Annotated in this window: 44 protein-coding genes, 1 tRNA gene and 1 rRNA gene; 17 read left to right on the top strand and 29 right to left on the bottom strand. The window is 73.1% G+C overall.

All coding sequences use genetic code 11. The features are described from left to right. Positions 1–13 precede the first annotated feature (13 nt). Entirely contained in the window at positions 14–1,531 is a 1,518-nt protein-coding gene (gene miaB / locus NLX94_RS29360) for a tRNA (N6-isopentenyl adenosine(37)-C2)-methylthiotransferase MiaB (RefSeq protein WP_308402573.1), read from the bottom strand. Between the two features lie 120 nt (positions 1,532–1,651). Here miaB and NLX94_RS29355 point away from each other — a divergent pair, with 120 nt between their 5' ends. Beyond that, positions 1,652–2,647, top strand: coding sequence for a TAXI family TRAP transporter solute-binding subunit (locus NLX94_RS29355; protein ID WP_254386133.1), 996 nt, complete (start codon positions 1,652–1,654; stop codon positions 2,645–2,647). Between the two features lie 30 nt (positions 2,648–2,677). Here the strand turns inward: NLX94_RS29355 and NLX94_RS29350 are convergent, their stop codons facing one another. From NLX94_RS29350 to NLX94_RS29330, 5 genes are all read right to left on the bottom strand, one after another. Further along, on the bottom strand, positions 2,678–3,595 hold the full coding sequence (locus tag NLX94_RS29350) for an ROK family protein (RefSeq protein WP_254386251.1): 918 nt from the start codon (positions 3,593–3,595) through the stop codon (positions 2,678–2,680). 159 nt (positions 3,596–3,754) lie between these two features. After that, on the bottom strand, positions 3,755–4,792 hold the full coding sequence (locus NLX94_RS29345; RefSeq protein WP_254386132.1) for a LacI family DNA-binding transcriptional regulator: 1,038 nt from the start codon (positions 4,790–4,792) through the stop codon (positions 3,755–3,757). A gap of 8 nt (positions 4,793–4,800) precedes the next feature. Beyond that, complete coding sequence (locus NLX94_RS29340; protein ID WP_254386131.1) at positions 4,801–9,111, bottom strand: NEW3 domain-containing protein; 4,311 nt, start codon at positions 9,109–9,111, stop codon at positions 4,801–4,803. A 114-nt stretch (positions 9,112–9,225) separates the two neighbouring features. Continuing rightward, positions 9,226–10,665 carry a HAMP domain-containing sensor histidine kinase gene (locus NLX94_RS29335; RefSeq protein ID WP_254386130.1) on the bottom strand — a complete coding sequence of 480 codons (1,440 nt, stop codon included), beginning with the start codon at positions 10,663–10,665 and terminating at the stop codon, positions 9,226–9,228. A gap of 12 nt (positions 10,666–10,677) precedes the next feature. After that, the gene (locus NLX94_RS29330) at positions 10,678–11,439 is read right to left on the bottom strand and encodes a response regulator transcription factor (protein ID WP_254386129.1); all 762 of its coding nucleotides are present in this window, start codon (positions 11,437–11,439) and stop codon (positions 10,678–10,680) included. A gap of 284 nt (positions 11,440–11,723) precedes the next feature. Between NLX94_RS29330 and NLX94_RS29325 the strand changes: the two genes are divergently transcribed. The 8 genes from NLX94_RS29325 (at position 11,724) to NLX94_RS29295 (ending at position 18,101) form a co-directional block, all read left to right on the top strand. Then, positions 11,724–12,509, top strand: coding sequence for an amino acid ABC transporter ATP-binding protein (locus NLX94_RS29325; RefSeq protein ID WP_254386128.1), 786 nt, complete (start codon positions 11,724–11,726; stop codon positions 12,507–12,509). A gap of 106 nt (positions 12,510–12,615) precedes the next feature. After that, the gene (locus NLX94_RS29320) at positions 12,616–13,470 is read left to right on the top strand and encodes a glutamate ABC transporter substrate-binding protein (protein ID WP_254386127.1); all 855 of its coding nucleotides are present in this window, start codon (positions 12,616–12,618) and stop codon (positions 13,468–13,470) included. Between the two features lie 116 nt (positions 13,471–13,586). Then, complete coding sequence (locus NLX94_RS29315; RefSeq protein ID WP_254386126.1) at positions 13,587–14,261, top strand: amino acid ABC transporter permease; 675 nt, start codon at positions 13,587–13,589, stop codon at positions 14,259–14,261. Further along, positions 14,258–15,145, top strand: a complete 888-nt coding sequence (locus NLX94_RS29310) for an amino acid ABC transporter permease (RefSeq protein ID WP_254386125.1) — start codon at positions 14,258–14,260, stop codon at positions 15,143–15,145. Before NLX94_RS29315 ends, NLX94_RS29310 begins: the two co-directional genes overlap by 4 nt. A gap of 212 nt (positions 15,146–15,357) precedes the next feature. Then, a complete protein-coding gene (locus NLX94_RS29305; RefSeq protein ID WP_254386124.1) occupies positions 15,358–16,986 on the top strand; it encodes an FAD-dependent monooxygenase in 1,629 nt (542 codons plus the stop codon). Between the two features lie 32 nt (positions 16,987–17,018). Next, a complete protein-coding gene (locus NLX94_RS39650; RefSeq protein WP_311318651.1) occupies positions 17,019–17,105 on the top strand; it encodes a putative leader peptide in 87 nt (28 codons plus the stop codon). Positions 17,106–17,181: 76 nt separating this feature from the next. Beyond that, positions 17,182–17,727, top strand: coding sequence for a cysteine dioxygenase (locus tag NLX94_RS29300; protein WP_254386123.1), 546 nt, complete (start codon positions 17,182–17,184; stop codon positions 17,725–17,727). Continuing rightward, complete coding sequence (locus NLX94_RS29295) at positions 17,718–18,101, top strand: rhodanese-like domain-containing protein (protein WP_254386250.1); 384 nt, start codon at positions 17,718–17,720, stop codon at positions 18,099–18,101. The genes NLX94_RS29300 and NLX94_RS29295 overlap by 10 nt, the downstream gene beginning before the upstream one ends. Positions 18,102–18,139: 38 nt before the next feature. On the opposite strand, the gene NLX94_RS29290 is transcribed toward NLX94_RS29295, so the two are convergent. From NLX94_RS29290 to NLX94_RS29265, 6 genes are all read right to left on the bottom strand, one after another. Continuing rightward, complete coding sequence (locus NLX94_RS29290; protein ID WP_254386122.1) at positions 18,140–19,162, bottom strand: hypothetical protein; 1,023 nt, start codon at positions 19,160–19,162, stop codon at positions 18,140–18,142. 104 nt (positions 19,163–19,266) lie between these two features. Then, positions 19,267–21,822, bottom strand: a complete 2,556-nt coding sequence (locus tag NLX94_RS29285) for an FtsX-like permease family protein (protein WP_254386121.1) — start codon at positions 21,820–21,822, stop codon at positions 19,267–19,269. A 118-nt stretch (positions 21,823–21,940) separates the two neighbouring features. Beyond that, positions 21,941–22,627 (bottom strand): recombination regulator RecX, encoded by a 687-nt coding sequence (gene recX, locus NLX94_RS29280; RefSeq protein WP_254386120.1) that lies wholly within the window; start codon positions 22,625–22,627, stop codon positions 21,941–21,943. A gap of 3 nt (positions 22,628–22,630) precedes the next feature. Continuing rightward, the gene (gene recA / locus NLX94_RS29275; protein ID WP_254386119.1) at positions 22,631–23,746 is read right to left on the bottom strand and encodes a recombinase RecA; all 1,116 of its coding nucleotides are present in this window, start codon (positions 23,744–23,746) and stop codon (positions 22,631–22,633) included. 189 nt (positions 23,747–23,935) lie between these two features. Then, positions 23,936–24,379 (bottom strand): hypothetical protein, encoded by a 444-nt coding sequence (locus tag NLX94_RS29270; protein ID WP_254386118.1) that lies wholly within the window; start codon positions 24,377–24,379, stop codon positions 23,936–23,938. A 97-nt stretch (positions 24,380–24,476) separates the two neighbouring features. After that, positions 24,477–25,223 (bottom strand): sulfite exporter TauE/SafE family protein, encoded by a 747-nt coding sequence (locus NLX94_RS29265; protein ID WP_254386117.1) that lies wholly within the window; start codon positions 25,221–25,223, stop codon positions 24,477–24,479. Between the two features lie 133 nt (positions 25,224–25,356). On the opposite strand from NLX94_RS29265, the gene NLX94_RS29260 reads away from it, so the two are divergent. Together NLX94_RS29260 and NLX94_RS29255 are read left to right on the top strand one after the other, a co-directional pair. Further along, the gene (locus NLX94_RS29260; RefSeq protein WP_254386116.1) at positions 25,357–25,929 is read left to right on the top strand and encodes a 2'-5' RNA ligase family protein; all 573 of its coding nucleotides are present in this window, start codon (positions 25,357–25,359) and stop codon (positions 25,927–25,929) included. Between the two features lie 47 nt (positions 25,930–25,976). Next, a complete protein-coding gene (locus NLX94_RS29255; RefSeq protein WP_254386115.1) occupies positions 25,977–26,735 on the top strand; it encodes a Clp protease N-terminal domain-containing protein in 759 nt (252 codons plus the stop codon). On the opposite strand, the gene NLX94_RS29250 is transcribed toward NLX94_RS29255, so the two are convergent. Then, positions 26,689–27,852: an AI-2E family transporter gene (locus NLX94_RS29250; protein WP_254386114.1), complete on the bottom strand. Its 1,164-nt coding sequence runs from the start codon at positions 27,850–27,852 to the stop codon at positions 26,689–26,691. The genes NLX94_RS29255 and NLX94_RS29250 overlap by 47 nt on opposite strands. A gap of 588 nt (positions 27,853–28,440) precedes the next feature. Further along, on the bottom strand, positions 28,441–28,635 hold the full coding sequence (locus NLX94_RS29245) for a DUF3046 domain-containing protein (RefSeq protein WP_254386113.1): 195 nt from the start codon (positions 28,633–28,635) through the stop codon (positions 28,441–28,443). 81 nt (positions 28,636–28,716) lie between these two features. Here NLX94_RS29245 and NLX94_RS29240 point away from each other — a divergent pair, with 81 nt between their 5' ends. Further along, positions 28,717–29,736, top strand: a complete 1,020-nt coding sequence (locus NLX94_RS29240; RefSeq protein WP_254386112.1) for a hypothetical protein — start codon at positions 28,717–28,719, stop codon at positions 29,734–29,736. On the opposite strand, the gene NLX94_RS29235 is transcribed toward NLX94_RS29240, so the two are convergent. Continuing rightward, positions 29,705–30,013 (bottom strand): AzlD domain-containing protein, encoded by a 309-nt coding sequence (locus tag NLX94_RS29235; RefSeq protein ID WP_254386111.1) that lies wholly within the window; start codon positions 30,011–30,013, stop codon positions 29,705–29,707. The genes NLX94_RS29240 and NLX94_RS29235 overlap by 32 nt on opposite strands. Beyond that, positions 30,010–30,729, bottom strand: coding sequence for an AzlC family ABC transporter permease (locus NLX94_RS29230; protein WP_254386110.1), 720 nt, complete (start codon positions 30,727–30,729; stop codon positions 30,010–30,012). Before NLX94_RS29230 ends, NLX94_RS29235 begins: the two co-directional genes overlap by 4 nt. Positions 30,730–30,926: 197 nt before the next feature. On the opposite strand from NLX94_RS29230, the gene NLX94_RS29225 reads away from it, so the two are divergent. Next, positions 30,927–31,388 carry a DUF4037 domain-containing protein gene (locus tag NLX94_RS29225; RefSeq protein ID WP_254386109.1) on the top strand — a complete coding sequence of 154 codons (462 nt, stop codon included), beginning with the start codon at positions 30,927–30,929 and terminating at the stop codon, positions 31,386–31,388. Here the strand turns inward: NLX94_RS29225 and NLX94_RS29220 are convergent. Beyond that, positions 31,370–32,311, bottom strand: coding sequence for an AraC family transcriptional regulator (locus NLX94_RS29220; protein WP_254386108.1), 942 nt, complete (start codon positions 32,309–32,311; stop codon positions 31,370–31,372). The two genes, NLX94_RS29225 and NLX94_RS29220, sit on opposite strands and share 19 nt — an antisense overlap. A 94-nt stretch (positions 32,312–32,405) precedes the next feature. Between NLX94_RS29220 and NLX94_RS29215 the strand changes: the two genes are divergently transcribed. From NLX94_RS29215 to NLX94_RS29200, 3 genes are all read left to right on the top strand, one after another. Then, positions 32,406–37,010 (top strand): ATP-dependent helicase, encoded by a 4,605-nt coding sequence (locus NLX94_RS29215; RefSeq protein ID WP_254386107.1) that lies wholly within the window; start codon positions 32,406–32,408, stop codon positions 37,008–37,010. A 444-nt stretch (positions 37,011–37,454) separates the two neighbouring features. Continuing rightward, positions 37,455–38,324, top strand: a complete 870-nt coding sequence (locus NLX94_RS29205) for an Fpg/Nei family DNA glycosylase (protein ID WP_254386106.1) — start codon at positions 37,455–37,457, stop codon at positions 38,322–38,324. A gap of 36 nt (positions 38,325–38,360) precedes the next feature. After that, entirely contained in the window at positions 38,361–39,164 is an 804-nt protein-coding gene (locus tag NLX94_RS29200) for an SDR family NAD(P)-dependent oxidoreductase (protein WP_254386105.1), read from the top strand. Between the two features lie 540 nt (positions 39,165–39,704). On the opposite strand, the gene NLX94_RS29190 is transcribed toward NLX94_RS29200, so the two are convergent. The 8 genes from NLX94_RS29190 to NLX94_RS29155 form a co-directional block, all read right to left on the bottom strand. After that, a complete protein-coding gene (locus tag NLX94_RS29190; protein WP_007266936.1) occupies positions 39,705–40,085 on the bottom strand; it encodes a helix-turn-helix domain-containing protein in 381 nt (126 codons plus the stop codon). 109 nt (positions 40,086–40,194) lie between these two features. Next, the gene (locus tag NLX94_RS29185) at positions 40,195–40,749 is read right to left on the bottom strand and encodes a CinA family protein (protein ID WP_254386249.1); all 555 of its coding nucleotides are present in this window, start codon (positions 40,747–40,749) and stop codon (positions 40,195–40,197) included. 74 nt (positions 40,750–40,823) lie between these two features. Beyond that, positions 40,824–41,480 carry a CDP-diacylglycerol--glycerol-3-phosphate 3-phosphatidyltransferase gene (gene pgsA / locus NLX94_RS29180; protein ID WP_254386103.1) on the bottom strand — a complete coding sequence of 219 codons (657 nt, stop codon included), beginning with the start codon at positions 41,478–41,480 and terminating at the stop codon, positions 40,824–40,826. Continuing rightward, positions 41,477–42,970 (bottom strand): 30S ribosomal protein S12 methylthiotransferase RimO, encoded by a 1,494-nt coding sequence (gene rimO, locus NLX94_RS29175; RefSeq protein WP_254386102.1) that lies wholly within the window; start codon positions 42,968–42,970, stop codon positions 41,477–41,479. The genes pgsA and rimO overlap by 4 nt, the downstream gene beginning before the upstream one ends. 127 nt (positions 42,971–43,097) lie before the next feature. Then, complete coding sequence (locus NLX94_RS29170) at positions 43,098–43,994, bottom strand: helix-turn-helix domain-containing protein (RefSeq protein ID WP_254386101.1); 897 nt, start codon at positions 43,992–43,994, stop codon at positions 43,098–43,100. A gap of 204 nt (positions 43,995–44,198) precedes the next feature. Next, complete coding sequence (locus NLX94_RS29165) at positions 44,199–46,988, bottom strand: DNA translocase FtsK (RefSeq protein ID WP_254386100.1); 2,790 nt, start codon at positions 46,986–46,988, stop codon at positions 44,199–44,201. A 192-nt stretch (positions 46,989–47,180) separates the two neighbouring features. Further along, positions 47,181–47,867 (bottom strand): two-component system response regulator, encoded by a 687-nt coding sequence (locus NLX94_RS29160; RefSeq protein ID WP_254386099.1) that lies wholly within the window; start codon positions 47,865–47,867, stop codon positions 47,181–47,183. 229 nt (positions 47,868–48,096) lie between these two features. Next, complete coding sequence (locus NLX94_RS29155) at positions 48,097–53,607, bottom strand: HAMP domain-containing protein (RefSeq protein ID WP_254386098.1); 5,511 nt, start codon at positions 53,605–53,607, stop codon at positions 48,097–48,099. 287 nt (positions 53,608–53,894) lie between these two features. On the opposite strand from NLX94_RS29155, the gene NLX94_RS29150 reads away from it, so the two are divergent. Then, positions 53,895–56,411: a SpoIIE family protein phosphatase gene (locus NLX94_RS29150; protein WP_254386097.1), complete on the top strand. Its 2,517-nt coding sequence runs from the start codon at positions 53,895–53,897 to the stop codon at positions 56,409–56,411. Positions 56,412–56,433: 22 nt separating this feature from the next. Here NLX94_RS29150 and NLX94_RS29145 read toward each other — a convergent pair whose 3' ends face one another. From NLX94_RS29145 to rrf, 4 genes are all read right to left on the bottom strand, one after another. Continuing rightward, on the bottom strand, positions 56,434–56,640 hold the full coding sequence (locus tag NLX94_RS29145) for a hypothetical protein (RefSeq protein ID WP_254386096.1): 207 nt from the start codon (positions 56,638–56,640) through the stop codon (positions 56,434–56,436). A gap of 137 nt (positions 56,641–56,777) precedes the next feature. After that, positions 56,778–57,416, bottom strand: a complete 639-nt coding sequence (locus tag NLX94_RS29140) for a hypothetical protein (protein WP_254386095.1) — start codon at positions 57,414–57,416, stop codon at positions 56,778–56,780. 99 nt (positions 57,417–57,515) lie between these two features. Further along, positions 57,516–57,591: transfer RNA gene (locus NLX94_RS29135), tRNA-Thr, on the bottom strand. 5 nt (positions 57,592–57,596) lie between these two features. Continuing rightward, positions 57,597–57,671 (bottom strand): 5S ribosomal RNA (gene rrf, locus NLX94_RS29130); the annotation flags it as partial.

The raw sequence follows: 57,671 nt of genomic DNA, 5'->3' as shown, positions 1-57,671 counted from the left end.
TGCTCGGTCCGCGTCAGGAGGAGGCGGGCGCCGCGCAGCCGGACGTCGTCACCGGGAGGGGCGCCGGGACGCCCAGGGTCGGGATGCCGAGGAGGACGCCCTTCGGCTGGGCCGGAGCCGCGTTGCGCTTCTCCCAGGCGTCGCCCGCGCGGGTGCGGCGTACCGCCCCCGTCGGGCCCTCCGCGAGGAGGTGGTGCGGAGCCGCGTAGGTGATCTCCACGGTCACGACGTCACCGGGGCGGACGTCCTCGTCGGGCTTCGTGAAGTGCACCAGGCGGTTGTCGGGGGCCCGCCCGGACAGCCGGTGGGTGGCGCCGTCCTTGCGGCCCTCGCCCTCGGCGACCATGACCTCCAGGGTGCGACCGACCTGCTTCTTGTTCTCGTCCCAGGAGATCTCCTCCTGGAGGGCGACCAGGCGCATGTACCGCTCCTGGACGACCTCCTTGGGGATCTGTCCCTCCATGTCGGCGGCCGGGGTCCCGGGGCGCTTGGAGTACTGGAAGGTGAAGGCGTTCGCGAAGCGGGCCTCGCGGACCGCATGCATGGTCTGCTGGAAGTCCTCCTCCGTCTCACCGGGGAAGCCCACGATGATGTCGGTGGAGATCGCGGCGTGCGGGATGGCGGCGCGGACCTTCTCGATGATGCCGAGGAAGCGCTCCTGGCGGTACGAGCGGCGCATGGCCTTCAGGATCGCGTCCGATCCGGACTGCATCGGCATGTGCAGCTGCGGCATGACGTTGGGGGTCTCGGCCATCGCAGCGATCACGTCGTCGGTGAAGTCGCGCGGGTGCGGGGAGGTGAAGCGGACCCGCTCCAGGCCCTCGATGGCGCCGCAGGCGCGCAGCAGCTTGGAGAAGGCCTCGCGGTCGCCCAGGTCGGAGCCGTAGGCGTTGACGTTCTGGCCGAGCAGGGTGATCTCGGAGACGCCCTCGGCGACGAGCGCCTCGATCTCGGCGAGGATGTCGCCGGGGCGGCGGTCCTCCTCCTTGCCGCGCAGCGCCGGGACGATGCAGAAGGTGCAGGTGTTGTTGCAGCCGACGGAGATCGAGACCCAGGCGGCGTACGCGGACTCGCGCCGGGTCGGGAGCGTGGAGGGGAAGGCCTCCAGCGATTCGGCGATCTCGATCTGCGCCTCTTCCTGGATGCGCGCGCGCTCCAGCAGGACGGGCAGCTTGCCGATGTTGTGCGTGCCGAAGACCACGTCGACCCAGGGGGCGCGGTCCACGATCGTGTCGCGGTCCTTCTGCGCGAGGCAGCCGCCGACGGCGATCTGCATGCCGGGGCGCTTGGTCTTCATCGGCGCGAGCCGGCCGAGGTTGCCGTACAGCTTGTTGTCGGCGTTCTCGCGCACGGCGCAGGTGTTGAACACGACGACGTCGGCGTCGCCGTCGGAGCCCTGGGGCGCGCGGACGTACCCGGCGTCCTCCAGCAGGCCGGACAGCCGCTCGGAGTCGTGCACGTTCATCTGACAGCCGTACGTCCGGACCTCGTACGTTTTCACAACAGTCGCCTCGCCGCTCTCGGTACTCACTCAGCAAGGGTAAGGGGCGGGCGTGGCGTCCGGGGCCGGGCCGGGCAGGCGGACCGAACGGGCGGGCGAGCGAGCAGGCGGGCCGTGACAGGACGGCGGGTCGGTGGCAGGATCGCGGCCATGCCTCTCGTACCGCCCCGGATCAGCAGGCGCCGTGCCCTGCGGGCCCTGGTGGCCGTACTGGCGGTGCTCTGCGCCCTCGTCTGGTGGCTGCGGCCCTTCGGCCGGCCGGAGGTCACGGGCGGGATCACCCTCAGCACCGGCGTCCAGTCCGGGGTCTACCACCTCTACGGCCAGCTGCTGGAGAAGGCGCTCGCCGAGGACGTGCCCGGGGTGCGGGTCCGCCTGCAGACCAGCGAGGGCTCGCAGCAGAACCTGCAGCGGGTGGCCGCGGGCGAGGCCGACTTCACGGTGGCGACGGCCGACGCGGTGGCCAAGTACCAGGTCGACCGGAAGCCCGGAGCGGACCGGCTGCGCGGGCTGGCCCGCCTCTACGACGACTACGTCCAGCTCGTGGTGCCCGCCGGATCCCCCGTCCAGTCCGCCCGGGACCTGCGGGGCAAGAGGATCGCCGTCGGCCAGGAGGGCTCGGGGGTGCGGCTGATCTCCGAGCGGATGCTGACGGCCGCGGGGCTGGACCCGGTGCGCGACGTCACCCCGGTGGCCATCGGCATCGACACGGTGCCGGCGGAGCTGGAGGCCGGCCGGATCGACGCCTTCTTCTGGTCGGGCGGGCTGCCCACCAACGCCGTGGAGAAACTCTCGGAGCGGTTCGAGATCCGGCTCGTGCAGCTCGGCGACCTGGTGGAGGCGCTCCAGGCCAGCGGCAGCCCCGCGCGGTACTACCGGGCGGCGGTGATGCCCCAGGACGCCTACGACCGCGCCCGCAACACCTCGGCGGTGTCCACCGTCGCGGTGCCGAACCTGCTGGTGACCCGGGAGGACACGGGCACCGAGCTGACGGAGCAGTTCACGCGCACGGTGATCGACAGCCGGGACAAGATCGGGAGCAAGGTGCACGCGGCCCAGCTCGTGGACCTGCGGACGGCCATCTACACGGATCCCCTGCAGCTGCACGAGGGCGCGGCCCGCTACTACCGCTCGGTCAAGCCGTAGGGCGTACCTGCCTGCCCCGGCCGGCCGCCGTCACGACGGCAGCAGCATCGTCGCCGCAGCGGCGGCCCCGATCAGGCCCGCGTGGGTGCCCAGCGTCGCCGGGACGACCTGGAGGTCCTTGACGAAGGACAGGGTCGCGTACGAGGCCAGGTGCTCCCGGACCGGCCCGAAGAGGATGTCCCCACTGGCGGCGACGCCTCCCCCGATGACGGCGATGTCGGTCTCGACGAGGGTGGCGGTCGCCGCGATAGCGGCGGCCAGCGCCCGGCCCGCTCGGTCGAAGGCGGCCAGGGCAACGGGATCGCCCGCGGCAGCAGCGGCGGCCACCCCGGCCGCGGTGGCGTCCCCGGCCGGGACCCATCCCCGGGCCAGGGCCCAGGCCGCGATGGCGGTGCCGGAGGCGAGGGACTCCACGCAGCCGCGGCCTCCGCACGCGCAGGGCTCGCCGTCGAAGGCGACGCTCATGTGGCCGATGTGACCGGCGTTCCCGGTGGGGCCCGGGTGCAGCTGGTTGTTCAGGACGAGTCCGCCGCCGACCCCGGTGGAGACCACCATGCACAGGGCGTTGGCGTGCCCGCGGGCGGCGCCCAGCCAGTGCTCGGCGGCCGTCATCGCCACCCCGTCGCCGGCCAGCACCGTCGGGATCCGCAGCCCGTGCCGGGCGAGCTCGGCCTCCACCCGGGCCTGGACGGGGAAGCCCCGCCAGGCGCCGATGTTGACCGGGCTGACGGTGCCGAGCGCGGAGTCCACCGGGCCCGCGCTGCCGATCCCGCACCGGACGGCCGAGGCCCACAGCGGGGAGCGCGCGAGTTCCGCGACCACCTCCGCGACGGCGGCGAACACGGTGTCCCCGTCGGCGCCGCGCGGGGTGGGCCGGCGCGTGGTGGCCGTCATGGCGCCGTCGCGGTCCACCAGGGCTCCGGCGATCTTCGTACCGCCGATGTCGATCGCGACCGTCGGCCCGGAGTCGGCCGGCGCACCGGCGCGGGGGGCGGGGAATGCGGAGGTGGGGGTGGGCACAGGGGTCACGGTGGCGCTCCAGGAAGGGGTCGGTTTCAGTATGCGGCCGACGGCGGGGCCGTCCTCATGCGCCGGGCGGCGCGGCCGTCATGCACCCGGCGGCGGCGCCGTGCTCTCGCGGGGCTCCAGCCTGGGCAGCTCGCTCTCCCGGGACCTCGGCGGCCCGCCCGCGAGGACGGCGAGGAGCTCCTCGGCGGCGAGCCGGCCGAAGCCCGCGGTGTCGCGGACCAGGGCGGTGAGCCGGGGGCGGGTGACCCGGCAGAGCGCGGAGTCGTCCCAGGCCACGACGGAGAGCCCGCCCGGGACCGGGATGCCCAGCTCGGAGGCGACGGCCACGCCGGCCACCGCCATGACGTCGTTGTCGTAGACGATCGCGGTCGGCGGCCGCGGCTCGGCGAGGATCCGCCGGGTGGCCTGCGCCCCCTCGGCGTCGGAGTAGTCGGTGGTGACCGAGCGCACCTCCCCCGGTCCCAGGCCCAGCCGCCCGGCCTCGGCGCGCAGCGAGGCGATCCGGCGCTCGGTGTGGGCGAGTCCGGGCAGTCCCGCGACGTGCGCGATCCGGCGGTGGCCGAGCCCGTACAGGTGGTCGAGCACCTGCGCCATGGCTCCGGCGTCGTCGGCCCGGACGGCGGACAGGACCGCGGGGCCGGATTCCGGCCCCGCCTCCCCCACCGTGACGGCCGGCAGGCCGAGCTGGTCGAGCAGGGCGGGGCGCGGGTCGTCGGTCCTCGGGTCCACGACGACGACCCCGTCCACGCGCCGCTCGGCCCACCAGCGGCGGTAGACGGCGCATTCGGCGTCGAGGTCCTCGACCACCTGGAAGAGCAGGGCGATCCGGCCGGCGGCCAGGACCTCCTGGATGCCGGAGACCAGCTGGAGGAAGAAGGACTCGACCTCGAGGGTGTGCGCGGGCCGGGCGAGGACCAGGCCGACGGCGCCGGACTGCTCCCCGGAGAGGGCGCGGGCGGCGCTGTTGGGCTGCCAGCCGAGCTCCTCGGCGACCCGCCGGATGCGGGCGCGGGTGTCCTGGGAGACCCCGGGCCGGTTGTTGAGCGCGAAGGAGACGGCGCTCTCCGACACCCCGGCCTGGCGGGCGATGTCCTTGATGGTGGGTCTGCGGGCCATGGCCTGTCTCATCCCTCGCTGACGTGGACGGCAATGGCCGGACCGTACGCGATCCTGCCCTCGCAGACCGCCTTGACCACGATCCAGTACTCCCCGGCGGGGGTGGTGAGCGGCGGTCGCACCTCGAACACGGCCTGCGTCTCTCCGTCCGCCGGGACCTCCACGGGCCGCACGGCGGGGGCCGTCATGTCCCAGGTGCCGAACGGGGAGACGGCGTACGCCTGCCCCGTCAGGGCGGTGCGGATGCCGGTGGAGCCGATCCGGGCCCGTACGGCGGCCCGCCCGCCGGGGGCGACGGTCACGACGGGCTCCGGCGCGGCCACCCACAGCCCGGCGGGCACCCCGGCCGGGCCGCCGGGGACGGTGACGGTGAGGACGTCCTCGAAGGTGCCCGCGGGGGTGGTGGCGAGGATCCGGACCAGGTGCTCGCCGGGCCGCGCCCCGGCGGCGGGTTCCACGGTGAGCGGGCGGGAGACGTGGCCGCCGGCCGGGAGTTCGGTCCGCCACCCGGTCCAGGAGGTGGTCCAGCCCTCCGGGGCCCGGACCTCCAGACCGACCGGGCCGCCGTCCGCCTGCCCGTGGGCGGCGAGGGTGACCGTGGCCCCGGAGGGGATTCCGTCGCAGGTCACCGTGTACGGGGCGGCGCCGAGCGGGGCCGTCCCGGTGTTGTGCAGCCAGTACCGGCTGAACACCGGCTGGTGCGGCTCCCGTTCGCCCTCCCGCAGCGGCATGCCGGACTCCGTGAGCATCAGGAGCGTGGTGGTCGCGGCGCCCTGGACCTGCCCCTCGAAGAACCCGGTGGGGCGGTCCAGCAGGTCTGCCCCGGCCGCCGGATCGGTGGGCCACAGGGTCTGCGCCATCGCCGGGCGGCCGTGCGTCTCGCGCAGCCGGACGGCGAGGTCGCCCCGGCCCCGGTCGCCGGAGCCGCCGGCCCGCTTCACCGTCTCGATCAGCACCCGGTCGGCCGGCTCCACGCCGAGCAGCGAGCGCGCGGACGGTCGGGGTCCCGTACCGGGGGCGGCCGTGACGGCGGTGAGCGGCTTGTTGAACTCCCGTCCGCGGCGCGCCAGATCGACCGCCCGCCAGTCCCCGGCGCCCGCGACCAGCGCGTGCTCGAAGACGTGGGTCCAGTGCTGGAGCTGGAAGGAGCTGCCGTCGGGGGCGGTGCGCCGCGGAGGGTCCATCCACTCACCGCTCGGGCGGCCGGTGCAGGACCGCATCAGGGTGCTGTGCAGCCGCCCGGCGGTGTCGACGGCGAAGCTGGGCGTGCCGCGCACCAGGACCCCGACCGTGCGGCCGGCGTACGGCTCCTCGTGCGGGTACGCCGCCCCGTGCGCGCCCGCTGCGTCCGCCTCCGGGGCCGGGGCCGGGGCCGGGGCGTCGATGCGGCCCGACGCGGCGACCGCCCGGGCGAGCTGCTCCGGGGGCCCGGCGTGGACCAGGACCGGCAGGTCCCGGAGCCCGGTCAGGTCGCAGCCGGGGCTCCAGAGCGAGCGGAGCCCCGCGCGGGCCGCAATCCAGACCTGCCCGTGTTCCCGTAGGGCTTCGCGCAGTGCCTTCTCGTGGGCGGGACCGGCCGATTCCAGCAGGGCCGCCGTGAAGGGGTTCTCCCCGGGGCCGCCGAGTGCGATGCGGAAGTCGGGCAGGCTGCTGTCCACCGCCAGGTCTCCCCAGCGCGGCCCGGCCGCCCGGGTCGGGGTCGCGGTGACCCCGTGCCGGCCGAGGGCGGTGACCAGCTCGCGCAGGCCTTCCGGAGCCCCGGCGTCCGGGAGGACGATCTCCGCCGCGCCCAGGGCACGGCCGCCCGGTCCGGTCATCGGCGCCGAGAGCGCGAACCAGTTCAGGCAGGGGCTGTCCAGGGTCCACGGGGCCCTGGTGCGGTCGGCCCCGGTGTCCGCCTCGGGGAAGGCGAACCCGCGCCCCACCGCCGACGCCGCGGTCTCGGCGACGGGCAGGGCCCCGGGCACGTCCGCCGGGATCCGCAGCCGCAGCAGCTGGTCGGAGCCCTCGAACGCGTGCACCGTCGTGGTGAGTTCCGCCCGGTCCAGGCCGTCCCACAGGGTGGTGGTCCGGGTCCAGCGCACGGGCCCGGTCCGCCCGGTGGCCACGAGGCGCGCACCGAGCGGCCCGCGCTCCGCACGGCAGGACTCGGCGGGCCCGGCGCCGGAACCGGTGCCCGGGCCCTTGGGCAGCAGGTGCCAGGGGCCCTCCTCGAAGTAGGGGTGCTTGTCGTACTCCTCCTGCACGACGAGCTCGTCCACCTCGCCGCGGGTGAGGAGCTCCTGTCCGGTGCGCCGGTCCAGCAGCCGGGCGAGGCCCCCGCCGCGCGCGGGATCGGCCTCGGCGCGCAGGAACTCGTTCTCCGCGGTGTGGCCGGGCGCCGGCTCCCAGCCGCCGGAGACCGGCAGTTCCGAGGCGGCGAGCCACCAGGTGCGGTGGCCGAGCGAGGGCACGTCCTCGGCGAGGAAGGCCAGTTCGGCGGTGCCGCCGGCCACGGCCTCGACGTGGACGGGCGCCGCGCGGCCCGCCTCGTCCAGGACGGTGATGCGGGCGGCGTCGCGGTCCTCGGCGAGGCCGAGCGCCGGCAGTTCGACGCGGGTGCGGACCAGGTCGGTACGGGTCCACGAGACCGGGTTGTGCACGGTGACGGCGAGCGGTCCGGGGCCCCGGGTGTCGGCCTCGGAGGTGAGCGCGGCGAGCGCCTCCTCCCGTACTCCGGCGGCCAGTTCCCGGGCTTCGCGCCAGGTGGGGAGCAGGTCGAGGTACACCTGGTCGGAGAAGGTCCCGGTGACGGCGTCGTGGTGGGCGGCGTGCAGCAGGTGGCGCCAGGCCTTGTCCAGGGTCTGCGCGGGGTAGTCGGTGAGCCCTTCGGCGCAGGCGAGCGCGGCGAAGGTCTCGGCCTGTTCGAGGAGGTTCTCGGCGGCCCGGTGCGCCTGCTTCACATCGGCGTAGGTGACGTCCTTGCCGGTGTAGACGGGGCCCATCTCCCGGGTGACCGGGAGCGGTTGCTCCCCGCGCGCCGCGAGTTCGGCGCGGACGGCGTCGAAGTGGGCGCGCGGGCCGCTGTGTTCCATGCGGGGCCAGCAGTAGCGGCGGTTCCAGGCGTGCTGCACGTCCAGACCCCAGCGGTGCGGCCAGGAGAAGTCGGTGCCCATCGGGATCAGGACGTTCTTCGTGGCGGCGGCGGTCCGCAGCAGTTCGTAGAGCTCCAGCAGCTGTTCGGCGGCGGCCCCGGCGTCCGGGGCCTGGTGGGAGAACCAGCCGGCGGAGTAGTGCGCGGGCAGGTAGTGCAGGAGCAGGCCCTCCCCGCTCGGGGCGATCCACTCGTACTCGGCGGGCAGCTGCATGGCGGCGGGGGCGCGCAGCGGGTCGCCCCAGGTGTCCATCATCGGGCCCCACTGGTGGTGGGGGCCGCGGGCGAGGACGGCGGAGTCGAGTCCGGCGCCGGCCATCAGGGCGGGGAAGGAGGGGTCGTGGCCGAAGACGTCGAGCTGCCAGGCGGTGCGCGGATCGGCGCCGAGGGTGCCGCGGTGCAGGTCGAGGCCGTGCACGGCGGAGCGGATGGTGGTCTCGGCGGAGGTGAGGTTGGTGGAGGGCTCGTTGTAGGTGCCGCCGACGATCTCCACGCGGCCCTCGGCGATCAGCGCGCGCAGCTCGGCGCGTTCGGCGGGGTGGGTGTCCCAGTAGGGCTTGAGGTAGTCGACCTCGGAGAGCACGAAGCGGTACGCCGGGTCCTCGCGCGCCTGCTGGAGGTGGAGGGGGATCAGCGTGAAGGCCGGGACGCCGGTGTACTCCCAGCCGCGCTCGCCCTCGCCGGGCTTCAGGGGTGCGTCCCAGAGGGCGGTGTAGGCGGCCTGGGTGTTCCACCACATGGGGTCGTAGTGGAAATGCGGGACGAGCCGGACGGTCCAGCCGGGCTCGGCGACGACCAGGCCGAAGGGCAGCTCGGCGAGCGGCCGCCCGTCGGGGGTGGTGACGCGGACGACGGCGGGGAGGACCGTGCCGGGGGCGGCGTCCGGGGTGCGGACGGCGACCTCGACGGTGGACTCGGGGACGGGACGGGAGCCGGAGCCGGGACCGGGACCCCCGTCGCTGGCCAGATCGGCGCGGGCGTCGGTGCCCGCGTAGGCCTCGGCGGTGTCGGCGCGCACGATGCGGGGGTGCGGGGTGGTGATGCCGTCGCCCTGCACGGCCACGTGCAGCGGGCCGGCCGGGCGCGTCCTGCGGATGCGCACGCGGACGATCTGCGCGGGGTCGTCGGGCGGTCCGCCGAAGAGGGCCGGGGTGGTGACCGACGTGACGGTGATTCCGCTGTCCATTTCCGCGCACTTCCTTGCATGAAGGAACTAAACCGCATTAGCTGTCTCAGCTTCGAGCGGCTCGATCTCTTCCGTCAACTGCACAGGAGCGCATGAGTACCTGTGTCCCCGGATTCAGGACTTCCAGCCCGCCGGGACGGGACTTTCGGAGCGCGGGTCGGTGCGCGGCACGGCCACCGTCACGCGCAGCCCGTGCGGCGGGTTCTTCCCGTAGGAGAGGGAGCCGCCGCCCGCGCCGAGCAGGATGCTGGCGATGGAGAGGCCGAGCCCGGAGCCCTTGACGTTCTGGTGCCGTCCGCTGCGCCAGAACCGGTCGCCGATCCGGAGCAGCTCCTCCTCGGTGAGCCCGGGGCCGCGGTCGGCGACCACGATCAGCACCCGGTCGCCCTCCACGGAGAGCGACACCTCGACGGCCTCACCCTGCGGAGTGAACTTGAGGGCGTTGTCGATGACGGCGTCGAGCGCGCTGGACAGCGCGATCGGGTCCGCCCAGCCGGTGGCGGCGCTGCGCCCCGTCCCGGTGAGCCGGACGCCCTTCTCCTCGGCGAACGGGCGCCAGGCGGTCACCCGCTCGGCGGCCAGACCCGCGATGTCCGTCAGGCTGATCTCCGCGGTGGCGTGCTCGGCCAGCGCCAGGTCGAGCAGGTCGTCCAGGACCTGGGTCAGGCGCTTCCCCTCGGTCCGTACGGAGGCGATCTCCTCGTTTCCCTCGGGCAGTTCGAGGGCGAGCAGCTCGATCCGCAGGAGCAGCGCGGCGAGGGGGTTGCGCAGCTGGTGGGAGGCGTCGGCGACGAAGGCCCGCTGCTGTTCCAGCACCTCTTCGACGTTGTCGGCCATCTCGTTGAACGAGCGGGCCAGCCGCCTGAGTTCCGGGGGCCCGCCGCCCGCCGCGACCCGGGAGTTCATCCGCCCGGTGGCGATGCCGTGCGCGGCGGCGTCCAGGGTCTGCACGGGCTTGAGCACCCAGCTGGTCAGCCGCAGGGCGGCGCCGAAGGCCACGAGCATGGCCGCGCCGAGCCCGGCGGCGATGAGCAGCCAGCCCCGCAGGATCCGGGCGCGCATCTGGTCGGTGGGCGACTCGGTGGCGACCACGGCGACCACGTCCCCGTCGAGGACGACCGGGGAGGCGACGATGAGCCTGCCGTGGCTCTGCCAGGGCCACACCTGGCCGGGGTCGTGGCTGCGCCGTCCCGCGAGCGCCTGCTTGAAGGCCTCGCGCCCCTCCCCCTTCTGCGGCAGCTCCCACCAACTGGGGGACCGGGCGATGGCGTTGTCGTCCCGGCGGAAGATGCCGACGCGGATCCCGTACAGCTCCTGGTAGCGGGCCAGTTCGTGCTGGAGGGTCTCGCGGCGCTCGTCGGCTCCGCTGGACATCGAGCTCTCGGCGTCGATGACGAACTGGGCGAGCGCCGCGAAGCGGGCCCCGTCGTCGATCCTGTCGACGACCACCCGCTGCTGCTGCCCCGCGGCCAGGGCCACCGCGAGCGGGAAGCCGAGGGCGAGCAGGACGCCCGCCATCAGGACGACGAGCAGCGGGAGCAGACGGGCGCGCACGACGGGTGGCCGCTAGACGGCGGGCGGGGCGGAGGCGGCGGGCGGGCCGGGGGCCGCCGCCGCGGGCGGTACGACGAGCCGGTACCCCACGCCGCGGACGGTCTCGATGAGCGCCGGCATGCGCAGCTTGGACCGCAGCGAGGCCACGTGCACCTCCAGGGTCCGGCCGGTCCCTTCCCAACTGGTGCGCCAGACCTCGCTGATGATCTGCTCGCGACGGAAGACCACGCCGGGCCGCTGCGCGAGCAGGGCCAGCAGGTCGAACTCCTTGCGGGTGAGCGCCACGTCGACACCGTCCACGCTGACCCGGCGGGTGGACAGCTCGATGCCGACGGCCCCGAGGCTGACCACGCCGGGCGTGCCCGCGGGTCCGGCGGCGGCGCTCTCCTCGGAGACGCCGGTGCGCCGGGCCACGGCGTGGATGCGGGCGAGGAGTTCGCCGGTGTCGTAGGGCTTGGTGACGTAGTCGTCGGCGCCCATGTTGAGCCCGTGGATGCGGGAGCGCACGTCGGCCCGCGCGGTGACCATGATGACGGGCGTGCTGGTGCGCTTGCGGATCTTGCCGCACACCTCGTACCCGTCCTGGTCGGGCAGGCCGAGGTCGAGCAGGATCACCCCGTACGGAGAGGCCACGGGCGGGGAGCCCGCCGACAGCAGGGCCTGCAGGGCCTCCTCGCCGCTGCGGGCATGGGTGACCTTGAAGCCGTGCCGGGCGAGGATCGCGGACAGGGCGGCGGCGACGTGGTCGTCGTCCTCGACGAGCAGCAGTCTCATGTCGTCCCCCTCTCCATCTCTTGATCTCTCGGCGTTCGCCCGGTGGTCATCATGGGCCACCAAGCATCCACGCCGATCCGGAGTCCCACGTCAAGACGGTTCCGGTCCGTCGCCGGTTCCGTTATGCACCCGGTACGGCCACTGCGGGTGCCGGGCACCCGCGGGTACGGAGCGTATCGGTGCGAGGCCGGATCGTTATGCTCAATTCTCCCTCAGATGTACTGACGCTGTGCGCGCCACGTCACTACTGTCCTCCCAACCGAGGAGGACGGAGCCACAAGCCGATGAGCGGAGTATCAGTGACCAAGGACGTGCGGGACGCGGCCGGTGCCGCGGACGACCTGGTCGTGCTGAGCAACGTCAACAAGCACTTCGGCGCGCTGCACGTGCTTCAGGACATCGATCTGAGCATTGCCCGCGGTGAGGTCGTCGTGGTGATCGGCCCTTCGGGGTCGGGCAAGTCCACGCTGTGCCGGACCATCAACCGCCTGGAGACGATCGATTCGGGCAGCATCACGGTCGACGGCAAGCAACTGCCGTCGGAGGGCGCGGCGCTGGCGAGGCTGCGTGCCGATGTGGGCATGGTCTTCCAGTCGTTCAACCTCTTCGCCCACAAGACGGTGCTGCAGAACGTGATGCTGGGCCAGCTGAAGGTCCGCAGGACGGACCAGGCGGCGGCCCTGGAGAAGGCGAAGTCCCTCCTCGACCGGGTGGGCGTCGGCTCGCAGGCCGACAAGTACCCGGCGCAGCTCTCGGGCGGCCAGCAGCAGCGCGTGGCGATCGCCCGCGCCCTGGCGATGGACCCGAAGGTGATGCTCTTCGACGAGCCCACCTCGGCCCTCGACCCGGAGATGATCAACGAGGTGCTGGAGGTCATGCAGCAGCTCGCCCGGGAGGGGATGACCATGGTCGTCGTCACGCACGAGATGGGCTTCGCCCGCTCCGCCGCCAACCGGGTCGTCTTCATGGCCGACGGAAAGATCGTCGAAGAGGCCACGCCCGAGCAGTTCTTCAGCAACCCGCGGAGCGACCGCGCCAAGGACTTCCTCTCGAAGATCCTGCACCACTGAGCTTCGCATCTGGTAGTGATCCGGTGACGGATCGTCGTCCAGCACGTCGCACGTCCCGCTTCACGCCTGTCTCACGTATCACGTCTCACTTCGAGGGAAGTTCACCATGAAGCTCTCCAAGGTCGGCGCGGCCGCCGCCGTCGCCGTTGCTCTCGCCCTGACCGCGACCGCCTGTGGCGGCGACAGCACCAAGCCCGGCGGCAGCGCCGGCGCATCGGGCGGGGCCAAGGACGACAAGATCGTCATCGGCATCAAGTTCGACCAGCCCGGTGTGGGCCTCAAGACCCCCGAGGGCAAGTTCACGGGCTTCGACGTGGACGTGGCCACGTACGTGGCCAAGGAGCTCGGCTACGCGCCGGACAAGATCGAGTTCAAGCAGGCCGTCAGCGCCGAGCGCGAGAACCTCATCTCCAACGGTGACGTGAAGCTGGTCGTCGCGAGCTACACGATCAACGACAAGCGCAAGGAGCGGGTCGACTTCGCGGGCCCGTACTTCCTCGCGCACCAGGACCTGCTGGTCCGCGCCGACGACACCTCGATCACCAAGGCCGAGGACCTCAACAAGAAGAAGCTCTGCTCGGTCACCGGCTCCACGTCGGCGCAGAACGTCAAGACCAAGCTGGCCCCCGAGGCCGACCTGCAGCAGGTCGGCGGCTACTCCGAGTGCCTGACCGGCCTGGAGAGCAAGGCCCTCGACGCCCTGACCACGGACAACGTGATCCTGGCCGGCTACGCCGCGCAGGACAAGAACAAGGGCAAGTTCAAGCTGGTCGGGCTGAGCCTGAGCAACGAGAACTACGGCATCGGTCTGAAGAAGGGCGACAAGGAGCTCCAGACCAAGGTCAACGCCGCCATCAAGAAGATGCAGGCGGACGGCGCCTGGGCCGCGGCCGTCGAGAAGAACTTCGGTTCGGCCGGCTACAAGGCGGAGCCGGCCCCCGCGGTCACCGAAGGCAGCTGACCCGGCGGCCGGTCCGCCGGCCGATCCATCGGTGAGGAACGGCGCCGCCCGCCTGTTGCGGGCGGCGCCGTGTCCCACCGGCCAACCTGGCCATCCTGGGGAGAGCGCAGGCCATCGTGTTCGATTTTCTTGATTCCGGGCATTACGACGTGCTCGGAGCCTTCTGGGTGACGGTTCAGCTCACCCTCTACTCGGCCGTCGGGTCCCTGATCTGGGGCACCGTACTGGCCGGGATGCGGGTCAGCCCGGTCCCGCTGATGCGGGGCTTCGCCACCGCGTACGTCAACCTCGTGCGCAACACCCCGCTGACCGTGCTGATCATCGGCTGTTCGCAGGGCCTCGCCCTGACCCTCGGCGTCACCCTGGGCGGCGGCACGTTCAAGGAGATCGGTTTCCGTCTCGCGGTCCTCGGGTTCATCGCCTACACCGGCACCTTCGTCTGCGAGGCCATCCGCTCGGGCATCAACACGGTCCCGGTCGGCCAGGCCGAGGCCTCCCGCGCCCTGGGCATGAGCTTCCTCCAGACGCTCACCCTGATCGTGCTCCCGCAGGCCTTCCGCGCGGTCGTCGCACCGCTCGCCAACGTGCTGATCGCCCTCACCAAGAACACCACGGTGGCCGCGGCGATCGGCGTGGCCGAAGCCGCGCTGCTGATGAAGGAGATGGTCGAGAACGAGCCGCAGGACCTGTTCGCCGTCTTCGGCGTCTTCGCCCTCGGATTCGTCCTCCTGACCCTGCCCACCGGCCTGCTCCTGGGCTGGGTTGCCAAGCGAGTGGCGGTGAAGCGATGACCTCGGTGCTGTACGACGCCCCGGGCCCCAAGGCCAAGGTGCGCAACTGGATCTACAGCGGCATCTTCCTCGTGGTGGCCGCCGCCGTCACGTGGTGGGTGCTGTCCTCCCTGGCGGACAAGGGCCAGCTCGACGCCGACAAGTGGAAGCCCTTCACCGAGGGCCAGGTGTGGACGACGTTCCTGCTCCCGGGACTCGGCGAGACCCTGCGGGCCGGCGCCATCGCCATGGTGATCGCGCTGCCGCTCGGCGCCCTGCTCGGCATCGGCCGCCTCTCCGACCACTCGTGGGTACGCAGCACCGTCGGGGCCTGGGTCGAGTTCTTCCGGGCCATCCCGGTGCTGATGCTGATGCTCTTCGGCTCCGCCTTCTACGTGCAGTACACCGGCGTGGACTCCGCGGTGCGACCGCTGTACGCGGTGATCACCGGGCTGGTCCTCTACAACTCCGCGGTCATCGCCGAGATCGTCCGGGCCGGCGTCGAGTCGCTCCCGAGGGGCCAGACCGACGCCGCGAAGGCGATCGGCATGCGCAAGGGCCAGGTCATGACCTACGTCCTGATCCCGCAGGCGGTGACCGCGATGCTGCCCGCGCTGGTCAGCCAGCTCGTGGTGATCCTCAAGGACACCGCGATCGGCGGCGCCGTGCTGGGCTACGCCGAACTGCTCTCCACGTACCGGCAGATCTCGGCGAACTACAGCAACATCATCCCGACCCTGATCGTGATCGCGGTGATCTTCATCGCGGTGAACTTCGCCCTCACCTCCTTCGCCTCCTGGCTGGAGGGCCGGCTGCGCAAGTCGAAGCGGAGCACCGGCGCGATGGTCCCCGCCGGCCAGTTCGACGCGGGCGACAACGCGGGCGGCGGCGCCGGCGCCATCTGACCGGACCCCCGGCACGGCATCGGACATCTGCCCGAACCCGCGTCCGGCACCCGGCCTGACAGCCGGTCAGTACACTGGCGGGACACGTGTGGTGCGGCGGAACTCATCCGCCGCACCACACAGCCTTGTCCGGCCCGGCGTCACTTGACGCAGGCACCTCCAGTGGGTTGCATACGTTCTGTGATCACATACCGGACACCGGGAGCCACATCATGGACCCGGTGATCGTCGTCGGCGCGGGGCCCGTCGGGCTGTCCCTGTCCCTCGCCCTGGCCGGCCAGGGCGTGCCCTGCGTCGTGCTCGACGAGGGATCCGGCAAGGACGAGACCCGCCCCGCCCGCACCGTCGCCCTGCACGCGGACACCGCCGCCATGGTGCACCGGCTGGGCTGTACGACCCTGCGCGACGAGGGCGCCTACTTCACCGCCTGGCGGACCATGCGGCGCGGCCGCGAGTCCCAGCGGATCACCTTCGAGGACGGCCCGGCCCCGATCCACCTGCCCCAGCACGCCCTGACCCGCGGCCTGCGCGACGCCGCCGCGGCGCACCCGCTGGTCCAGCTGGTCACCGAGAGCAAACTGGACGCCCTGGAGCAGGACGGCCGCGGGGTCACCGCCCACACCCGGGGCGCCGAGACCACGTGGTGGCGCGGGAGCCACCTGGTCGGCTGCGACGGGGCCCGCTCCACCGTGCGCAAGCTGCTGGGCATCCGCTTCCCCGGCCGGACCGCCGTCGAACGGCACGCGGTGGCCGCGCTGCGCACCGAACTGCCCTGGCCGGGCGAAGCGTTGCTGCACCGCGGTCAGGTGAAGGGGGTCGACGAGGTCACCGCCCGGCCGCTGGCCGACGGGGCGTACCGGCTCGACTGGCTGCTCCCGGCGCGCGGGGACCTCGTCACCCCCGATGCGCTGGTGACCCTCATCCGCGACACCCTCGCCCTGTGGTGCGGCGGCACGACGCCCCCGTACGAGCTCCTCGACACCGGGGTCCACACCCTGCACCACCGGCTCGCCCGGCGCTGGCGCGACGGCCGGTGCTTCCTCGCCGGGGACGCGGCGCACCTGCTCGGCGCGCTCGGCACCCAGGGGGTCGAGGAGGGGCTCCGGGACGCCGAGAACCTCGCCTGGAAGCTCTCCCTCGACTGGCACCAGGGGGCTTCCGAAGCCCTCCTCGACAGTTACGAGGCCGAGCGCCGTCGGGCGGTGGCCGCCCGGCTGCGCGCCGCCGACCAGGCCATGCCCGCGCTGCGCGCCGGGGGCGGACTGCGCACCTACCTCCCGGGGGCCTCGCGCGCCGCCGAACTGCTCCTGACCGACGGCCACTTGGGGCGCGGGCCGCTGGGCGCGGCGCCCGTGTACGCCCCGCCCGTCGCGGTCCACGACGTGCCCACCGCCACCGAGCCGGGCGGGCCCGTCGAGAACGTCCCGGTGACCGCGCCCGACGGCTCCACGGTGCCGCTGCGCGACCAGCTGGGGCGGGGCCGGCTGCTCGTGGTCCTCGTCGCCCCGGGCACCGGGGTCTGGGACCGGCGGCACTGGCTGGGCGCCGGCCTGATGCCCCGCCTCGCGGCGGCGGTCTCCGCGCTGCCGGTGCGGGCTGAGCTCCTCGTGGCGGACGGCTACCCGGGGGCGGCGGCGCACACCGTGCTCCTCGTACGACCGGACGGCCATCTCGCGGCCACCTTCGCCGGGGTCCACCCGGCCGAGCTGTACGAGGCCGCGGACGCGGTCCGGCACGGGTCGCCGACCCCGGCGCCGGCCTCCTCATCGGCCTCCGCGCCGCCCCCCTCGCCGGCGGCCACCGGCCTGCCCGCCGTGTCCACCGCACCCGTGATCGATTGACCCTCCGGCCGAGTCGTGCTTCACTCGCGGACATGACCGGCAACGACGTACGCCTGTGGCGGAGGGTCCATATGGACCTGCTCCGCTACGCGGGCTGCGTGTGTCGCCCTTCCTGCTGATTCGCCCTTCCCTCTTGCGCGCCCCCCATGCGGGTGTGCCGCGCGCTCTCGCGAACCCTCAGGACGGTCATCCCCCATGTCTGCACTCACGCACGCCCCTGCCCCGGCGACGGCTCCGGCTGTCACCCGGGCCGTCTCGGAGGCGGATCTCCTCGCCTTCACCCTGCGCATCGCCTCCGACCCCGAGCTGATCGCCTCCCTCCCCCTCGACCCCGAGGGCCGGACGTGGATCCGGCTCGACGGCCCGGGCGGCAGCGAGGCCTGGCTGATCGGCTGGCCGCCCGGCACCGGCACCGGCTGGCACGACCACGCCGAGTCCCGGGGCGCCTTCACCACCGCGCGCGGCCGCCTCACGGAGAACTCCCTGGCGGTCCGCCTCCCTTCGGAGGGCTGGCAGTCCCTCTCCCTGGCCCCCGACGTGGACCGCACGCGCGCACTGGGCGCGGGCACCGGGCGGGCCTTCGGCGAGCACCACGTGCACGAGGTGCTCAACGAGTCGGAGACCGAGCACGCGATCTCCGTCCACGCGTACTACCCGCCGCTGCCCCTGATCCGCCGCTACAGCCGCACCGGCCCGGTGCTCACGCTGGAGCACGTCGAGCGTCCGGCGGACTGGCAGTGAGCGGCATCGACGCCCTGGTCGACCGGCTGCGGACCACGTACACCCGCGTGGACCCGGCCCAGGCGCACGCGGAGTCCCTGACCGGGGCCCTGCTGGTCGACATCCGCTACCAGGCCCTGCGCGAGCGGGACGGGCTGATCCCGGGCGCGCTGGTGGTCGAGCGCAACGAACTGGAATGGCGCCTCGACCCCGAGGGCTCCCACCGCCTCCCGGAGGCGGTGGACCACGACATCCGCGTGATCGTGATCTGCAACGAGGGCTACGCCTCCACCCTCGCCGCGGCCTCCCTCCACGCCCTGTCCCTCCCCCGCGCGACGGACCTCGCGGGCGGCTTCCAGGCCTGGAAGGCCGCGGGGCTGCCCACGACTCCCTGACGCGGCCCCCGGAGCGGTGCGTACGTGCGTGCCTGCGGCTACTTCCCGGCCCAGGACGCCGTGCGCACCGCTCCCTCCGCGAAGTCCCGGCGGGGCAGACGCAGGCCCAGGGACTCCTCCAGGGCGTGGAAGTACAGCTCGTAGGTGCTGGTCAGTTCGGGGTGGTCCAACTCGGCGCGGCGCAGGGCCCGGTTGAGGAAGTCCAGCTCGCCACCCCTCGTGTAGGGAATGCGACCGCGCTCGTACGCGAGCAGCTCCAGCACGTCCCGGCCGTCGTCGACGCGGTGGCCGTCGCGCAGGTAGTCGAAGGTGTAGATGGACTGCACGGAGTTGGCGGACAGCGACACGCTCTCCTTGATCCCGAGCGCCGCGTACGCCTCCTGGTCGGCGAAGGACCCCGGCAGGGTGTCGTGGTACAGCAGGAACGTCCACTCGCCCGTCCGCCCGAAGCAGCAGGTCTCCCCGCCGCGGTCCCAGAGGGTCCGGCCGCTGTCCACGGCCCACAGGTCCTTCAGCCTCGTACCGGCCGCGACCTGCGCCGGATCGGCCCCGTACAGGAGGGCCAGCCGCTCGGGGTCCACGGTCCGTCCCGGCTCCGCGCGGTAGAAGGCGAGCGTCGTGTACGGGACCTGCTTCGTCCAGGGCACGGCCAGCCAGCCGAGCCCCTCCAGCGGGTCGCGCCCGCACGCCGCAACCGTCCCTGTGACGTCCAGGCCGCCGCCGCGGAACCGCCTGCCCCACGCCGGATCGATCCCGTCCAGCGCGTCGGCCGCCTCCTGCGGGCTGCCGCCGGGCCCGTAGATCGCGGCCTCGGCGATCAGGTACAGCACCTGGTCGAGGTCGCCGGTGGCGAAGGCCTCCCAGTAGGGGTCGTGATGGCCGCGCACCGTGCCGTCCTCGTCCAGCAGCAGGTGCAAGGCGTCGCCCTCCGTCCACGCGGGCGAGTCCTCCAGCTCGTCGGCCGAGTGCGCCACGGGCGGGAGCCCGACCGTCTGGAGCCGGGCGTGCCCTGCCGCCTTCTGCCACCATGCCTCCGCGAGGATCCGCTCGGTGATCTTCATGGCGCCAATGTAGAAGGGGCCACTGACAGCACCCCGGCCCGGCCGGCGGATACCCGCCGACCGGGCCGAAGCCTGGGCTGTTCAGCCCTTCGCCTAGCCCTCGCCTAGGCCTTGGCCGCCGCGAGGTCCACCGGGCGGGGCCGCATCGCGACCCGGCCGGCGAAGCCCGTGGCGCACAGCGCCACCAGCCCGGCCCCTCCCACGACCATCCCGTACACCAGCGGGAGCACCACCGCGGCCGCCGAGCCCGTCATGCCCACGCTGAACGCGGTGAGGACCGCCAGCGAGATCCCCGACCCCAGCACCACCCCCATCAGGAGCACCGCCAGCGCCTCCGCGCGCAGCATCCCCCGCACCTGCCTGCGCGTCGCCCCCGCGAGCCTCAGCATCGCGAACTCCCGCAGCCGCTCCCCCGTGGACATCGCCAGGGTGTTGGCCACCGCGATCGCGGTGAAGGCCAGCACGAGCCCCATCGCCAGCAGGTTGATCTCCGCCCCGGCCGCCTGCCGGTCCGCCCGCGCACCGTCCGCCTCGGCCGCCGACAGCACGGCCACGCCCGGGTACTCCCGTACCGCCGAGGCGAGTGCCTCCCGGGCCGCGGGCCCCGCCACCAGCACGGTCGAAGCCAGCGGATCGTCCACGTGTGCGGCCACCAGACCGTGCGGCAGCGTCACGTCACCGAAGCCGAGCCCGCGTGCGTACACCGCGGAGACCGTCAGGGTGACCGGGGTTCCGTCGCCCAGCGTCAGCGAGAGCGGGCTGCCCGGCTTCAGGGCCAGCTGGTCGGCGGCCAGTTCGCTCACCGCGACGCTCTTCTCGCCGAAGCCCGTCAGGCTCCCGGCCGTGACCCCCGGGTCCCAGGTGCGGTCCAGCCCGGCCGGGGTCACGCCCTGAGCCGCGTACTTCGTCAGCCCCACCCGGATCGAGGTGTGCACGATCTCGGTGGCCGCGAGGACCCCGGGCGTCCGGCGGATCCGCTCGGCGGCGGCGCCGGGAACCCCCGGCCCCCGGCCCTGGAGCACCCACTCGGCCCGTACGCCCTCGCGGGCCTGCGCCCGGGCGGCGTCACCGAGCGTCGGGGTGACGAAGAGCACCGTGCAGGCCATCCCGATCAGCAGGGTGAGCGGGGTGACGGCGGAGGCCATCCGGGTCGCGTTGCCGCGCAGGTTCGCGGTGGCCAGCCGGCCGCCCGGGCCGGCCAGCCGCAGCGGTCCGGCGAGCAGCGCAGCGGCTGCCTTGACGATCAGCGGGCCCAGCAGGGAGACGGCTCCGGCGAGCACCACGACGGCGAGGAAGGTGACCGGGGTCGAAGCCGGCTCGGTGCGCAGCGTACTGAGGACGGCGACCAGGACCGCCCCGGCCGCCAGCAGCAGCACCCCGGCGACGAGCCGCGCCCACCGGGGCCGGCTCCGCTCGACGGCGGCCTCGGCCAGGGCTTCGGCGGGACGGACCCGGGCCACCCGCCGGGCGGTGATCCGGGCCGCGGCCCATGCTCCGAGCAGGCTCGCACCCACGGCGGCGATCATCGGGAAGATCCCGGCGGTGCGCTCCAGGGTCACGGGCACGACCCCCGCCTCGACGAACCGGCCGTGCAGCCAGGCGGCCAGCGGGAGCCCGGCGAGGGCTCCGGCGATTCCGGCGGCCAGCCCGACGAGCAGCGCCTCGCGGCCGATCATGCGCCGGAGCTGGCCGGGGGTGGCGGCGATGGCACGGAGCAGGGCCAGCTCGCGGTGGCGCTGCTGGATCGACAGGGAGAAGGTGCCGACGACCACGAGGACCGCCACGAGGAGCGAGGTGCCGCCCATCGCACCGCCCATGGAGACCAGCTTGATCCGGGCTCCGGCCGCGTCGAGGAACTCCACGGGGCCCCGCTCGTCGCCGGTGGCCACCTGGGCGGTGGTGCCCTGGAGCGCCTGCCGGATCCGCCCGGCCAGCTCGCCGGGGTCGGTCCCGGGCGCGGGCAGCACCCCGATGGCGCTGACCCGGCCTTCGCGGGCGGCGAGCCGCTGCGCTTCGGCGTCGCCGAAGAACAGGGCGCTCTGGTGCGCGGGGCTCCCGCCGGCCGTGGCCGCGATCCCGCTGACCGTGTAGGTCTTGGGCGCGCCGGTGGACTGCACGGTGAGCTCGGAGCCGGGCTTCAGGGCCGCGCGGGCGGCGAGTCCGCGGTCGACGACGACCTCGTCACCGCCCTGGGGGGCGCGGCCTTCGGCGAGGGTGAAGGGGGTGAGCACGGCCGAGCTCCAGGCGTGCCCGTACGAGGGCTTCGCGCCGTCTGCGCCCGGTCCGCCGGGGCCGCCCTGGGTGAGCGGTACGGCCTGGAAGGTGAGCTCGGGAACGGCCCGCCCGACTCCGGGCACCGCGCGGACGGTGTCCACGGTGGCGGCCGGCAGCCAGGCCCGTTCGGCGACGGGCTTGGCCTTGTGCTTCGTTTTCGTCTTGCCCTTCTTCTCCTTGACCGTCGTCGCGTGGACGTTCTGGTCGGCGGAGACGACCACCGGGGCGCCCGCGTAGCGCTCGGTGGCGATCGTGCCGCGCAGGCCCGTCTCCAGGAGGGTTCCGCAGGCGGTCACGAGGGCCGCCGCGCACAACAGGGCGAGGAAGGCGCCGAGGAAACCGGCTTTGCGGTCCCGGACGGTCTGGAGTGCGTAGCGCAGCATCATGGGGAAAACTCTGCCGCCGGGGCCGCCCCGGGACATTGGAGCACCCCGGCGTCCTCCACCGGGGGCTAGCCCCACCCCGCACCGGCCCGCTCCCCGTAGGGCCGTGGGGCCCGTGGGGTCACCCCATCAGATCGTCGGCGTCTGCGTCTTCGCCCTCCGCCTCCAGCGCGCGGCGGACCACCCGCAGGGCCATGCCCTCCGGGTACCCCTTGCGGGCGAGCATCCCGGCGAGGCGCCGGATCCGCTTGTCCCGCTCCAGGCCCCGGGTCGCGCGGAGCTTGCGCTCCACGAGCTCCCGGGCGGTCTCCTCCTCCTGGTCGGAGTCCAGCTGTTCCAGGGCCTCCTGTACGAGGGTGGGTGCCACCCCCTTGGTACGGAGCTCCTGTGCGAGCGCCCGGCGGGCCAGCCCCCGGCCCCGGTGCCGGGACTCGACCCAGGCCCCGGCGAAGGCGGCGTCGTCGATCAGGCCCACCTCCTCGAACCGGGAGAGGACCTGCTCCGACACCTCCTCGGGGATGTCCCGCTTGGCCAGGGCGTCCGCGAGCTGGCGCCGGGTGCGCGGCATCCCGGTGAGCAGGCGCAGACAGATCGCCCGCGCCTGCTCCTCGGGACTCTGGGGCGGCAGCTCCTGGCGGTCCTCCCGGCCCGCACGGCCTTCGCGGCCGGGCAGGCCGTCACGGCCCTCCGCACGGCGGCCTCCCCGGCCGCCGCTCGCGCGGCGGCCCCGGCGACTGCCCTCGCGGCGGTCCTCGGCGCCGTCAGCGCCCTCCGGGCCGTCCGCGCCGCCCCTTTCCTGCTCCCACACGGGTCAGCTCTTGGCGACGGCGGCCTTGACCGCGGTCTTGGCCTTCGAGGCGGGAGCGGGCACGGCCGCAGCCTCGGCGGCGTCGGCACCGGCCTCTGCCGTGGCGGCCGCGGCGTCGTCCTTGCGGACGCCGACGCCCAGCTTCTCCTTGATCTTCCGCTCGATCTCGTCGGACAGGGCGGGGTTGTCGCAGAGGAACTTCCGCGCGTTCTCCTTGCCCTGGCCGAGCTGGTCGCCCTCGTACGTGTACCAGGCGCCGGCCTTGCGGACGAAGCCGTGCTCCACGCCCATGTCGATCAGGCCGCCCTCGCGGCTGATGCCGTGGCCGTAGAGGATGTCGAACTCGGCCTGCTTGAAGGGCGGCGCGACCTTGTTCTTGACGACCTTGACGCGGGTGCGGTTGCCGACCGCGTCCGTGCCGTCCTTGAGGGTCTCGATGCGGCGGATGTCGAGGCGCACGGAGGCGTAGAACTTCAGCGCGCGGCCACCGGTGGTGGTCTCGGGCGAGCCGAACATCACACCGATCTTCTCGCGGAGCTGGTTGATGAAGATCGCGGTGGTCTTGGACTGGTTGAGCGCACCGGTGATCTTGCGGAGGGCCTGGCTCATCAGACGGGCCTGGAGACCCACGTGCGAGTCGCCCATCTCGCCCTCGATCTCCGCGCGGGGCACGAGGGCCGCGACGGAGTCGATGACGATGAGGTCCAGCGCGCCGGAGCGGACCAGCATGTCCACGATCTCGAGCGCCTGCTCACCGGTGTCCGGCTGGGACAGGATGAGGTTGTCGGTGTCGACACCGAGGGCCTTGGCGTACTCGGGGTCGAGCGCGTGCTCGGCGTCCACGAAGGCCACGGTGCCGCCGGCCTTCTGCGCGTTGGCCACGGCGTGCAGGGTCAGGGTCGTCTTACCGGAGGACTCCGGGCCGTACACCTCGATCACACGGCCGCGCGGCAGCCCGCCGACGCCGAGCGCGATGTCCAGCGCGGTCGATCCGGTGGGGATGACCTCGATGGGGTCGTTCGGCTTGTCGCCGAGACGCATCACGGCACCCTTGCCGAACTGCCGTTCAATCTGAGCGAGCGCGGCTTCGAGAGCCTTCTCGCGGTCGTTGCCTGCCATGGGTTCCACCCGATTTGCTTGAGTCGATCGCTTCACGCCATTGACGCTAACGCCTGCCACTGACAACGCGGCCCCACGTCCAGTTTGGCTGTGGATAACCCATAAGAATGCGTGTTCGATTTCCCTGTCAAGCGCGCCACGCCGGACCCGCAGCACCACCGCCGCCGGGCACGCGGCGGCACGGTCCGCTCAGTGCCTGATCTCCTTGGCCTCGTACCCTTCGAGCCCTGCCGTGACGAGGGCGGGGACCAGGGCGTGCAGGTACCAGGCGAGGTCGGTGAACTCCGGCGCCGCCGGGATGCGCCGCCGGTCGATGGCGGGCGAGAACGACACTTCGGTCCGGCCGGGCAGGAACATGAGCATCCCGCCGGTCCCCGCCTCCGGGTGGTAGACGTCGACGGCCACGGTGTACGGCAGGTTCCCGGGCGCGTCCAGCCGCGCCAGCACCTCGTCGATGCCGTCGGGGGAGCTGCTGTACCACTCGTACATGTCGTCCGCGTCGTTGATCATGTAGGCGACGCTCCCGACGGGGACCTCCACGGACCAGCCCGCCCCGGTGACGGCATCCAGCACCGCGCGCACGGTGGTCGGGCGCGTGAAGGTGAAGTCGATGTCGGCGTCTCTGGATCCCACAGAACCTCCGGGCGGCGCGGTGCGGCCCCGCATGCCCGCCCGTGGAGCGGCGCGAGGCCGTCGGTCCATTCTCCACGGCGATGCCCGGCCGGGCGGGTCAGCGCAGTGCGCCGACCGCGTAGACGGCCCCGAGCGCGGCGGCCAGGGCGCCGAGCAGGAGGCGGAGCAGGGTTTCCGGCAGGTGCGGCTGGAGGCGGGCTCCGAGGTAGCCGCCGATGAGGCCCCCGGCGCCGCAGCTGAGGCCGAGGAACCAGTCGGGGGCGATGCTGCCGCTGTGGGCCGTGGACAGCAGGGCGTAGGTGCCGGCTCCGACCAGGGAGGTGGCGAAGGTGGAGGCGAGCGCGGCCGGGGCCACCCTGGCCACGGGGACGCCGCGACCGACCAGCACGGGACCGAGGATCGAGCCGCCGCCGATGCCGTAGATGCCGCCCACGACCCCGACGGCGAGCGCCAGGCCGGTCACCGTGCGGGGGGCGGGTTCCGGCCGCCGGTCCTCCGGAGTTCCGGGGCGCAGGGTGCGGGCGATGAGCCAGAGCCCGAGCGGCAGCATCAGGGCGGCGACCAGGAGCCGGAAGACGTGGGGGCCGGGGAGGGCGAAGACGCGGATGACGGCTCCGGCGACCACGCCGGGCAGCGTGCCGAGGACCAGCCGGCGTACGAGCGGTCCCCGCAGGGCGCCGTCACGGCGGTAGCGCAGGAGGGCGCCGGGTCCCGCGACGACGTTGTAGAGCAGGTTCGTGGGCGTGACGGCGGGGTTGGGCACGGCGAAGACGCTGAGCTGCACCGGGAGGAGGAACACCGCGCCGGAGACGCCGACCGGAGCGGTCACCACCGCGATCAGCATCCCGGCCGCCAGGCCGGCCGCCCCCAGTTCCCACCCTATCCGGTGCCCCCGCCGCAGCTCGCCCGATCAAGCCCCCACAGCGTAGATCCACCGCCCGCCCGGCCCGCAGGACGGGCTGGCATGATCCGTTGACATGACGGACACCCCGGAGGCCGCCCCCCGCCCGTTCCCCGCCGGCCGCACCGCGCTCATCGTGCGGATACCCGAGGCGGAGCCCGCCGTCCGGGGCTGGCGGGAGCGGATCGACCCCGCCGCCCGGGCCGGGGCCGGGGTGCCGGCGCACGTGAGCGTGCTCTACCCGTTCCTCCCGGAGGGCCTGATCGACGCCTCGGTCCACGCCGGGATCGCCGCGGCCCTGCATCCGCACCCCGCCTTCGACCTGCGTTTCGAGCGGACCGGCCGGTTCCCGGGGATGCTCTGGCTCGCCCCGGAGCCGGACGCCCCGCTGCGCCGGCTGACCCGCGCGATCACCGAACGCTGGCCGGATGTGCGGCCCTACGGCGGCCGCTATCCGGACCCGGTCCCGCACCTCACCGTGGCCCAGCGCGCCCCGGAGGCGGACCTGGACGCCGCCCAGGCGGACCTGAACGGCCGGCTCCCCCTCACCACCCGCGTCCGCGCCGTCGACCTGGTGGCCTACGACGGGACGGCCTGGCACGAGCGCGCGAGCTTCCCCCTGCGGGACCGGCCACGGGACCGAAACTGACAACCCGGGGTTGACGCTCCCCCGACTGTCAACCTAGGGTTGCCTCCATGACGAACCCTTCGGTGGAACCCGTTCGCATGACCAATCCCGTACGCCTCGACGACCTCATCGAGGCCATCAAGAAGGTCCACACCGACACCCTGGAGCAGCTCAGCGGCGCGGTCGTCGCCGCCGAGGCCCTCGGGGACGTCGCGGACCACCTCATCGGCCACTTCGTCGACCAGGCCCGCCGCTCCGGCGCCTCCTGGACCGACATCGGCCGCAGCATGGGCGTCACCCGACAGGCCGCCCAGAAGCGCTTCGTCCCCAAGGCCGACAAGGCCGGGGAGGGCGCCGACGTCGACGCCGCGCAGGGCTTCGGCCGGTTCACGCCCCGCGCCCGCAACGTCGTCGTCACCGCCCAGAACGAGGCCCGCGCGGCCGGCAACACCGAGATCGCCACCGCCCACCTGGTGCTCGGACTGCTCGCCGATCCCGAGTCCCTCGCCTCGCACGTCCTGCGCGCGCAGGGGCCCGCCCCGGAGGACGTGCGCGCCGCCGCGACCGCGGTCCTGCCCGCGCCCGCCGCCGAGGTCCCCGAGCTCGTGCCCTTCGACGCCGCCGCGAAGAAGGCGCTCGAGCTCACCTTCCGCGAATCCCTGCGCCTGGGCCACGGCTACGTGGGGACCGAGCACATCCTGCTCGCGCTCCTCGAACTCGAGGACGGCGAAGGCGTGCTCTCCTCCCTCGGCATCGGCAAGGCCGCCACCGAGGCGGCCGTCACCGAAGCCCTGGAATCCGTACTCGGCGGCGCCGGGGAGCAGTAGCGCTCCCGCCGGGAGCGTCGTCCTCCCCGGTCACCGCGTACCGCCTCACGTACGCGCCGAGGAAGGCCTGCATCGTGGCGACGGCCGGGATCGCGATGAGCGCCCCGACCGCGCCCAGCAGGGCGGTGCCCGCGATGACCGATCCGAAGGCCACCGCCGGGTGGATGTCCACCGTCTTCGAGGTGAGCTTCGGCTGGAGCACGTAGTTCTCGAACTGCTGGTACACCACCACGAATCCGAGGACGTACAGCGCGTACCAGGGGTTGACCGTGAAGGCGATCAGCATCGGCAGCGCGCCCGCCAGGTAGGTGCCGATGGTGGGGATGAACTGCGACACCAGCCCCACCCACACCGCGAGCGCGGGCGCGTAGGGCACGCCGAGCACCGCGAAGAGGATGTAGTGCGCGATCCCGGAGATCAGCGCCATCAGCCCGCGGGAGTAGAGGTATCCGCCCGTCTTGGTGACGGCGATCTCCCAAGCCCTCAGCACCTCCGCCTGCTTGGCGGGCGGCAGTACGGAGCACAGGGCGCGGCGCAGTCGCGGCCCGTCGGCGGCGAAGTAGAAGGAGAACAGACCGATCGTCAGCAGCTTGAACAGTCCGCCGAGCACGGTGGCGGACACGTCGAGCACTCCGGTCGCGCTGTTCTGCACGTACTTCTGCAGCCAGTCCGAGCGCAGCAGGCTGTCCTGGATCTCCAGCCGGGACAGGTCCGTGTGGAAGGTGTCGTTGATGGAGTCGATCAGCGAGTCGAGATAGCTGGGGAAGCCCTCCACCAGGTCGACGATCTGCCCGGCGAGGACCGAGCCGAGCAGGACGACGAAGCCGAGGGACGCGACGAACACCCCGAGGAACACCAGGAAGGTGGCGAGCCCGCGGCGCATGCCGCGGGCCGCCATCCTGGCCACGGCCGGTTCGATCGCGAGCGCCAGGAAGAAGGCGATCAGGATGTTGACGAGCAGCCCGATGAGCTGGTGGAAGGCCCAGCTGCCGAGCTGAAAACAGGCCACCAGGGCCAGCACGAGCACCACCGCCCGCGGCAACCACCGCGGCATCCGCGCATCCGCCGCCCGGTCGGGTCCCCCCAACGCAGACCGCCCTACGCCAGCCCCGGACACCGCCGGATCTCCCGCGCCCGGCCCCTCAGCTCCCGCAGCTCCCGCCGCCGGGGCTCCCGCTGCCGGGTCTCCCGCTCCCGCAGCTCCCGCTGCCGGGGCTCCCGCGCCCGTGTCTCCTGCTCCCCGGGCTCCAGCTCCCGGGTCCCCTGCCGCCGAAGCCCCAGCTCCCGCGTCCCCCTCCACGGGATCTCCCGCCCCGGGATCCCGCGCTACGGGCCCTGCGGCCGAGGGATCGCCCGGTGCCGCCGGGCCGGGAGGCGGCGGCGCGCCCCGGGGGGCCGGGTTCTGGTCGGTCGTCTCATCGCTGGCTGCCACGCCGCCCAGTCTGGCCCACCGGCCCCGCGTACCGCGAAGCGGTCGCCCGAGGCCCCACCCCGGGCATCGAACCGACCCCCGTCCCGGCCGGCCGTCGCACAGGCCCCGCGCACCGCGAAGCGGTCACCCGGAACCCCGCCCCGGACGCCGAACCGGCCCCGTCCCGACCGGCACTCCGGCCCCGCGCACCGCGAAGCGGTCACCCGGAACCCCGCCCCGGGCGTTCGGCCCGCGCTCCGGCGCCGCGTGCCCCGCCGCGGCCCCGCGGCCCCGCTAGCGCAGCGACGCCGGCACGTCGACCGCCGAACACACCGCGCGCCACACGTCCTTGGTCTCCCAGCCCGCGTCCAGCGCCTCGTGCACCGTACGTCCCCCGAGCTCCGTCATGACGTGGTCCCGCGCGAAGGAGTCCGCATAGCCCGCGCCGAAGTGCTCGGCCATCCGCTCCCAGAAAATCGTCAACCGCATGCCTCCAGTATCCCGCCCCGGAGAGTGCACCCTCCCCGTTCCGGCCACCCCGGCCCAGCGCGGGCCCCTACGGTTCCTGGCATGCCTGGAGACGAAGCCCGCGCCCCGGCGGCGACGAGCGCGACGACCTCGAAGACCCCGACGGCGACAACGACAACGGCGGCGACGACCACCGCGCTGGCCCGCGCCGAGCAGTTCATCTGGCTCACGGCCCGCGTGCTGGAGCAGCGGCGGTTCGCGTTCCACTTCCTCGGCGGGGACGCCGACCCGGTCGACACCGCCCTCGGCGCCTACCTCGGCGGCGACGGCGGCTACGGCCACGCCCTCGACCCGGATCTGCGCGGCCCGCTGAGCCACCCGCTGCACACCGCCCACGCCCTGCGCGTCCTGGACGGCCTCGGCCGCTGCGCCGGGCAGCGCGTCGAGCGGCTCTGCGCCCACCTGACCCGGGTCTCCACCCCGGACGGTGCGCTCCCGGCGACCGCCCCGGCCTCCGGCGGCTATCCGGCGGCCCCGTACCACCCGCTGCACGACGATCCGCCGGGCGACCTGCTGGCCACCGGCCCCGTCGTCGGGATCCTGCACCGCAACCGGGTGTGGCACGCGTGGCTGTTCCGGGCCACGGACTTCTGCTGGGACCGGGTGGAGAACCTGCGCCACTGGCACCCGTACGAGGTCCAGAGCGCGGTGGCCTTCCTCGACGGGGTCCCCGACCGGGCCCGGGCCGCCGCGGCCGCCGACCGGCTGGGGCGCCTCGTCCGCGAGCGGGGGCTCGTCGTACTGGACCCCGCGCCGCAGGACGCGTACCCGCCGGTCCCCGGCCTCGCGCCGGGCGAGCACCTGTACCCGTACGACCTCGCCCGCCGCCCGGAGTCCCTCGCCCGCGGCTGGTTCACGGACGCGGAGCTCTACGGCTCGCTCCGCTTCCTGGCCGGACTGCAGCAGCCGGACGGCGGCTGGCCGGTGCACCGGGGGGCGTGGGCGCCGGGCAGCTCGCTGGAGCGGCGCCCGATCGCCACGCTGGAGGCGCTGCTGACCCTGCGCGCGTACGGGCGGCTGCCCGCCGCGGCTAACCTCCCAGGGCCCGCAGCCCCGCGGTGACGGCGACGGCCGCCGCGACCACCACGAGGAACGGGGCCCGCAGCAGCAGCGCGACCCCCGCGGCCGCGAGCCCGGCGGCGCGGGCGTCGAGCACGAGCTCCTGCCCGGTGGCGAAGGTCTGCTGCGCGGTGAGCGCGGCGAGCAGCGCGACCGGCAGGAGGGCCGCGAGCTTGCGCACCGCGGGCCGTTCCAGGACTCCGGCGGGGACGAGCAGTCCGGCGAGCTTGACGGCGTAGCAGCCGACGACGGTGAGCCCGATGGCGATCCAGACGTTCACGGGCGGCGTCCCTTCATCCACAGCACGATCGGCGCGGCCAGCGCCGCGATCAGTACGGGCACCCCGGCGGGCAGTACGGGCAGCAGGCCCAGCCCGAGCACGAGGGCGAGCGCGGCGACGGCCCGCTCGGTGCCGCTCTTCAGCATCGGCGCGAGCAGCGCCAGGAACACCGCCGGCCCGGCGGCGTCCAGCCCCCACGCCCTGGTGTCCCCGAGGGCCTCGGCGCCGAGCGCGCCGAGCAGGGTGGTGAGGTTCCACAGGACGTAGAGGGACAGCCCGGTGACGGTGAAGCCGAGCCGGGCCGACTTCCGGTCGGGCTGGGCCAGGGCCACGGCGGTGGTCTCGTCGATCACCCAGTGCGCGGCGAACGGCCGTACGCTCCTGGGCAGCGCGAGCAGCTGGGACAGCCGCAGCCCGTAGAAGGCGTTGCGGGTCCCGAGGAAGAAGGCCCCGGCGGCGGCCGTGAAGGGGTTCCCGCCCGCGGCCAGTGCCCCGACCAGCGCGAACTGCGAAGCTCCGGTGAACACCAGCAGGCTCAGCACGCACGCCTGCAGGGTGCTCACCCCGGCCCCGGCGGCGGTCACCCCGAAGGCGAAGCCGGACAGCCCGACCGCCACTCCGACGCCGAGCGCGTCCCGCATCACGGCGGCCCGCGGCTTGTCCGCCGCGGCCGCCCCGGCGGGGACCTCCCGCCCGGATCCTTCTCGTACGACCATCCTCTGTTCTCCCACGCCCCGAACTTACGGTGGCCGCTCCCGCCCGGTCTTGTACGTTCTTGCACCATGCACGAAGTGATCAAGGAAATGGCTCAGCGGCTGGCCGAGGTGCTCGGTGTGCGCGGAGTCATGCTCGGCGGCAGCCGGGCCCGCGGCGAGCGCCGCCCCGAATCTGGTCCCCGTGCTACCCGGGCGAGGTGGCCCTGGGCCAGGTACTCGCGGACCCGTCCGGCGAGCTGACCGCCCTGCGCACTTCGCTCTCGTCCTACCCGGAACCCCTCCGCGACGCCCTGATCGCCGGTGCCTGGGAGGCGGAGTTCCTCGCCGCGGGCGCCGCGAAGGGCGCGGCCCGCGCGGACGCCCTCTACGTCTCCCTCTGCCTGTCCCGCGCCTTCGGCATCCTCGTCCAGGCCCTCTACGCGGCGGACCGCCGCTGGTGCCTCAACGAAAAGGGCGCCCTGTCCGCGGCGGAACTCCTCCCCTCCGCACCCCCCGCCTTCGGCAAGCGCGTCCGCACCCTGCTGGGCACCCCGGGCACCACCCCCGAGTCCCTGAAGGCAACGGTGACCGAGGCCAGGGCCCTGATCGAGGAGACCCGCGCGGCGCTGGCCCAGGCCCGGCGCCTCACCGGCTCACCGACTCACGGAGCATCGCGGTGATGGCCGGCTCCGACCGATCCATGATCGGGACCCCGCCCGCCCGTCCGCCCCCGCCGGTACGCCCCCGGCGGCACCCCCACGATGCGCGTGAAGTGCCGGTTCAGGTGCGGCTGGTCGGTGAAGCCGACGGTGACGGCCGCCTGGGCCGGTGGGATCCCCGCGTCGAGGAGCCGGCGCGCCCGCCGGACCCGGGCGTCGGTCAGCCAGGTGTGCGGGGGCATGCCGTAGCGGTCCCGGAAGGCCCGCAGCAGGGCGAAGGGGCTCGTGCCCAGCTCCGCCGCGAGCTGCTCCAGCGACGGGGGCTCCCCCATCCGCTCCTCCAGGAGGGCCCGGGCCCGTTCCGCGTCGGCGGCTCCCGCCCGGGCGGCCGTACGGGCGGGCAGCGGCCCGGCGTGCCGGGTCAGCATCCTGGCCACGACCCCGCGCAGCAGGGTGTCCGCGGCCAGCGCGTTGCCGGCCTCGGCGGCCCGGTGGACCTCGGCGATGGCCTGCGAGGCCTGCGGGTCGGCGACCAGGCCGGCGGTGAAGCCGGGGGTCCCGCGCAGGGTGCCGATCTCGGCGGCGACCTCGGTGATCAGGGCCCGGGAGGGGTACAGGGTGGCGTAGGCCCAGCCCTCGGGGACCCCGGCGCGGGCGGTGTGCGGGACCTCGGGGTTGATCAGGACCACGCTGCCGAGCCCGGCGCGCAGGGTGTCTCCGGGCAGGCCGATCTCCTCGATGCCGCCGGTGACGGCCGCGATGACGTACCCGTCGTGGGCGTGGCGCGGGAAGGTGTGGCGTACGTAGTGGGCGCGCAGCAGGTCCAGCCCCGGCAGTTCCGCGTACTGCCAGTGCCGCGCCCACTCCCGGCGGCCGTCGTCCGGCACCCGGCGGCCCTCGTCCGCTGCCCGGCGGCCCTCGCCCGCTCCGGTCCCCGTGCCCATCCCCCCATTCTGCGCCCCGCATTCCGCGCCCCGCCCGGCCGGGGTGTTTCCACAGGTCCGGCCCGTTGTCAGTGGGCGGGTGCACGATGGGGGCATGTCCGGTACCGCGCTCGACTCGTTCTCCCCCGCGACCCGTTCCTGGTTCACGGGGGCCTTCGTCTCGCCCACCTCCGCCCAGGAGGGCGCCTGGCGGGCCATCGGGGCGGGCTCGGACGTGCTGGTGGTGGCCCCCACCGGCTCCGGCAAGACCCTGGCCGCCTTCCTCGCCGCCCTCGACCGGCTCGCCTCCGCCCCGCCGCCGGCCGATCCGAAGAAGCGCTGCCGCGTGCTGTACGTATCGCCCCTGAAGGCCCTGGCGGTGGACGTGGAGCGCAATCTCCGCAGCCCGCTGACGGGCATCCGGCAGGAATCGGTGCGCCTGGGCCTGCCCGAGCCCGAGATCAAGGTCGGGATCCGCTCCGGCGACACCCCGCCGGCCGAGCGGCGCGCGCTGGTGACCCGGCCGCCGGACATCCTGATCACCACGCCCGAGTCGCTGTTCCTGATGCTGACCTCGGCGGCCCGCGAGGCCCTGGCCGGGGTCGAGACGGTGATCCTGGACGAGGTGCACGCGGTCGCCGGGACCAAGCGCGGAGCCCATCTCGCGCTGTCCTTGGAGCGGTTGGACGAGCTGCTGCCCCGCCCCGCGCGCCGGATCGGGCTGTCGGCGACGGTCCGCCCGGTGGACGAGGTGGCCCGGTACCTCGCTCCGCGCGGCAAGGTGGAGATCGTCCAGCCGCCCTCCACCAAGGAGTTCGACCTGTCGGTGGTCGTCCCGGTCGAGGACATGGGCGAGTTGGGCGGCTCCCCCGCCACCGAGGGCAAGGAGGGCGGCGACAAGCCCTCCATCTGGCCGCAGGTGGAGGAGCGGATCGCCGATCTGGTCCAGGCCCACCGCTCCACCATCGTCTTCGCCAACTCCCGCCGCCTCGCCGAGCGGCTGTGCAACCGGCTCAACGAGATCGCGTACGAGCGCGCCACCGGCGGCCCGCTGCCCGAGGGGGCGCCCCCGGCCGAGATCATGGCCCAGTCGGGCGCCGCCCACGGCGCCCCTCCGCTGCTGGCCCGCGCCCACCACGGCTCGGTCTCCAAGGAGCAGCGGGCGCTGGTGGAGGAGGACTTGAAGGCGGGCCGGCTGCCGGCCGTGGTCGCCACCTCCAGCCTGGAGCTCGGCATCGACATGGGCGCGGTCGATCTCGTCGTCCAGGTGGAGTCCCCGCCCTCGGTGGCCTCCGGGCTCCAGCGGGTGGGCCGGGCCGGTCACCAGGTGGGCGCGGTCTCCACCGGAGTGGTCTTCCCCAAGTACCGGGGCGACCTCGTCCAGGCGGCCGTGGTCACCGAGCGGATGCGCACGGGCTCGATCGAGTCCCTGCGGATCCCCTCCAACCCGCTGGACGTCCTCGCCCAGCAGCTCGTCGCGATGACCGCGATGGACACCTGGCAGGTGGACGACCTGCTCGCCCTGGTGCGGCGGGCCGCCCCCTTCGCGGCGCTGCCCGATTCGGCCTTCACGGCGGTACTGGACATGCTGGCCGGCCGCTATCCCTCGGACGCCTTCGCCGAGCTCAGACCCCGGGTCGTCTGGGACCGCGTCGCCGGTACGGTCACCGGCCGCCCCGGCGCCCAGCGGCTCGCGGTCACCTCCGGCGGGACCATCCCGGACCGCGGGCTCTTCGGCGTCTTCCTCGCCGGGTCGGACCCGAAGAAGGGCGGCGGCCGGGTCGGCGAGCTCGACGAGGAGATGGTCTACGAGTCCCGCGTCGGCGACGTCTTCACCCTCGGCACCACCTCCTGGCGGATCGTGGACATCACCCGCGACCGCGTCCTGGTCACCCCCGCCCCCGGGGTGCCGGGCCGCCTCCCGTTCTGGAAGGGCGACCAGCTGGGCCGCCCGCTGGAGCTGGGCCGCGCGGTCGGCGCCTTCCTGCGCGAGCTCGGCGGCCTGACCGACGAGGACGCCCGCCTGCGCCTGCTGGCGGCGGGCCTGGACGCCTGGGCCGCCCAGAACGTCCTGTCCTACCTCGCCGAACAGCGCGAGGCCTGCGGCCACGTGCCGGACGACCGGACCATCGTCGTCGAGCGGTTCCGCGACGAGCTCGGCGACTGGCGGGTCGTCGTCCACTCCCCCTTCGGCGCCCAGGTGCACGCCCCCTGGGCGCTGGCGCTCGGCGCCCGCCTCTCCGAGCGGTACGGGATGGACGCGCAGGTCATGCACGCCGACGACGGCATCGTGCTCCGCCTCCCGGACGCGGACCTGCTGAACATGGACCTGGACCTACTGGACCACGACCCGGCGCGGGGGCCCTCCTCGGCCTCCTTCGACTTCGACGACGACAAACCCCCGCTGGGCGCGGCGGACGTCGCCTTCGACCACGGGGACATCCAGCAGATCGTCACCGACCAGGTGGGCGGCTCGGCCCTGTTCGCCTCCCGCTTCCGCGAGTGCGCGGCCCGCGCCCTGCTGCTTCCGCGCCGCAACCCCGGCAAGCGCACCCCCCTGTGGCAGCAGCGCCAGCGCGCATCGCAGCTGCTCCAGGTGGCCTCCGAGTTCGGTTCGTTCCCGATCGTGCTGGAAGCCGTACGGGAATGCCTGCAGGACGTCTTCGACGTGCCGGGCCTCACCGAGCTGATGGGGGACATCGAGGCGCGCCGGGTCCGCCTCGTCGAGGTCACGACGCCCGAGCCCTCCCCCTTCGCCCGCTCCCTCCTCTTCGGGTACGTCGCCCAGTTCCTCTACGAGGGCGACTCGCCCCTCGCCGAGCGCAGGGCGGCCGCGCTGTCGCTGGACTCCCGGCTGCTGGCCGAGCTGCTCGGCCAGGCGGAGCTCCGCGAGCTGCTCGACGCGGATGTGCTGACGGAGCTGGAGCGGGAGCTCCAATGGCTGACCGAGGACCGCAGGGCCAAGGACGCCGAATCGGTGGCAGACCTGCTGCGCCTGCTGGGCCCGCTCACTGCGTCCGAGCTGGCCGAGCGCGGCGCTGAGGCGGAGTGGGCCCCGGCCCTCGCCGCCTCCCGCAGGGCGATCCGGGTCCGGATCGGCGGCGAGGACCACTGGGCGGCCGTCGAGGACGCCGGCCGGCTGCGCGACGCCCTGGGCACGGCGCTGCCGGTGGGCGTCCCGGAGGCGTTCACCGAGCCGGTGAAGGACCCGCTGGGCGACCTCCTGGCCCGGTACGCCCGGACCCACGGCCCCTTCACCACGGTCACCGCCGCCGCCCGCTTCGGCCTGGGCACGGCCGTGACGGACGGCGCGCTGCACCGGCTCGCGGCGGCCGGGCGCGTGGTCCAGGGCGAGTTCCACCCGGCGGGCATCGGCCAGGAATGGTGCGACGCCACCGTCCTGCGACGGCTGCGGCGCCGCTCCCTCGCCGCCCTGCGCCAGGAGCTGGAGCCGGTCCCGCCCGCCTCCCTGGCCACCTTCCTCCCCCAGTGGCAGCACGTCGGCAAGGCCCTGCGCGGCATCGACGGCTTGGCCCGCGCGATCGAGCAGCTCCAGGGCGCCGCGGTTCCCGCCTCCGCCCTGGAACGCCTGATCCTCCCCTCCCGCGTGGCGGACTACTCCCCCACCCTGCTGGACGAGCTCACCACCACCGGCGAGGTCGTCTGGGCCGGCGCGGGTGCCCTGCCGGGCAAGGACGGCTGGATCTCCCTCTACCTGGCGGAGGCGGCCCCCCTCCTCCTGCCTCCCGCCCACCCCCTGGAGCTCTCCCCGCTCCACGAGGCGGTCCTCACCGCCCTCTCCGGCGGCTACGGCCTGTTCTTCCGCCAGCTCGCGGACCGCGTCCGCACCATCCACCCGGAGGCCACCGACAGCGACCTCTCCTCCGCCGTCTGGGACCTGGCGTGGTCGGGCCGCCTGACCAATGACACCCTGGCCCCCCTGCGCTCCCTCCTCGGCTCCGGCCGCACCGCGGGCGCCACCGCCCACCGGGCCCGCCGTACGATCCCCCGCGGCCGCTACGGCACCCTCACCGGCCCCGCCTCCCGTACGGGTCCGCCCACGGTGTCGGGCCGCTGGTCCCTGCTCCCGGCCCACGCCCCGGACCCGACCCACCGCGCCCACGCCCTGGCCCGCACCCTGCTCGACCGCCACGGGGTGGTGACCCGGGGAGCGGTGGCCGCCGAAGGCGTGGAAGGCGGCTTCAGCGCGGTCTACCGCATCCTCTCCGCCTTCGAGGACAGCGGCCAGGCCCGCCGGGGGTACGTGGTCGAAGGCCTGGGCGCGGCCCAGTTCGCCATGGACGGCGCCGTCGACCGCCTCCGCGCGGCGGAGCGCACCCCGCCCCCACTGGCCTCCGTCGTCCTCGCCGCCGCCGACCCGGCGAACGCCTACGGAGCCGCCCTCCCCTGGCCGGAGCCCCCGACCGGCGCCACCCACAAGCCGGGCCGCAAAGCGGGCTCCCTGGTAGTCCTGGTAGACGGCGAACTCACCCTCTACCTGGAACGCGGCGGCAAAACCCTCCTGGCGTGGCCCGCCCCGGAGGACCCCCGCCTCACAGCAGCCCTGACTGCCCTCACCACAGCCTCCCGCAACGGCACCCTCCCCACCCTCACGGTGGAACGCATCAACGCCACCCCCTCCCTCACCTCCCCCTACGCCCCACCCACAGAAGCCACAGGCTTCCACGCCACCCCCCAGGGCCTCCGCCTCCGCCACTGACGCCACCGGCGGCCCGGGCGGCAGGGCGCAGCCCGGGGAACCGAGTCCGGGGCGCAGCCCGGGGGGCAGGGCGCAGCCCGGGGGGCAGGGCGCAGCCCGGGGGGCAGGGCGCAGCCCGCAGGACGAGGCGCAGCCCGGACACGGGTCCGGGACGGGGTCCGGGGCGCAGCCCCGGGGAACGGAGGAAGGGCGGGGCGGGGAGCAACCACCACGCAGCGGAGCCCGCACCAGCACCCGAGCCCCCGCAGGAGCGCTCCCGGAACCGCCCACCGGGATCCGGGCCGAGCGGCCCACCCGTCAACGGGTCCGGGGCGCAGCCCCGGGGAACGGAGGAAGGGCGGGGCGGGGAGTAGGCCCCGCGCAGCGGAGCCCCGGCCGCGCCCCATGGCCCAGCTCCGCAGGAAGCCGCACCCCACCACCCCGGCTCCGCAGGAGAATGAAGCCATGCCCGAAGGCGACACCGTCCACCGCACCGCGGCCCGACTCCGCACAGCCCTCGCGGGCAAGGAACTCACCCGCTCAGACTTCCGCGTCCCCCGCTTCGCCACCACCGACCTCACCGGCTTCACCACCCTCGACGTAGTCCCCCGGGGCAAACACCTCCTCATCCGCTTCGGCCCCCCACCACCCGACCCCGAAGCGGGCGGCTCCGGCCCCCACCCCTTCCTCACCCTCCACACCCACCTCCGCATGGACGGAACCTGGCGCATCCTCCCCACCCCCACCGACGGAGCCACCGCCGGAGCCACCGGCAGAGCCACAGGCGGAGCCCCACCCGGCCCCGCCCACCAGATCCGCGTCATCCTCGCCACCGCCGACCACACCGCCGTCGGCTACCGGCTCCCCGTCGTGGAACTGCTCCGCACCGCCGACGAACACCGCGCCGTCGGCCACCTCGGCCCCGACCTCCTCGGTCCCGACTGGGACGAGGCGACCGCCGCCGCGAACCTCCTCGCCACCCCCGCCCGCCCCCTCGGCGAGGCCCTCCTCGACCAGCACAACCTGGCCGGCATCGGCAACATCTACAAGGCCGAGCTCTGCTTCCTCGCCCAGGTCACCCCCTGGACCCCGGTCGGCGACCTGCCACCCCGCACGCTCCCCCGCATCGCCGCCGCCGCGCACCGGCTCCTGGACGCGAACAAGGACCGCCGCCGCCGCAACACCACCGGCAGCCGCCGCCCCGGCCAGGAGCTCTTCGTCTACGGCCGCGTCCACCGCCCCTGCCTGCGCTGCGGCACCCCCGTCCGCGAGGCCCCGCAGGACGACCGGCCCACCTACTGGTGCCCCCGTTGCCAATCCGGCCCGACACCTTAGTTGACGCCCCGTCAGATCCAGTCGTACCGTCCCCGCATGCCTACACCCAGGACACCCAGGACACCCCGCACACCCAAGACACCCACCGCGTACGACCTCACCGGCCGCACCGCCCTGATCACCGGCGCCGCCAGCGGCATAGGCCGGGCCACCGCCGCACTCCTCGCCGAGGCCGGCGCCACCGTCCATTGCGCGGACCGCGACGCCCAGGGCCTCCAGGAGACCGCCGAACTGATCGCCAAGGCCGGCGGCCGGGCCACCGCCCACCCCCTCGACGTGACCGACCGTGCCGCAATCAAGGCGGCGATCGCCCAGGCCGGCCCGCTCGACATCACCGCCGCGATCGCCGGGATCATGCACAGCAGCAGCGTCCTGGAGACCTCCGACGAGGACCTCGACCGGGTCCTGGACATCAATTTCAAGGGGGTGCTGCGCACCTGCCAGGAGGCGGCCCGCGCCATGATCGCGGCCGGCCGGCCCGGTTCGATCATCACCATGGCCTCGGGCGCCGTGGACGCCGCCCAGCCCGGCCTGCTCTGCTACAGCGCCGCCAAGGCGGCCGTCGTCCAGCTGACCAAGACCCTCGCCACCGAGGCCGGCCCGCACGGCATCCGCGTCAACGCCGTCGCGCCCGGCTGGATCCGCACTCCGATGACCGGCCGGCACAGCCCCGAGGTCCAGGAGCAGACCGAGGCGATGATGACGCGCATGTCCCCGCTGCGCCGTGTGGGCGAGCCCGAGGACATAGCCCAGGCAGTGCTCTACCTCGCCTCGGACGCCTCGTCCTTCATGACGGGCCAGATCCTTCGCCCGAACGGTGGAGTCTCCATGCCCTGGTAGCAGCCCACTCCCCGCCATCGCCCGCGACGCCACCCCCGGCGACGCCACCACCCCCGGCCCCGGCAGGGCCACCGGGCCCACCGTCTCCGCCTGCCCCGCCCCCGTCCCCCCGTACGCCCGCCGCCGCCCCACGGCGGCGAAGGCCCCGCGCGGGCCCCGGCACGCAGTGCACGGGAAGCAGCCCCAGCCCCCACCCCCCGACGGCGACCGCGCCCTCCACCGGCCCAGCCTCCGCAGGCGCCAGCAGGAGCCGCAGCACGGCCCACCACCACAGGACGCCCACCGACAGCGCGAGGGCCGGACCCACGGGTATACCCAGCAACCGCCGCACGGCCACCTCCAGGGGCCGGAGACCCGAACGGGCCCATCCTCCCGCACCCCGCCCCCACCCGCACCCCCTCGGCGCCCGCACCACCCCCGGAACGGCCCGGAGCCCCCGGCCGGTGCCTCAGGCACCGGCCGGGGGCTCCGGCCACACTCACACGCTCAGCGCTCACACACTCAGCAGACGCACGCACGCGGACGCGCACACGCATCGCATCACGCGGCTACGACATTCACCGCTTCCACGGGCGCCTTGATGGTCACCCGTTCCGGGCCACCCGTGACCGAGGCCACGGATACCGAATTGAGCATCGGACGGACCGGTGCGGGCACCGGTTCGCTCGCCGCGGCGGACTGGGCCAGCTCGGCGAGCGAAAGCTCGTCGCTGACTTCCCGCATCAGCTCTGACATCCGTACGTCAAGCGCGTCGCAGATCGCGGAGAGCAGCTCGGAAGATGCCTCCTTCTGCCCCCGCTCCACCTCGGAGAGATAGCCGAGCGAAACTCGGGCGGACGAGGAGACTTCGCGCAGAGTACGGCCCTGGCGCTGGCGCTGCCGACGCAGCACGTCACCCAGCAGGCGACGGAGCAGAATCATCGGTGGCTCCCTCCTCTGACCGTGTAGCCGTAACCTTCACGCCCCACCGTACCGCCTCGCGCGGCGGCCGTGCGGGGAGCGATGTCGTGTTCACTCAGGGCTGCAAACATCAAATCCCCCCGTCCTGTTCCGTATCCTGCCCCCGCAGATTCTCGCGGAGTTCGCTCGCGAGCAGCTCGAGCACTGTCCGTGCACTCTCCCTACGGATTTCCTCCCGGGAGCCTTTCAACCTCAGCCGGGCCGTTTTCCTGCCCGCGGGACCCGCCACGGCGATGAAAACGGTGCCCACCGGCTGCCCGTCCTGCGGCTCGGGACCGGCCACCCCGGTGGTCGCGATGCCCCAGGAAGCGCCGAGCACGTGCCGCACTCCGGCCGCCATCCCCTCCGCGACCTGCGGGTTCACCGCGCCCTCGGCCTCCAGCAGCCCGGCGTCCACGCCCAGCACCCGGTGCTTCAGCTCGGTCGCGTACGCCGTCACGGACCCGCGGAAGGACTTGGAGGCTCCCGGGACCGCCGTGAGCTCGGCGGCCACCATGCCGCCGGTCAGCGACTCCGCGACCGCAACCGTACCGTTACTCTCCGCAAGGAGTCGCAGGACATCGGCCGCAACCGCCCCGGTGTCCCCGGCAGCCCCTCGGGCATTCCGCGCCGCTTCGTCCGCCACCGAAGAACCGCCCGTCTCTTGCAGCACCGCGCCATCCCCCGGCAGATTCACGGTCGCGGCGTCCCCCGGCAGGTTCACCGCGCGGCACGCTCCGCGGCGAGCCCCTTGCGCCGGAGCACGACGGCTTGCCGGATGTAGTCCAGCCCGGTCACGACGGTCAGGACGACGGCGACCGCCATCACCCAGAACCGCAGCGTCGCCAGCGGCCCGGTCAGCGCGAGCACGTACATGCCCACGGCCGTGCCCTGGGCCAGGGTCTTCAGCTTCCCGCCCCGGCTCGCCGGAATCACTCCGTACCTGATGACCCAGAAACGCATGAGCGTGATCCCGAGTTCCCGGCCGAGGATCACCCCGGTCACCCACCAGGGCAGGTCGCCGAGCCACGACAGACACACCAATGCCGACCCCATGATCGCCTTGTCGGCGATGGGGTCGGCGATCTTCCCGAAGTCGGTGACCAGGTTGTACGTACGGGCCAGATGCCCGTCGAAGATGTCGGTGATCATGGCGACGGCGAACGCCGCCCACGCCAGCGCCCGCCAGACGGGGTCGTAGCCCCCGTCGGCGAGCAGCAGCATCACGAATCCCGGCACCAGGACCAGCCGGATCATCGTCAGGATGTTGGCGATGTTCCACAGGCTGGCCTGATTGACCGCCGCGGCGCCCAGCTTCGCGCCGGGCGCGGGCCGGCGGCCGGTCCCGCCCGCCGCAGATGCCGGGACTCCGGTCATCCGGCCGCCTCCTCAAGATCCACGCCCAGGGGCTCCGCCACGAGGTCCACACCCAGGGTGCCGACCACCTTCGCGGTGACGATACGCCCCGGGACCAGGCCCGCGCCGTCCGTGAAGACGACCTGGCCGTCGGTCTCGGGCGCCTGGTGGGCGGCGCGCCCGTAGGCTCCCTCGCCCTCCTCCGCCTCGTCGATCGGGACGACCGTCTCGACGAGTACCTCCAGGGTCTCCCCGATCCGCTCCTCCGCGCGCTGCGAGGTGAGCTCCTCGGCGAGGCGCTGCATGTGGGCGAGGCGCTCGGCGATGGTGTCCTCGTCGAGCTTGTTCTCGTACGTGACGGCCTCGGTGCCGTCCTCGTCGGAGTAGCCGAAGACGCCGATGGCGTCGAGCCGCGCGCTGGTGAGGAAGCGCTCCAGCTCGGCGAAGTCCGATTCCTTCTCGCCAGGGAAGCCGACGATGAAGTTGGACCGGACGCCGGCCGTCGGGGCCTTGGAGCGGATGGTGTCCAGCAGCTCCAGGAAGCGGTCGGTGTCACCGAAGCGGCGCATGGCGCGGAGCACGTCGGGGGCCGAGTGCTGGAAGGACAGGTCGAAGTACGGGACGACCTTGGGGGTCGAGGTGAGTACGTCGATCAGGCCGGGCCGCATCTCGGCGGGCTGGAGGTAGCTGACGCGGACGCGCTCGATGCCGTCCACCCCGGCCAGCTCGGGCAGCAGGGTCTCCAGCAGGCGGATGTCGCCCAGGTCCTTGCCGTACGAGGTGTTGTTCTCGGAGACCAGCATGATCTCCTTGACGCCCTGCTCCGCGAGCCAGCGCGTCTCGCCGAGCACGTCGCTGGGACGGCGGGAGATGAAGGAGCCGCGGAAGGACGGGATGGCGCAGAAGGAGCAGCGCCGGTCGCAGCCGGAGGCGAGCTTGACCGAGGCGACCGGGCTCTTGTCCAGGCGGCGGCGCAGCGGGGCACGCGGACCGGAGGCGGGCGCGAGGCCCTCGGGGAGGTCGGCGGGAGCGGCTTCGGGCTCCTGGGCGTGGCCCGGCAGGGCCACCTCGGCCTCCTGGCGCGCCGCCGGGCTGATCGGCAGCAGCTTGCGCCGGTCGCGCGGGGTGTGGGAGGCGTGGATGCCGCCGTTGAGGATGGTCTGGAGGCGGTCGGAGATGTCGGCGTAGTCGTCGAAGCCGAGCACGCCGTCGGCCTCGGGGAGCGCTTCGGCGAGTTCCTTGCCGTAGCGCTCGGCCATACAGCCGACGGCTACGACGGCCTGGGTCTTGCCATGATCCTTGAGATCGTTGGCTTCCAGCAGGGCGTCTACGGAGTCCTTCTTGGCGGCTTCGACGAAGCCGCAGGTGTTGACGACGGCTACGTCCGCATCGGCGGCGTCCTCGACGAGCTCCCAGCCATCCGCCGCCAAGCGGCCTGCGAGCTCCTCCGAGTCCACCTCGTTACGGGCGCAGCCAAGAGTGACAAGGGCGACGGTACGGCGTTCGGGCATGGGCTCAAGACTACTTCGTCCCGGCACCGGCCCCCGCCTCCCGTCCCGGACGGCAAGATCCCCGGGATGCGGCGCGGCACCCCGGGGATCCGGAACGTTCTATTCCCTGCTGGTCAGGCCCCGCCGGTCAGCCCGCCTGGGCCTGACCCTCACGCGGGTCGTCCTTGGTGTATGTGAGACGTTCCACCTGTCCGGGCTGGAACTCGTCCTTGATCTCCTTGCCGTTCACGAAGAGCTTCACGACCCCGGCATCGCCGAGCACCAGGTCGATGGACTCCTTGTCCGTGAACGTCTTCGACTGACCCTGTTCGAGGGTGCCGTCGAAGAGGAGCCGGCCGCTGTGGTCCTTGGCCGAGATCCAGCTCTCGCCGTCGTTGGCCGTCAGGACGACCGTGACGAGGTCCTTGGGCGCGGCGGCGATGGCACTGTCCGAAGGCTCCGGCTTGGGAGCCGTGGGCGCCGGCGGCGCCTGGACCGACGGCTTGGACGCGTTCGGGGTGGGTGCGGGCTTCGGCGCGGCGGAACCTTCCGCCACCGGCCGCTTGGTCTTCTCGTCGGCGCCGCCGAAGGCCGTGAAGCCGACGAAGCCGATCACGGCGACGATGGCGGCGACCATGGCCGCGGTCCAGTTGGGCCGCTGCCGTTCGGGGCGGATCCGCTCGGCTTCGAACATCGGCGCGGCGGGGGTGGGTGCCGGCCGGCCGCCGTGGGCCGCGTCGTAGCTCTCGACCAGGGGTTCCGGATCGAGTCGTACGGCACGGGCGAGCGTACGGATGTGGCCGCGGGCATAGACGTCGCCGCCGCAGCGCGTGAAATCGTCGGATTCGATCGCGTGCACGATCGGAATGCGCACGCGGGTGGTGGAACTGACCTCGTCGACAGTCAGCCCGGCGGCGATCCGGGCCTTCTTGAGGGCCGTCCCGATCGACGGCTCTTCGACGGAACGTTCGACGAGGCGGTCCTCGGACCGGTCGTCGGTCGAAGGCCGTTCATCTTCGGGGGAGTTGGCGTTGCCGATGGACACGAGGGCGCCTTTCGAGCGTGTAGCCACCTGCTGGAAGTCCAGTCTAGGGGGGTGACGAAAGGGTGAGGCAACCGGAGAGGGGACTCCGTACGCCATACGAATGGCCAAAGAGCTCCCACCCGGTGCGGCGACCCGGAACGGGCCGCCACCTCCCTCAACTAGACACGCGACCCGGGGAAACGGTTGCCCCCGATCCTTTGCCCGTTACTCGGGGGGAGTCTCCCCCCGGATCACCGCGAGCACGCCGTCGAGCTCGTCGGCCTTCAGCAGCACGTCGCGCGCCTTCGACCCCTCGCTCGGTCCGACGATCCCCCGCGACTCCATCAGGTCCATCAGCCGCCCGGCCTTCGCGAACCCGACCCGCAGCTTGCGCTGGAGCATCGAGGTGGACCCGAACTGCGTGGAGACGACCAGCTCGGCCGCCTGGCACAGCAGGTCCAGGTCGTCGCCGATCTCCTCGTCGATCTCCTTCGTCTGCTTCTGCCCGACGGTGACGTCGTTGCGGAAGACGGGCGCCATCTGGTCCTTGCAGTGCTGCACGATCCCGGCGATCTCGTCCTCGGTGACGAAGGCTCCCTGGAGCCGCACCGGCTTGTTCGCCCCCATCGGCAGGAACAGTCCGTCGCCCTTGCCGATGAGCTTCTCGGCGCCCGGCTGGTCGAGGATGACCCGGCTGTCGGCGAGCGAGGAGGTGGCGAAGGCCAGGCGCGAGGGCACGTTCGCCTTGATCAGACCGGTCACCACGTCCACCGAGGGCCGCTGGGTCGCGAGCACCAGGTGGATGCCGGCCGCGCGGGCCAGCTGGGTGATGCGGACGATCGAGTCCTCCACGTCGCGCGGGGCCACCATCATCAGGTCGGCGAGCTCGTCGACGATCACCAGCAGGTACGGGTACGGGCTGAGCTCCCGCTCGCTGCCCGGCGGCAGCTTGATCTTGCCGTCGCGGATCGCCTGGTTGAAGTCGTCGATGTGCCGGTACCCGAAGGCCGCCAGGTCGTCGTAGCGCAGGTCCATCTCGCGCACGACCCACTGGAGCGCCTCGGCGGCCCGCTTGGGGTTGGTGATGATCGGCGTGATCAGGTGCGGGATGCCCTCGTACGCCGTCAGCTCCACCCGCTTGGGGTCCACGAGCACCATCCGGACGTCCTCCGGGGTGGCCCGCACCATCACCGAGGTGATCAGGCAGTTGATGCAGGAGGACTTGCCGGAACCGGTGGCGCCGGCCACCAGCACGTGCGGCATCTTGGCGAGGTTGGCCATGACGTACCCGCCCTCGACGTCCTTGCCCAGCGCCACCAGCATCGGGTGGTCGTCCTCGGCGGCGTCCGCCAGCCGGAGCACGTCCCCGAGGTTGACCATCTCCCGGTCGGTGTTCGGGATCTCGATGCCGACCGCCGACTTGCCCGGGATCGGGCTGATGATGCGCACGTCGGGCGAGGCCACCGCGTAGGCGATGTTCTTCGCCAGCGCCGTGATCCGCTCGACCTTCACGGCCGGGCCGAGCTCCACCTCGTAGCGGGTCACCGTCGGGCCCCGGGTGAAGCCGGTGACCTTCGCGTCGACCTTGAACTCCATGAACACGTTCGTCAGCGAGGCCACGACCGCGTCGTTCGCGGCGCTGCGGGTCTTGCCCGGCCCGCCCTTCTCCAGCAGGTCCAGCGAGGGCAGGGAGTACGTGATGTCCCCGCGCAGCTGGAGCTGCTCGGCGCGGGGCGGCAGCGCCTGGGTCTGGGGCGGGGCCTTGGTCAGGTCGGGCACGGACAGCGTCCCCGACGCCGCAGCGGTGGTGTCGTGCGGCGGGGCCGCGGCCTCGGCGGCCTCCTCGCCCCGCGCGACCTTCTCCTCCCGGGCCGCCGGGACCGGAGCGGTGACCTCTGAACCTTCGCGACCTTCGCGCTCCGCCGAGATGCCCTGCGTGAGGTCGGCGACCAGCGGGGACGGCGGCATGCCGCCGTACACCACCCCGTCCAGCGCGGCGGCGGCCGCCGCGGCCACGTCGACGGCGTCCATCCCGCGCTCCATGGCGGGCCTGCCCGCGCTCCTACGGGGACGCCGCCGCCGGGCGAGCGCCTCCTCCTCGGCGGCCTCCGCCGGGTCTCCCGGCCCGGCGGCCCCGGAACGGGCCCGCCACTGCTCGGCGTCATGCCGGTCCGCGCCGGCGGCGTCCCCGTGCTCCGCGTACTCGGCGTCGTACTCGTTCGGAGCGATGACCCCGAGGCGGATCCCGGCGCTGCGCAGCCGCTGCGGGATCGCGTTGACGGGGGTGGCGGTGACCACGAGCAGCCCGAAGACGGTGAGCAGCACCAGCATCGGTACGGCCAGCGGCGCGCCCATCGTGAAGATCAGCGGCTTCGAGGCGCCCCAGCCGATCAGCCCGCCTGCGTTCTGCATGGCGGTGGTGCCCTCGTCGCGCCCGGGGGCTCCGCAGGCGATGTGCACGAGCCCCAGGACTCCGACGACCAGCGCCGAGAGCCCGATGCCGATGCGGCCGTTGGCGTCGGCCTGTTCGGGATGGCGGATGAAACGTACCGCCATGACGCCGAGCAGGACCGGCACGAGCAGGTCGAGCCGCCCGAAGGCGCCGGTGACCAGCATGGTCACCAGATCCCCGACGGGCCCGCTCAGGTTGGACCAGGTCCCGGCGGCGACGATCAGCGCGAGCGCGAGGAGCAGCAGGGCGAGGCCGTCCTTGCGGTGGGCCGGGTCGAGGTTCTTCGCGCCCTGGCCGATGCCGCGGAAGATGGCGCCGACCGCGTGCGCGATGCCGAGCCAGAAGGCGCGCACCAGCCGCAGCACTCCCCCGGTGGGGGACGGCGCGGGCTTCGGCGCGACCTTCTTGACGGGGCCGCGCCTGGCGGCGGGCGACGCCGTCTTCTTGGCGGGCGGCTTGCGCGCTGGGGCAGCCTTCTTCGCCGGCGCCGTCGTACGGCCGGTGCGGCCCTTCGCGGTGCCCGCCGTGCTCTGGGAACCCTTACCGGACGTACTTGAGGCCATGCGCCCGAGGTTACCCGTGCGGGCGCCGGTGGACACGCGTGCCCACCCCTTCACCCGTTCGTGTCGTTCCGGCTCCCGCGTGGGAGACGCACGCACTCTCGGCCCGTACCGGCAGCCCGCCCTGACGCTCCGCCAGTCCTGACGGCCCGCCAGTCCGGCCGCCAGGAACGGCCCGAGGGGCCTCCGCGGAGCTCAGCCCTGCGCGGGCAGTACGGGAGCCCCGCCGCCGGTCCCCGGCTCCAGCGCGTCGAGCGCCCGCCGCAGTCCGGTGAGCTTGCGCTCCAGGTGGGCCGCGGTGGCCACCACCGAGGGATCGGCCGCCTCTTCGCCGAGCTGCTTGGTCAGCGCCTCCGCCTGCTCCTCCACCGCGGCCAGCCGCGCGGAGAGCTCGGCCAGCAGGCCGGCCGTCTCCTTGGAGCCGTCCACCGCGCCGTTGGAGCTGCCGCCCTCCAGCTGGAGCCTCAGCAGCGCCGCCTGCTCGCGCAGTTGGCAGTTCTTCGTATACAGCTCGACGAACACCGAGACCTTGGCCCGCAGCACCCACGGGTCGAAGGGCTTGGAGATGTAGTCCACCGCGCCCGCCGCGTACCCGCGGAAGGTGTGGTGCGGACCGTGGTTGATCGCCGTGAGGAAGATGATCGGGATGTCCCGGGTCCGCTCCCGCCGCTTGATGTGCGCGGCCGTCTCGAACCCGTCCATGCCCGGCATCTGCACGTCGAGCAGGATGACCGCGAAGTCGTCCGTCAGCAGCGCCTTGAGCGCTTCCTCCCCCGACGACGCCCGGACCAGTGTCTGATCGAGCGCGGAGAGGATGGCCTCCAGCGCCAGCAGATTCTCCGGCCGGTCGTCGACCAGGAGGATCTTGGCCTTCTGCACCATGCCCTGTCCTCCTCGCCCCGGCATGGGGCCTCCCCGGCTCCTGGCTCCGGCCTGTGCGCCGGGCCCCGCCCCAGAGGACGGCATCCTTGCGCCGTCCGTCCTTGTGCCGGTCATCGTAGCCCCAGTCCCGAGATCGCCACACCCTGTCACCAAGATGTCACAGCGCACGAAGCGGAAACGTGGAGGAAGGGCAGAAGGTTCCCCCGTGGGTTCCCCCCTGCCCGCCCGGTCACGCCCCGGCCCCGCGCATGTGCCCTTCCATGACCGACAGTAGGTAGTCGGGCTCGACCGGCTTGGTCACGTAGTCCGAGGCACCGGACTCGATCGCCTTCTCCCGGTCCCCCTTCATCGCCTTCGCCGTCAGCGCGATGATCGGCAGCCCCTCGAACTGGGGCATCCGCCGGATCGCCGAGGTCGTCGCGTACCCGTCCATCTCCGGCATCATGATGTCCATCAGCACGAGCGCCACGTCGTCGTGCTGCTCCAGGACCTCGATGCCCTCCCGGCCGTTCTCCGCGTACAGCACCGCCAGCCCGTGCTGTTCCAGCACGCTGGTCAGCGCGAACACGTTGCGCACGTCGTCGTCCACGATCAGCACCCGCTCGCCGTGGAAGTCGTACGTCCGCGGCGCCGTCGGCAGCGGCTCCTCCACGGCCCACGCGTCCGCGTCGCCCTGTCCCGGCACCTCCGCCCGCAGCGGCGGCTCGGCCATCGCCTTGCGGCGCCGCCGGAACAGCGCCGACGACCCCTGCCCGGCCGGTTCCCCGGCCCGCGGCAGCGCCATCGGTCCGACGGACGGTACGGGGCCCTGCGCCACCGGCGCCGCCGGCAGCTCGGGCCGCACCTCCTCGGCGACCGGGCGGCGGTACAGCTCCCCGCGCGCCCCGCCCGGCGTCGGCGGCGCGTACCCCTGCGGGGGCAGCTCGCTCGGGTGCAGCGGCAGGTACAGCGTGAAGGTGGACCCGCGGCCGGGCTCGCTCGCCGCGTGGATCTCCCCGCCCAGCAGCCGGGCGATCTCCCGGCTGATGGACAGTCCGAGGCCGGTGCCGCCGTACTTGCGGCTGGTGGTCCCGTCGGCCTGCTTGAACGCCTCGAAGATCACCAGCATCTTGCTCGCGGCGATCCCGATCCCGGTGTCGGTCACCGAGAAGGCGATCAGGTCGGCATCGGCCTCCCGCAGCGAACCGGCCTCCAGCAGCTGCTCGCGGATGGCGACGGGCACATCGGCCCCGGCGGGCCGGATCACCAGCTCCACCGCCCCGGTGTCGGTGAACTTCACCGCGTTCGACAGCAGGTTGCGCAGCACCTGGAGCAGCCGCTGCTCGTCGGTGTGCAGGGTGGCCGGGAGCTCCGGGGAGACCCGTACCGAGAAGTCGAGCCCCTTCTCCGCGGTGAGCGGCCGGAAGGTGGCCTCCACGTAGTCGACGAGCTGCACGAGCGCGATCCGCGTCGGCGAGACGTCCATCTTCCCGGCCTCGACCTTCGACAGGTCCAGGATGTCGTTGATCAGCTGGAGCAGGTCGGAGCCGGCCCCGTGGATGGTCTCGGCGAACTCCACCTGCTTCGGCGAGAGGTTCTCGTCCGCGTTGTCGGCGAGCAGCTTGGCCAGGATCAGCAGGGAGTTGAGCGGGGTCCGCAGCTCGTGCGACATGTTCGCCAGGAACTCGCTCTTGTAGCGCATCGAGACCGCGAGCTGCTCGGCGCGCTCCTCCAGGACCTGCCGGGCCTCCTCGATCTCGGTGTTCTTCACCTCGATGTCCCGGTTCTGCTGGGCCAGCAGCTCGGCCTTCTCCTCCAGCTCGGCGTTGGCGGCCTGGAGGGCCTTCTGCCGGTTCTCCAGCTCGTCGGAGCGCTCGCGCAGCTGCTCGGTCATCTCCTGCGACTGCTTGAGCAGCATCTCCGTCTTGGAGTTGACGGAGATCGTGTTGACGCTCGTACCGATCATCTCGGCGATCTGGCTGAGGAAGTCCTTCTGGATCTGCGTGAAGGGCTGGAAGGAGGCCAGCTCGATGACGCCGAGCACCTTCCCCTCGAAGAGCACCGGCAGCACGATCACGTGCGCGGGCGGGGCCTCGCCGAGCCCGGAGGAGATCTTCAGGTAGCCGGGCGGGGTGTTCTCGATGAGCACCATCCGCTTCTCCTCGGCGACCATGCCGATCAGCCCCTCCCCCGGCCGGAAGGAGATGGGCATCTGGCCGCCCGCGTACGCGTAACTCCCGCGCATCCGCAGCTCGTACGAGCCCTCCGCGCCCCCGTCGGTCCCGATCTCGGTGGTACCGCCGGCCGGCAGCGCCAGGAAGAACGCGCCGTGCTGCGCGGAGACCACCGGGGTCAGCTCGCTCATGATCAGCGAGGCCACGTCGTCCAGCTCACGGCGGCCCTGCATCAGGGCGGAGATGCGGGCGAGGTTGCCCTTGAGCCAGTCCTGCTCCTTGTTGGCCAGGGTGGTGTCGCGCAGGTTGGCGATCATCGTGTTGAGGTTGTCCTGGAGGACCTGGATCTCGCCGGCCGCGTCCACGTCGATCTTCAGGTTGAGATCGCCCCGCGTCACCGCCGTGGCGACGGCCGCGATGGCGCGCACCTGCCGGGTGAGGTTCCCGGCCATCTCGTTCACGGACTCGGTCAGGTCGCGCCAGGTGCCGTCCACGTCCCGCACCCGCGCCTGGCCGCCGAGGATGCCCTCGGTACCCACCTCACGGGCCACCCGGGTCACCTGGTCGGCGAAGGAGGACAGCTGGTCGACCATCGTGTTGATGGTGGTCTTGAGCTCCAGGATCTCGCCGCGGGCGTCGATGTCGATCTTCTTGGTCATGTCGCCCTTGGCGATGGCGGTCGTGACCATGGCGATCTGCCGCACCTGGCCGGTGAGGTTGGAGGCCATGAAGTTCACCGAGTCGGTGAGGTCCTTCCACGTCCCCGAGACCCCGGGCACGTGCGCCTGGCCGCCCAGGCGGCCCTCCGTACCCACCTCGCGTGCCACGCGCGTGACCTCGTCGGCGAAGGAGGACAGGGTCTTCACCATCGTGTTCACGGTGTCGGCGAGCTGCGCGACCTCGCCGCGCGCCTCGACGGTGACCTTCTTCGTCAGGTCGCCGTTGGCGACCGCCGAGGAGACCTGCGAGATGTTGCGCACCTGCGAAGTGAGGTTGTTGGCCATCAGGTTGACGTTGTCGGTCAGGTCCTTCCAGATGCCGGTCACCCCGCGCACCCGGGCCTGACCTCCGAGGATGCCCTCCGAACCCACCTCGCGGGCCACCCGGGTCACCTGCTCCGCGAAGGAGGACAGCTGGTCCACCATCGTGTTCACGGTGGTGACGAGCTCCAGGATCTCGCCCTTGGCATCGACGGTGATCTTCTTGGAAAGGTCGCCCGTGGCGACCGCCGTGGTCACCTCCGCGATGTTGCGCACCTGGGAGGTCAGGTTGTTCGCCATGAAGTTGACGGACTGGGTGAGGTCCTTCCAGGTGCCGGAGACGCCCTTCACCTCGGCCTGGCCGCCCAGAATGCCCTCGGTGCCCACCTCGCGGGCCACCCGGGTCACCTGCTCCGCGAAGTTCGAGAGCTGGTCCACCATCGTGTTGAGGGTGTTCTTCAGCTCCAGGATCTCGCCGCGCGCATCCACGTCGATCTTCTGCGACAGGTCGCCGCGCGCCACCGCGGTGGCGACCTGTGCGATGTTGCGCACCTGCGAGGTCAGGTTCCCGGCCATGCCGTTCACCGAGTCCGTCAGATCGCGCCATACGCCGGCCACCCCGGGCACCTGCGCCTGACCGCCGAGCCGGCCCTCCGTACCCACGTCCCGGGCCACCCGGGTCACCTGCTCCGCGAAGGCCGAGAGCTGGTCCACCATCGTGTTGATGGTGTTCTTCAGCTCCAGGATCTCGCCGCGGGCGTCCACGTCGATCTTCTGCGACAGGTCGCCGCGTGCGACCGCCGTGGTCACCTGCGCGATCTGCCGCACCTGCGAGGTCAGGTTGCCGGCCATGAAGTTGACGGAGTCGGTGAGCTCCTTCCAGGTCCCGGACACCCCCTCGACCCGCGCCTGACCGCCGAGGCGGCCCTCGGTGCCCACGTCCCGCGCCATCCGCGTGACCTGGTCGGCGAAGGAGGACAGCTGGTCCACCATCGTGTTCACGGTGTTCTTCAGCTGGAGCATCTCGCCGGAGACGTCCACCGTGACCTTCTGCGACAGGTCGCCGTTGGCCACCGCCGTCGTCACCTGGGCGATGTTGCGGACCTGCCCGGTGAGGTTGCGGAAGGCGGTGTTCACCGAGTCGGTGAGGTCCTTCCAGGTCCCCGCCGCGCCCGGCACCTGCGCCTGGCCGCCCAGTTCACCCTCGACGCCGACCTCACGGGCCACGCGCGTCACTTCGGCACCGAAGGACTGGAGCTGGTCCACCATCGTGTTGACGGTGTTCTTCAGCTCCAGCATCTCGCCGGCGACATTGACGGTGACCTTCTGCGAGAGGTCGCCGTTGGCCACCGCGGTCGTCACCGTCGCGATGTCCCGCACCTGCGTGGTCAGGTTGCGGAAGACCGTGTTCACCGAATCGGTGAGGTCCTTCCACGTGCCCGCCGCCCCCGGCACCTGCGCCTGGCCGCCGAGCGTTCCCTTGGCCCCGACCTCGCTGGCCACGCGCGTGACCTCGTCCGCGAAGGTCCGTAGCGTCTCGGTCATCTGATTGATCGTTTCGGCCAGCTGCGCGACCTCGCCGCGCGCGCTGACCCGGACCTTCTGCGACAGGTCACCGTTGGCGACGGCCGTGGTGACCTGCGCGATCCCGCGCACCTGGGCCGTCAGGTTGCCCGCCATCGTGTTGACGGAGTCGGTCAGGTCCTTCCACACGCCCGCGACCCCGGGCACCTTCGCCTGGCCGCCGAGCTCGCCCTCCGTACCCACCTCGCGGGCCACGCGGGTCACCTCGGAGGAGAACGAGGAGAGCTGGTCCACCATCGTGTTGACGGTGTTCTTCAGCTGCAGCATCTCGCCGGCCACGTGCACCGTGACCTTGCGCGAGAGATCGCCCTTCGCCACCGCCGTCGTCACGAGAGCAATGTCACGCACCTGAGCGGTGAGCCGGTACGCCATCGTGTTGACGGAGTCGGTCAGATCCTTCCAGGATCCGGACATTCCACGCACTTGAGCCTGGCCGCCGAGCTTGCCCTCGGTGCCCACCTCCAGCGCCACCCGCGTCACCTCGTCGGTGAACGCGGAGAGCTGGTCGACCAGGTTGTTGACCGTCCGGCCGACCTTCAGGAACTCCCCGCGCAGCGGGTGCCCGGCCCCTTCGGCCGCTTGCGTCCGCAAGTCCATCCGCTGGTCGAGATCACCCTCGGCGACCGCCGACAGCACCCGGCCCACCTCGGACACCGGCCGGGCCAGGTCGTCCACCAGCTGGTTCGAGGCGTCGATCGCGGCCGCCCAGGAGCCCTCGCAGGCACCGGTTTCCAGCCGTTCGCTGAGCTTGCCCTCGCGCCCCACCATGCGGCGCACACGGGACAGCTCCCCGGTCAGGTGGAGATTGCGGTCGGCGACCTCGTTGTAGACGGCGGCGATCTCCGCCATCACCCCGTCGCCGGACACCGTCAGGCGCTTGCGGAAGTTGCCGTCCCGCATCGACACCAGGGCCGTGAGCAGCCTGTTCAGGGCCGCGGTATCGACTTCCGTCGTCTCGCCCCGCCGGGAGCGGCCTCCCTTCGGGCGCGTTCCCGTCCGCCGCACCGCTGCGCCAGCCTCCACCGTGTCCCTCCCGAAAGGGTCGACCGCTGTTCCACCGGGCATCTTGTTCACCGGACTGTGCCCACTGACGCTGTGCCCATCAACCTGTGCCCATCAACGCTGTGCCGGCCATCAACTGCACGACTCCAAGCCTGCCCAGTGTTTCACCCCGGCCGAACCCGGCCATAACACTCCGGCACCATCGCACACCGGCCACACCCTGCGGGTGGATTCCCCGACGACGGCACCATGGCGACCGCGAAGGTAAGTAACCTGGCATCCGTTGTCCACCGCGTCGAAGGAGACTTGTGATCACGGCACGGGCGGCTGCCAGTTTCGATCCACAAGGGCGCTCGGTCGCCGCTGCCCGCGCATTCGTCCGCGACACCCTCCAGGGCTGGGGGTTCTCGGACATCGCCGACGACGCGGTGGTCCTCACCAGCGAGCTCGTCACCAATGCGGTGGTCCACGCCGGCACCCGCGCCGAGGTCCTGTGCCTGCGCACCGAGGACGGCGTACGGGTCGAGGTCGCCGACCGCTACCCGGAGCGCGAGCTCCCGCTCCAGCACCCCGGCGAGCGCCCCTACGCCGACCCCGACCGCGAGAACGGCCGCGGGCTGATGCTCTGCGCCGCCCTCGCCACCCGCTGGGGAGTCGAGTACACGACCACGCACAAGCACGTGTGGTTCCGGCTCGACATGCCGGACCGTCCGGTCGGTACCCGCTCGGCGGGCCCCGTCGTCCCCGACCAGCTCCTCCCCCTGGCCGACAGCCGGGTCCGCGTCGCCGTCCTCCAGATCGACTCCGCCGGCACCGTCTCCGCCTGGAACGAGGACGCCGAGATCATCTTCGGCCACCTCGCCGCGAAGGCGGTGGGCCGCCCGCTCGCCGAGCTCGCCGCCTGGCCGCAGACCCCCGGCACCGGCACCGGAATCGCCGAGGCCCTGCGCCTGTCCCGCTGGGAGGGCAGCTACGGCATCCGCGGCGCCGACGGCCGCGTCATCCCGGTCTACGCCTCCCACCTGCGGGTCCGCGATGCCCACGGCGAGCCCTCCATCGTCTGCCTGCTCGTGCACGACGACGAGCGCGCCCTGCTGCAGAGCCCCGTACGGATCCCCGTGGACGGCCTCACCGAGCCCCGCCCCACGGACCCCTTCGAGATCTTCATCGGCTCCCCCGCCCCCGAGGACCTCGACGGCCTCCTCCAGCGCACCGTGGAACGCGCCCGCGACCTCCTCGACGCCGACTCCGCCTTCCTCCTCCTCGCCACCGACGACGAGACCGAGCTCGAGGTCCGCGCCACCACCGGCCTGCCCTCCACCCGCCAGCGCTTCGCCCGCGTCCCCGTCGAAGCCGGCACCAACCGGTACGGCAGCGCCCGCATGCCCGCCGTCCACGAGGACCTCGTCGTCGTCCCCGGCGCGGTACCCCTCCTGGAAGCCACCGGCATGCGCTCGGCCATCACCGTCCCCCTCAAGGTCGAAGGCCGCCTCACCGGCTCCCTCGGCGTCGCCGCCGAGATCCCCGGCCGCTACTCCAACGACGACGCCCTGCGCCTCCAGTTCGCCGCGGACCGGATCGCCCTCGCCGTGGAATCGGCCCGCCTCGGCGAGCTCGAACGACTGCGCCGCGGCTCCCTCTCCTTCCTCGTCGAGGCCTCCGACCTGCTCGCCGGCACCCTCGACCGGGACCAGACCCTGGCCCTCATGGCCCAGATGACCGTCCCCACCCTCGCCACCTGGTGCGCCGTCTACACCATCGCCGACCAGGCCTCCGACCCGTTCCTCTCCTACGTCCTGCACGAGGACGAGGAACGCATCGACGGCCTCAAGGCCCTGCTCTCCCAGGTCAGCCCGCCCGAGCCGGTCCGCGAGGCCGGCGCCCGCCCCTGGCCGGCCACGACGATCGCGGTCGGCGGCGAGACCGTGGTCCTCCCGCTCCTCGCCCGCAACCGCGTCATCGGCATGCTGACCCTCGGCAAGCCCTCCGAGGAGCACTTCCGGCAGGAGATCCTCGAACTGGCCGAGGACCTCTCCCGCCGCGCCGCCCTCGCCCTGGACAACGCCCGCCTGTACTCCGAGCGCACCGCCATCAGCCGCTCGCTCCAGCGCAGCCTGCTGCCGCCCGGCTCCCCCACCATCCCCGGCATCGAGGTCGAGGTCATCTACCGCGCCGCGGGCGAGGGCAACGAGGTGGGCGGCGACTTCTACGACGTCTTCCCGATCCGCCCCGGCGTCTACGGCTTCGCCATCGGCGACGTCTGCGGTACGGGCCCCGAGGCGGCCGCCGTCACCGGCCTGGCCCGCCACGCCCTGCGCCTCCTGGCCCGCGAGGGCCTCGGCGGCCCGGCCGTACTGGAACGCCTCAACGCGGCCATCCTCGACGAGGGCGACCGCAGCCGCTTCCTCACCCTCCTCTACGGCGAGCTGCACCCCCGCCCCGACGGCGGCGCCCTCATGAAGGTCGTCTGCGCGGGCCACCCGCTGCCGCTGCGCCTGCGCCCGAACGGCGAGGTCACCTCCGCCGCCGAACCGCAGCCCCTCCTCGGCGTCCTCGACGACCTGGAGCTCTACGAGCAGACCCTCACCCTGGACCCGGGCGACGTCCTCCTCTGCGTCACCGACGGCGTCACCGAACGCCGCGAGGGCACCCGCATGCTCGGCGACGACGGCCTCGCCGAGGTCCTCACCACCTGTACGGGCCTCACGGCCGGCGCGGTCGCCTCCCGCGTCCTGCGCGCGGTGGAACGCTTCGCCGCCGATCCGGCCTCCGACGACATGGCCATCCTCGCCTTCCGCATCCCCCGGCAGCGCGACGGCGACTGACCGCCGCCGCGCGCCGCTCCGCCTACCGGCGGGGCCCCGCCACGAGGATCATGAAGGAGGGGGCCGCCATCTCCCCGGTCCAGGGCGTACTGCCGTCCCTGCCACCGGCCGCGTCGCGGACGGTGGCGGACCGGGAAGAGGGAACGGCCGGGGACGGGGAGGCGGCGCCGTCGGCAGCCGCGGCCGTCCTGAACGTGCGGACGAGGTGTCGGATCCGTTCGGTACTCATGAGCGTTCCTCCCGGGATCGAGGGTCTGGGAACTCCTGACTGATCCCATTGCGCCCCGCACCCGGCCCCGGGTCACGGCCCGAAAACTCGGGGCTTGACGAAGACCCCGACCCGCTACCCGCGCCCTACTCCGTCCCTCAGATCTCGTCCCGACGCGTCAGCCCGATCCCGAGCACGTCCTGCACGTACAGCTCGAGGAACTCGGGCAGCCAGGGATCACCGGCCAGCCGGTCGAAGACCTTCACCAGCCGCTCGTCCGGGTCATCGGTCAGCAGCAGGATCCGCCAGGTGTTGAGCGGCCGCTCGTCCGTACCCGCGACCCCGTGCTGTACGTGGAACAGCGGCTGCCGGCCGTCCGCGCGCAGCGGACCGCCCCGCTCGTCGGAGAAGGCCTCCCGGCCGAGGAAGGTGACCACCTGCCGGTCGTGGTTCAGGTGCACCTCTTCGAGCACGAGCCCGTACGCGTCCGGCTCGAGCCACAGCCTCTGCCGCGACTGCCTGACGAACTCGTCCCCCAGCTCCGCGCCCTTCCCGCCCGGCACCCAGGCGGCGGCAGAGCCCTCCTCGATGACGTTCGGAATGAAGGCTCCGGGATTGCCGGCCTTCCGGACCTCCATGTCCCAGACCGCCGCCCGGTCCAGCGCCACCGGCTCCCGGGTGGCGTACCGCTCCCCCAGGATCCGGTTCACGTCCACGGCCGGCAGAACCGCCCGGGTATACCTCTCGTCGGCCCAGGCCAGTTCGAACTCGGCCTCGGCCGGAGTCTGATCCGACATCACTCGTTCCTCCCCGTAAAACCAATCCTCAAGATCAATCAGAAGAATACCCACGGAAACGCAAAAAGGCCCCCGCCAATGGCGGGGGCCTTCTCGTATTGGAGCCCTTTAACGGAATCGAACCGTTGACCTTCTCCTTACCATGGAGACGCTCTACCGACTGAGCTAAAAGGGCGGGTTGTTCGGCGGCGTCCTACTCTCCCACAGGGTCCCCCCTGCAGTACCATCGGCGCTGAAAGGCTTAGCTTCCGGGTT

The organism is Streptomyces sp. TBY4 (assembly GCF_024213195.1).
GTDB lineage: Bacteria > Actinomycetota > Actinomycetes > Streptomycetales > Streptomycetaceae > Streptomyces.
This window is presented reverse-complemented; position numbering and strand designations above follow the sequence as displayed.

Bases quoted from the DNA above. Each gene is read 5' to 3' on its own strand.
- NLX94_RS29355 (WP_254386133.1), top strand. From the start codon at position 1,652: ATGCCTCTCGTACCGCCCCGGATCAGCAGGCGCCGTGCCCTGCGGGCC.
- NLX94_RS29345 (WP_254386132.1), bottom strand. From the start codon at position 4,792: ATGGCCCGCAGACCCACCATCAAGGACATCGCCCGCCAGGCCGGGGTG.
- NLX94_RS29340 (WP_254386131.1), bottom strand. From the start codon at position 9,111: ATGGACAGCGGAATCACCGTCACGTCGGTCACCACCCCGGCCCTCTTC.
- NLX94_RS29330 (WP_254386129.1), bottom strand. From the start codon at position 11,439: ATGAGACTGCTGCTCGTCGAGGACGACGACCACGTCGCCGCCGCCCTG.
- NLX94_RS29325 (WP_254386128.1), top strand. From the start codon at position 11,724: ATGAGCGGAGTATCAGTGACCAAGGACGTGCGGGACGCGGCCGGTGCC.
- NLX94_RS29320 (WP_254386127.1), top strand. From the start codon at position 12,616: ATGAAGCTCTCCAAGGTCGGCGCGGCCGCCGCCGTCGCCGTTGCTCTC.
- NLX94_RS29310 (WP_254386125.1), top strand. From the start codon at position 14,258: ATGACCTCGGTGCTGTACGACGCCCCGGGCCCCAAGGCCAAGGTGCGC.
- NLX94_RS29305 (WP_254386124.1), top strand. From the start codon at position 15,358: ATGGACCCGGTGATCGTCGTCGGCGCGGGGCCCGTCGGGCTGTCCCTG.
- NLX94_RS39650 (WP_311318651.1), top strand. From the start codon at position 17,019: ATGACCGGCAACGACGTACGCCTGTGGCGGAGGGTCCATATGGACCTG.
- NLX94_RS29300 (WP_254386123.1), top strand. From the start codon at position 17,182: ATGTCTGCACTCACGCACGCCCCTGCCCCGGCGACGGCTCCGGCTGTC.
- NLX94_RS29290 (WP_254386122.1), bottom strand. From the start codon at position 19,162: ATGAAGATCACCGAGCGGATCCTCGCGGAGGCATGGTGGCAGAAGGCG.
- NLX94_RS29285 (WP_254386121.1), bottom strand. From the start codon at position 21,822: ATGATGCTGCGCTACGCACTCCAGACCGTCCGGGACCGCAAAGCCGGT.
- recA (WP_254386119.1), bottom strand. From the start codon at position 23,746: ATGGCAGGCAACGACCGCGAGAAGGCTCTCGAAGCCGCGCTCGCTCAG.
- NLX94_RS29265 (WP_254386117.1), bottom strand. From the start codon at position 25,223: ATGCTGATCGCGGTGGTGACCGCTCCGGTCGGCGTCTCCGGCGCGGTG.
- NLX94_RS29260 (WP_254386116.1), top strand. From the start codon at position 25,357: ATGACGGACACCCCGGAGGCCGCCCCCCGCCCGTTCCCCGCCGGCCGC.
- NLX94_RS29255 (WP_254386115.1), top strand. From the start codon at position 25,977: ATGACGAACCCTTCGGTGGAACCCGTTCGCATGACCAATCCCGTACGC.
- NLX94_RS29245 (WP_254386113.1), bottom strand. From the start codon at position 28,635: ATGCGGTTGACGATTTTCTGGGAGCGGATGGCCGAGCACTTCGGCGCG.
- NLX94_RS29240 (WP_254386112.1), top strand. From the start codon at position 28,717: ATGCCTGGAGACGAAGCCCGCGCCCCGGCGGCGACGAGCGCGACGACC.
- NLX94_RS29230 (WP_254386110.1), bottom strand. From the start codon at position 30,729: ATGGTCGTACGAGAAGGATCCGGGCGGGAGGTCCCCGCCGGGGCGGCC.
- NLX94_RS29220 (WP_254386108.1), bottom strand. From the start codon at position 32,311: ATGGGCACGGGGACCGGAGCGGGCGAGGGCCGCCGGGCAGCGGACGAG.
- NLX94_RS29215 (WP_254386107.1), top strand. From the start codon at position 32,406: ATGTCCGGTACCGCGCTCGACTCGTTCTCCCCCGCGACCCGTTCCTGG.
- NLX94_RS29205 (WP_254386106.1), top strand. From the start codon at position 37,455: ATGCCCGAAGGCGACACCGTCCACCGCACCGCGGCCCGACTCCGCACA.
- NLX94_RS29200 (WP_254386105.1), top strand. From the start codon at position 38,361: ATGCCTACACCCAGGACACCCAGGACACCCCGCACACCCAAGACACCC.
- NLX94_RS29190 (WP_007266936.1), bottom strand. From the start codon at position 40,085: ATGATTCTGCTCCGTCGCCTGCTGGGTGACGTGCTGCGTCGGCAGCGC.
- pgsA (WP_254386103.1), bottom strand. From the start codon at position 41,480: ATGACCGGAGTCCCGGCATCTGCGGCGGGCGGGACCGGCCGCCGGCCC.
- rimO (WP_254386102.1), bottom strand. From the start codon at position 42,970: ATGCCCGAACGCCGTACCGTCGCCCTTGTCACTCTTGGCTGCGCCCGT.
- NLX94_RS29165 (WP_254386100.1), bottom strand. From the start codon at position 46,988: ATGGCCTCAAGTACGTCCGGTAAGGGTTCCCAGAGCACGGCGGGCACC.
- NLX94_RS29160 (WP_254386099.1), bottom strand. From the start codon at position 47,867: ATGGTGCAGAAGGCCAAGATCCTCCTGGTCGACGACCGGCCGGAGAAT.
- NLX94_RS29145 (WP_254386096.1), bottom strand. From the start codon at position 56,640: ATGAGTACCGAACGGATCCGACACCTCGTCCGCACGTTCAGGACGGCC.
- NLX94_RS29140 (WP_254386095.1), bottom strand. From the start codon at position 57,416: ATGTCGGATCAGACTCCGGCCGAGGCCGAGTTCGAACTGGCCTGGGCC.